This window comes from Solibacillus ferritrahens (genome assembly GCF_037027585.1).
Lineage (GTDB): Bacteria > Bacillota > Bacilli > Bacillales_A > Planococcaceae > Solibacillus > Solibacillus ferritrahens.
Genome location: NZ_JAXCLE010000005.1, coordinates 1 through 57,671 on the forward strand (window position 1 = coordinate 1; position 57,671 = coordinate 57,671).

The 57,671-nt window shown below is 38.9% G+C and carries 51 protein-coding genes, 1 rRNA gene, 1 pseudogene and 1 riboswitch (1 of these 54 running past the window's edge); of the genes and pseudogenes, 42 read left to right on the forward strand and 11 right to left on the reverse strand.

Features of this window, described 5'->3' with window-relative positions; genetic code table 11:
- The 15 genes and pseudogenes from rrf to purD all read left to right on the forward strand — a co-directional run.
- Nucleotides 1-84 (forward strand): 5S ribosomal RNA (gene rrf / locus SNE38_RS06320); the annotation flags it as partial.
- 498 nt (nt 85-582) lie between these two features.
- Nucleotides 583-795 (forward strand): annotated as a pseudogene (locus tag SNE38_RS19275) (winged helix-turn-helix domain-containing protein); the annotation flags it as partial.
- A 188-nt stretch (nt 796-983) separates the two neighbouring features.
- A complete protein-coding gene (locus SNE38_RS06330; RefSeq protein WP_191704886.1) occupies nt 984-1,172 on the forward strand; it encodes an NETI motif-containing protein in 189 nt (62 codons plus the stop codon).
- 98 nt (nt 1,173-1,270) lie between these two features.
- Nucleotides 1,271-1,370: riboswitch (purine riboswitch) on the forward strand.
- Between the two features lie 161 nt (nt 1,371-1,531).
- Nucleotides 1,532-2,020, forward strand: coding sequence for a 5-(carboxyamino)imidazole ribonucleotide mutase (gene purE / locus SNE38_RS06335; RefSeq protein WP_191704887.1), 489 nt, complete (start codon nt 1,532-1,534; stop codon nt 2,018-2,020).
- Complete coding sequence (purK, locus tag SNE38_RS06340) at nt 2,017-3,141, forward strand: 5-(carboxyamino)imidazole ribonucleotide synthase (protein WP_191704888.1); 1,125 nt, start codon at nt 2,017-2,019, stop codon at nt 3,139-3,141. Before purE ends, purK begins: the two co-directional genes overlap by 4 nt.
- 13 nt (nt 3,142-3,154) lie before the next feature.
- Nucleotides 3,155-4,456 (forward strand): adenylosuccinate lyase, encoded by a 1,302-nt coding sequence (gene purB, locus SNE38_RS06345; RefSeq protein ID WP_191704889.1) that lies wholly within the window; start codon nt 3,155-3,157, stop codon nt 4,454-4,456.
- Nucleotides 4,457-4,484: 28 nt separating this feature from the next.
- Nucleotides 4,485-5,195 (forward strand): phosphoribosylaminoimidazolesuccinocarboxamide synthase, encoded by a 711-nt coding sequence (purC, locus tag SNE38_RS06350; protein WP_191704890.1) that lies wholly within the window; start codon nt 4,485-4,487, stop codon nt 5,193-5,195.
- Between the two features lie 3 nt (nt 5,196-5,198).
- The gene (gene purS / locus SNE38_RS06355; RefSeq protein ID WP_191700875.1) at nt 5,199-5,444 is read left to right on the forward strand and encodes a phosphoribosylformylglycinamidine synthase subunit PurS; all 246 of its coding nucleotides are present in this window, start codon (nt 5,199-5,201) and stop codon (nt 5,442-5,444) included.
- Nucleotides 5,445-5,448: 4 nt separating this feature from the next.
- Nucleotides 5,449-6,132 carry a phosphoribosylformylglycinamidine synthase subunit PurQ gene (purQ, locus tag SNE38_RS06360; protein WP_191704891.1) on the forward strand — a complete coding sequence of 228 codons (684 nt, stop codon included), beginning with the start codon at nt 5,449-5,451 and terminating at the stop codon, nt 6,130-6,132.
- Complete coding sequence (gene purL, locus SNE38_RS06365) at nt 6,119-8,350, forward strand: phosphoribosylformylglycinamidine synthase subunit PurL (RefSeq protein WP_191704892.1); 2,232 nt, start codon at nt 6,119-6,121, stop codon at nt 8,348-8,350. The genes purQ and purL overlap by 14 nt, the downstream gene beginning before the upstream one ends.
- Nucleotides 8,326-9,744, forward strand: coding sequence for an amidophosphoribosyltransferase (purF, locus tag SNE38_RS06370; RefSeq protein WP_191704893.1), 1,419 nt, complete (start codon nt 8,326-8,328; stop codon nt 9,742-9,744). The genes purL and purF overlap by 25 nt, the downstream gene beginning before the upstream one ends.
- Nucleotides 9,745-9,767: 23 nt before the next feature.
- Nucleotides 9,768-10,823, forward strand: a complete 1,056-nt coding sequence (purM, locus tag SNE38_RS06375) for a phosphoribosylformylglycinamidine cyclo-ligase (RefSeq protein WP_191704894.1) — start codon at nt 9,768-9,770, stop codon at nt 10,821-10,823.
- Nucleotides 10,823-11,389, forward strand: a complete 567-nt coding sequence (gene purN / locus SNE38_RS06380) for a phosphoribosylglycinamide formyltransferase (protein ID WP_191704895.1) — start codon at nt 10,823-10,825, stop codon at nt 11,387-11,389. Before purM ends, purN begins: the two co-directional genes overlap by 1 nt.
- A gap of 67 nt (nt 11,390-11,456) precedes the next feature.
- Nucleotides 11,457-12,992 carry a bifunctional phosphoribosylaminoimidazolecarboxamide formyltransferase/IMP cyclohydrolase gene (purH, locus tag SNE38_RS06385; protein WP_191704896.1) on the forward strand — a complete coding sequence of 512 codons (1,536 nt, stop codon included), beginning with the start codon at nt 11,457-11,459 and terminating at the stop codon, nt 12,990-12,992.
- 522 nt (nt 12,993-13,514) lie between these two features.
- Nucleotides 13,515-14,765 (forward strand): phosphoribosylamine--glycine ligase, encoded by a 1,251-nt coding sequence (gene purD, locus SNE38_RS06390; protein WP_336046145.1) that lies wholly within the window; start codon nt 13,515-13,517, stop codon nt 14,763-14,765.
- Between the two features lie 66 nt (nt 14,766-14,831).
- Here purD and SNE38_RS06395 read toward each other — a convergent pair whose 3' ends face one another.
- On the reverse strand, nt 14,832-15,062 hold the full coding sequence (locus SNE38_RS06395; RefSeq protein WP_191704898.1) for a YgaP-like transmembrane domain: 231 nt from the start codon (nt 15,060-15,062) through the stop codon (nt 14,832-14,834).
- A gap of 190 nt (nt 15,063-15,252) precedes the next feature.
- Between SNE38_RS06395 and SNE38_RS06400 the strand changes: the two genes are divergently transcribed.
- The 12 genes from SNE38_RS06400 to SNE38_RS06455 all read left to right on the forward strand — a co-directional run bounded on the left by SNE38_RS06400 (nt 15,253) and on the right by SNE38_RS06455 (nt 30,537).
- Nucleotides 15,253-16,983, forward strand: coding sequence for an adenine deaminase C-terminal domain-containing protein (locus tag SNE38_RS06400; RefSeq protein WP_191704899.1), 1,731 nt, complete (start codon nt 15,253-15,255; stop codon nt 16,981-16,983).
- Nucleotides 16,984-17,006: 23 nt separating this feature from the next.
- On the forward strand, nt 17,007-18,071 hold the full coding sequence (locus tag SNE38_RS06405) for a DUF3048 domain-containing protein (protein ID WP_336046198.1): 1,065 nt from the start codon (nt 17,007-17,009) through the stop codon (nt 18,069-18,071).
- A gap of 19 nt (nt 18,072-18,090) precedes the next feature.
- The gene (locus SNE38_RS06410; protein WP_191700886.1) at nt 18,091-18,405 is read left to right on the forward strand and encodes a YerC/YecD family TrpR-related protein; all 315 of its coding nucleotides are present in this window, start codon (nt 18,091-18,093) and stop codon (nt 18,403-18,405) included.
- 202 nt (nt 18,406-18,607) lie between these two features.
- Nucleotides 18,608-19,300, forward strand: a complete 693-nt coding sequence (gene pcrB, locus SNE38_RS06415; protein WP_191704900.1) for a heptaprenylglyceryl phosphate synthase — start codon at nt 18,608-18,610, stop codon at nt 19,298-19,300.
- 42 nt (nt 19,301-19,342) lie between these two features.
- Nucleotides 19,343-21,601 (forward strand): DNA helicase PcrA, encoded by a 2,259-nt coding sequence (gene pcrA / locus SNE38_RS06420; protein ID WP_191704901.1) that lies wholly within the window; start codon nt 19,343-19,345, stop codon nt 21,599-21,601.
- 13 nt (nt 21,602-21,614) lie between these two features.
- Complete coding sequence (ligA, locus tag SNE38_RS06425; RefSeq protein ID WP_191704902.1) at nt 21,615-23,612, forward strand: NAD-dependent DNA ligase LigA; 1,998 nt, start codon at nt 21,615-21,617, stop codon at nt 23,610-23,612.
- An 18-nt stretch (nt 23,613-23,630) separates the two neighbouring features.
- A complete protein-coding gene (locus SNE38_RS06430) occupies nt 23,631-24,806 on the forward strand; it encodes a CamS family sex pheromone protein (protein WP_191704903.1) in 1,176 nt (391 codons plus the stop codon).
- Nucleotides 24,807-25,139: 333 nt separating this feature from the next.
- Entirely contained in the window at nt 25,140-25,430 is a 291-nt protein-coding gene (gatC, locus tag SNE38_RS06435; protein ID WP_191704904.1) for an Asp-tRNA(Asn)/Glu-tRNA(Gln) amidotransferase subunit GatC, read from the forward strand.
- Nucleotides 25,431-25,447: 17 nt separating this feature from the next.
- Nucleotides 25,448-26,911, forward strand: coding sequence for an Asp-tRNA(Asn)/Glu-tRNA(Gln) amidotransferase subunit GatA (gene gatA / locus SNE38_RS06440; RefSeq protein WP_191704905.1), 1,464 nt, complete (start codon nt 25,448-25,450; stop codon nt 26,909-26,911).
- Nucleotide 26,912: 1 nt separating this feature from the next.
- The gene (gene gatB, locus SNE38_RS06445; protein ID WP_191704906.1) at nt 26,913-28,358 is read left to right on the forward strand and encodes an Asp-tRNA(Asn)/Glu-tRNA(Gln) amidotransferase subunit GatB; all 1,446 of its coding nucleotides are present in this window, start codon (nt 26,913-26,915) and stop codon (nt 28,356-28,358) included.
- Nucleotides 28,359-28,486: 128 nt separating this feature from the next.
- Nucleotides 28,487-29,662 carry an N-acetylglucosamine-6-phosphate deacetylase gene (gene nagA / locus SNE38_RS06450; RefSeq protein WP_191704907.1) on the forward strand — a complete coding sequence of 392 codons (1,176 nt, stop codon included), beginning with the start codon at nt 28,487-28,489 and terminating at the stop codon, nt 29,660-29,662.
- Between the two features lie 2 nt (nt 29,663-29,664).
- Nucleotides 29,665-30,537: a GNAT family N-acetyltransferase gene (locus SNE38_RS06455; RefSeq protein WP_191704908.1), complete on the forward strand. Its 873-nt coding sequence runs from the start codon at nt 29,665-29,667 to the stop codon at nt 30,535-30,537.
- Nucleotides 30,538-30,595: 58 nt separating this feature from the next.
- Here SNE38_RS06455 and SNE38_RS06460 read toward each other — a convergent pair whose 3' ends face one another.
- On the reverse strand, nt 30,596-31,519 hold the full coding sequence (locus SNE38_RS06460) for an alpha/beta hydrolase (RefSeq protein ID WP_191704909.1): 924 nt from the start codon (nt 31,517-31,519) through the stop codon (nt 30,596-30,598).
- Nucleotides 31,516-32,136, reverse strand: coding sequence for a YesL family protein (locus SNE38_RS06465; protein ID WP_191704910.1), 621 nt, complete (start codon nt 32,134-32,136; stop codon nt 31,516-31,518). Before SNE38_RS06465 ends, SNE38_RS06460 begins: the two co-directional genes overlap by 4 nt.
- Nucleotides 32,137-32,302: 166 nt before the next feature.
- Here SNE38_RS06465 and SNE38_RS06470 point away from each other — a divergent pair, with 166 nt between their 5' ends.
- The 4 genes from SNE38_RS06470 (at nt 32,303) to SNE38_RS06485 (ending at nt 36,273) form a co-directional block, all read left to right on the forward strand.
- Complete coding sequence (locus SNE38_RS06470) at nt 32,303-33,610, forward strand: sugar ABC transporter substrate-binding protein (protein WP_191704911.1); 1,308 nt, start codon at nt 32,303-32,305, stop codon at nt 33,608-33,610.
- Between the two features lie 68 nt (nt 33,611-33,678).
- Nucleotides 33,679-34,596 (forward strand): carbohydrate ABC transporter permease, encoded by a 918-nt coding sequence (locus SNE38_RS06475; RefSeq protein WP_191704912.1) that lies wholly within the window; start codon nt 33,679-33,681, stop codon nt 34,594-34,596.
- 24 nt (nt 34,597-34,620) lie between these two features.
- Entirely contained in the window at nt 34,621-35,424 is an 804-nt protein-coding gene (locus SNE38_RS06480; RefSeq protein WP_191704913.1) for a carbohydrate ABC transporter permease, read from the forward strand.
- Nucleotides 35,425-35,433: 9 nt separating this feature from the next.
- Nucleotides 35,434-36,273, forward strand: a complete 840-nt coding sequence (locus SNE38_RS06485) for a Gfo/Idh/MocA family protein (RefSeq protein WP_191704914.1) — start codon at nt 35,434-35,436, stop codon at nt 36,271-36,273.
- On the opposite strand, the gene SNE38_RS06490 is transcribed toward SNE38_RS06485, so the two are convergent.
- Nucleotides 36,267-37,559, reverse strand: coding sequence for a helix-turn-helix domain-containing protein (locus SNE38_RS06490; RefSeq protein ID WP_191704915.1), 1,293 nt, complete (start codon nt 37,557-37,559; stop codon nt 36,267-36,269). The two genes, SNE38_RS06485 and SNE38_RS06490, sit on opposite strands and share 7 nt — an antisense overlap.
- 83 nt (nt 37,560-37,642) lie before the next feature.
- Here SNE38_RS06490 and SNE38_RS06495 point away from each other — a divergent pair, with 83 nt between their 5' ends.
- The 10 genes from SNE38_RS06495 (at nt 37,643) to SNE38_RS06540 (ending at nt 48,359) form a co-directional block, all read left to right on the forward strand.
- Nucleotides 37,643-38,659: an NAD-dependent epimerase/dehydratase family protein gene (locus tag SNE38_RS06495; protein ID WP_191704916.1), complete on the forward strand. Its 1,017-nt coding sequence runs from the start codon at nt 37,643-37,645 to the stop codon at nt 38,657-38,659.
- Nucleotides 38,660-39,739, forward strand: coding sequence for a dihydrodipicolinate synthase family protein (locus SNE38_RS06500; protein ID WP_191704917.1), 1,080 nt, complete (start codon nt 38,660-38,662; stop codon nt 39,737-39,739).
- Nucleotides 39,717-40,721, forward strand: a complete 1,005-nt coding sequence (locus SNE38_RS06505) for a zinc-dependent alcohol dehydrogenase (RefSeq protein WP_191704918.1) — start codon at nt 39,717-39,719, stop codon at nt 40,719-40,721. The genes SNE38_RS06500 and SNE38_RS06505 overlap by 23 nt, the downstream gene beginning before the upstream one ends.
- Nucleotide 40,722: 1 nt before the next feature.
- The gene (locus tag SNE38_RS06510; RefSeq protein WP_191704919.1) at nt 40,723-41,775 is read left to right on the forward strand and encodes a Gfo/Idh/MocA family protein; all 1,053 of its coding nucleotides are present in this window, start codon (nt 40,723-40,725) and stop codon (nt 41,773-41,775) included.
- 8 nt (nt 41,776-41,783) lie between these two features.
- On the forward strand, nt 41,784-42,413 hold the full coding sequence (locus SNE38_RS06515) for a peptide ABC transporter substrate-binding protein (protein WP_225223870.1): 630 nt from the start codon (nt 41,784-41,786) through the stop codon (nt 42,411-42,413).
- Nucleotides 42,413-43,387, forward strand: coding sequence for a Gfo/Idh/MocA family protein (locus tag SNE38_RS06520; protein ID WP_191704920.1), 975 nt, complete (start codon nt 42,413-42,415; stop codon nt 43,385-43,387). Before SNE38_RS06515 ends, SNE38_RS06520 begins: the two co-directional genes overlap by 1 nt.
- A 75-nt stretch (nt 43,388-43,462) precedes the next feature.
- A complete protein-coding gene (locus SNE38_RS06525) occupies nt 43,463-44,983 on the forward strand; it encodes a hypothetical protein (RefSeq protein WP_191704921.1) in 1,521 nt (506 codons plus the stop codon).
- Nucleotides 44,984-46,558, forward strand: a complete 1,575-nt coding sequence (locus tag SNE38_RS06530) for an FAD-dependent oxidoreductase (protein ID WP_191704922.1) — start codon at nt 44,984-44,986, stop codon at nt 46,556-46,558.
- A 1-nt stretch (nt 46,559) separates the two neighbouring features.
- A complete protein-coding gene (locus SNE38_RS06535; protein WP_191704923.1) occupies nt 46,560-47,498 on the forward strand; it encodes a GNAT family N-acetyltransferase in 939 nt (312 codons plus the stop codon).
- The gene (locus SNE38_RS06540) at nt 47,499-48,359 is read left to right on the forward strand and encodes an ROK family protein (RefSeq protein ID WP_191704924.1); all 861 of its coding nucleotides are present in this window, start codon (nt 47,499-47,501) and stop codon (nt 48,357-48,359) included.
- 54 nt (nt 48,360-48,413) lie between these two features.
- On the opposite strand, the gene SNE38_RS06545 is transcribed toward SNE38_RS06540, so the two are convergent.
- The 6 genes from SNE38_RS06545 to SNE38_RS06570 form a co-directional block, all read right to left on the reverse strand.
- The gene (locus SNE38_RS06545; protein WP_191704925.1) at nt 48,414-49,496 is read right to left on the reverse strand and encodes an ABC transporter ATP-binding protein; all 1,083 of its coding nucleotides are present in this window, start codon (nt 49,494-49,496) and stop codon (nt 48,414-48,416) included.
- 75 nt (nt 49,497-49,571) lie between these two features.
- Entirely contained in the window at nt 49,572-50,423 is an 852-nt protein-coding gene (locus SNE38_RS06550; RefSeq protein ID WP_191704926.1) for a helix-turn-helix domain-containing protein, read from the reverse strand.
- Nucleotides 50,424-50,522: 99 nt separating this feature from the next.
- Nucleotides 50,523-50,837: a YbjQ family protein gene (locus SNE38_RS06555; RefSeq protein WP_191704927.1), complete on the reverse strand. Its 315-nt coding sequence runs from the start codon at nt 50,835-50,837 to the stop codon at nt 50,523-50,525.
- 116 nt (nt 50,838-50,953) lie between these two features.
- Nucleotides 50,954-52,441, reverse strand: a complete 1,488-nt coding sequence (putP, locus tag SNE38_RS06560; protein ID WP_191704928.1) for a sodium/proline symporter PutP — start codon at nt 52,439-52,441, stop codon at nt 50,954-50,956.
- Nucleotides 52,442-52,534: 93 nt separating this feature from the next.
- Nucleotides 52,535-53,509: a proline dehydrogenase family protein gene (locus SNE38_RS06565; protein ID WP_191704929.1), complete on the reverse strand. Its 975-nt coding sequence runs from the start codon at nt 53,507-53,509 to the stop codon at nt 52,535-52,537.
- A gap of 306 nt (nt 53,510-53,815) precedes the next feature.
- A complete protein-coding gene (locus SNE38_RS06570) occupies nt 53,816-55,111 on the reverse strand; it encodes an AAA-type ATPase lid domain-containing protein (protein ID WP_191704930.1) in 1,296 nt (431 codons plus the stop codon).
- Between the two features lie 168 nt (nt 55,112-55,279).
- Here SNE38_RS06570 and pruA point away from each other — a divergent pair, with 168 nt between their 5' ends.
- Nucleotides 55,280-56,824 (forward strand): L-glutamate gamma-semialdehyde dehydrogenase, encoded by a 1,545-nt coding sequence (pruA, locus tag SNE38_RS06575; protein WP_191704931.1) that lies wholly within the window; start codon nt 55,280-55,282, stop codon nt 56,822-56,824.
- An 86-nt stretch (nt 56,825-56,910) separates the two neighbouring features.
- On the opposite strand, the gene SNE38_RS06580 is transcribed toward pruA, so the two are convergent.
- Nucleotides 56,911-57,671, reverse strand: the 3' portion of a protein-coding gene (locus SNE38_RS06580) for an ABC transporter ATP-binding protein (RefSeq protein ID WP_191704932.1). It continues 154 nt past the right edge of the window; the window shows 761 of its 915 coding nt (coding positions 155-915); the start codon falls outside the window, past its right edge; it ends in the stop codon at nt 56,911-56,913.

The following is a 57,671-nucleotide window of genomic DNA, read 5'->3' on the forward strand; positions in this document are numbered from 1 at the left end:
TCCCATACCGAACACGGAAGTTAAGCTCTTTAGCGCCGATGGTAGTTGGGGGCTTCCCCCTGTGAGAGTAGGACGTCGCTTCGCACATGTAAAACCACTGAGAAATCAGTGGTTTTTTTGTGCACTTATTTCGTTTTATAATTCCCCCTGTTAAGGCTGATGCTCTGAATCTAAAATGGTTTTATGTTATGAACTTGTTTAAGTAGTATGCTTTGTTAATCATGATTACGAGTGGTTAGAGTGGAAATTCAGCCTGTTCTTTTTAGACAGATGGGGAGTCGTGTCGTTGATAGAAGAGGCATTTTAATAGTTGTGCTTAATATAGTGTATACATAACTTTTAAATACACATAAAAAAATCATAATAGGCTGCTTAGCGACCGTATTGTAACGGTGCTAAGCAGCCTATTTATGTTTGTATACTAACTACACATGCTACACCCGTTCCCGATTAGGTTAGTTACAGCACGTGCCTCAGACATGAAGTGGTCTCCTCCAATAAGTAGAAAAATTATACCATTGGGAATGCCGCAAGTGGTTTTGCGAATGTAATAGAGTAGTGTTGGGCGCCCGATAAAACAATATTTTATTGGTACTTGCCCAAAATTCATTTGAGCTGTTTACAAAGGAAGCGTTATACACCCATGTATGACAGCAAGTAGAGTTGGATCAGACACATACTGTAACAGTTCACATAAAAGCATTGCGTGAAAAATTAAAGGACCCTGTGAAGTCTCCTTACTTTATACAAACTGTTTGGTGTAACATAGCCTTTTTACTTTTACTCGTCGTATGAGTATTTTACAATGATATTAATTGTCCCGATTTTCGTTTGCATGGGTATGCCCTAAAATCACTTTTCTTTTTAAATCATTTTTTTGAAATTGTGACAAATCGTTCACAAATGGAATTGTTTCCATTAGGAAGGTTTGAAACTTACATGGTATAGTTAGAGCGATATTTAAGATGTGGAAGGTGTACAATTTGACTAAAAAACAAGTTTGGTATGAAGTAGAAGAAAATGAGACAATCGAGCAATGTCTAGAAAGAATGAAGAAAGATGGCTATATGGCGTTTGGGCGGAAAGAAGAGCCAGTATTTGAAGAAGTAAATGGAGAACCAATTTACTTACGTCAAAAAATCCGATTTAAAGGTATATTAATGGAATCATGACAAAGATCCAGTTAAAAACACGAACAATTAGTTTTACCTAAAAAATATTGTTCGCATTTTGACGTTGATTTTATAACCAACCCTTGTTAAAATGTGAAAAGGAAAAACATTTAATCCCTCATATATGCTAGAGAATATGGCTCTAGTGTCTCTACCCGGCACCGTAAATACCGGACTATGTGGGAAAGCAACTTTTGGTATGATTATAAAAAGGGTGTGGATTGCAAATGCATGTATCTACATATTTTATTAACAGTCCTCAAGTAAACTGCTTTCTCATGCGCAGAGAGTAGTTTATTTGAGGATTTTTTTCGTTAATAATTACGCAAGTGGAGAAGATGTTTAAAGGAGCGAAACTCATGGAACCAAAAGTTGGCGTTATAATGGGAAGTTCAAGTGACTGGGAAACGATGAAACATGCTTGTGACATTTTGGAAGAACTGCAAGTACCTTATGAAAAACAAGTGGTATCTGCTCACCGTACACCAGATCTAATGTTTGAATATGCAGAAGGTGCACGTAGTCGAGGTATTCAAGTAATTATTGCAGGGGCAGGTGGTGCAGCACATTTACCAGGCATGGTAGCTGCGAAAACGACATTACCTGTAATTGGTGTGCCTGTACAATCCCGCGCATTAAATGGTCTTGATTCATTATTATCTATCGTACAAATGCCAGGTGGTGTGCCAGTAGCAACGGTTGCAATTGGTAAAGCAGGTGCAACAAATGCAGGATTGCTTGCAGCACAAATATTAGGTGCTTTTGATCACGACCTTGCTACAAAGCTTGAAGCGCGACGTGAAGCGACAAAAGCGCAGGTTTTAGAAAGCACAGGTGACTTGACGTGACAAAAATGATTTACCCTGGACAAACAATTGGTATTATCGGCGGTGGCCAACTTGGTCGCATGATGGCAGTAGCGGCGAAAGAAGCCGGCTATAAAATCGCGGTACTCGAACCTACGATGGATTCACCTTGTGGACAAGTGGCAGATATTCGCATTGTTGCCGCCTATGATGATGAGGGAGCATTGGAAGAACTAGCAGAAGTAAGTGATGTAATTACTTATGAATTTGAAAATATAGATTACGATGGTTTAAAGCGTCTTACACAAATTGCTTACGTTCCACAAGGCGCGGAACTTGTACGTATTACACAAAACCGTATTACAGAAAAACAAATGATTGTTGATGCGGGTTGTCCGGTAGCACCGTACATTGTCGCTACTACATATGAACAACTTCAAGAAAGCATTGTAGAAATCGGCTTCCCATGTATCGTGAAAACAGCAAGAGGCGGTTATGATGGGAAAGGTCAGCAGTTGTTGAAGTCTGCGGATGATTTACCGCTAGCAAAAGATTTATTTACACATTCACAATGTATTGCAGAGGGCTATGTTCCATTTACAAAAGAAATTTCCGTTATTGTTCAGCGCAATGGACATGGTGAAACATACTGCTTGCCAGTAGGTGAAAACGTACATGTGAACCACATTTTACATGAGACAATTGTGCCTGCAAGGATTGATACTAAAACGGCAGGGTTGGCAGAAAAGGCAGCTATGAATATTGCGGACCATTTACAATTAGTCGGTACATTGGCAGTAGAAATGTTCGTGCTTGAAGATGGTAGTGTTGTTATTAACGAATGTGCACCGCGCCCTCATAATTCAGGTCATTACTCAATAGAGGCGTGCAATATATCCCAATTTACACAGCATATCCGTGCTGTATGTGGCTGGCCTTTACGGAAGCCAAAGCTATGGGGACCATCGATTATGGTCAACGTGCTTGGTCAGCATGTCGTTTCGTTAACAAACTCTATTTCGAAATATCCTGATTGGTCTATACACCTTTACGGAAAATCAGAAGCAAAAGTAAACCGCAAAATGGGTCACGTAACAATTATGACAGATGATATAAATACAACAATAAAACAAATTAAGGATTCCGGTATTTGGCCGGAATAGAAGGAGAAAATTTATGATAGAACGCTATACACGTCCCGAAATGGGTGCCATTTGGACTGAAGAGAACAAGTTTAAGGCATGGTTGGAAGTAGAAATTTTAGCTTGTGAAGCATGGGCTGAAATCGGTGTAATTCCAAAAGAAGATGTTGTGAAACTACGTGCAAATGCATCATTTGATATGGATCGAATTTATGAAATCGAGCAGGAGACACGTCATGATGTTGTGGCGTTTACACGTGCAGTTTCAGAAATGCCAGCACTTGGTGATGAAAAGAAATGGGTTCACTACGGATTAACTTCTACGGACGTTGTAGATACAGCATTATCATATTTAATCAAACAGGCAAATGAAATTTTACGAAAAGATTTACATAATTTCATTGCTATCCTTACTGAAAAAGCAAAAGAGCACAAATATACAGTTATGATGGGTCGTACACACGGTGTGCATGCAGAACCAACTACATTTGGTTTAAAGCTTGCATTGTGGTTAGAAGAAATGCGCCGTAATTTAGTACGTTTTGAAGAAGCGGCAAACGTAATTGAAACAGGTAAAATGAGCGGTGCGGTAGGAACATATGCCAATATCGATCCGCGTGTTGAAGCTTATGTATGTAAGCATCTAGGCTTAGCTGCTGCACCAATATCTACACAAACATTGCAGCGTGACCGTCATGCACAATATTTTTCTACTTTAGCACTTATAGCAACATCAATTGAAAAGTTTGCAACAGAAATTCGAGGCTTACAAAAATCGGAGACTCGTGAAGTTGAAGAAGGCTTTGCAAAGGGACAAAAAGGTTCTTCGGCAATGCCGCATAAACGTAATCCTATTGGTTCTGAAAATATGACAGGTATGGCACGTCTAATGCGCGGCTATATGTTAACAGCTTTTGAAAACGTGTCATTATGGCATGAACGTGATATTTCGCACTCATCGGCGGAGCGTGTCATTATTCCTGATGCAACAATCACATTGAATTATATGTTAAATCGTTTCGGTAACATTCTTAAAAACTTAACAGTATTCCCTGAAAACATGAAACGCAATATGGAACGCACATTCGGTCTTATCTACTCACAACGGATCTTACTAGCTTTAATTGATAAAGGCTTATCGCGTGAGGAAGCGTACGATACGGTACAACCATTAACGGCACGTGCTTGGGATGAGCAAACTCAATTCCGTCCGCTTGTAGAGGCAAGTGAAAAAATCACTTCTTATCTATCAGCATCTGAAATTGAAGATTGCTTTGACTACAGCTACCATATTCAAAATGTTGATATGATTTTCGAACGTTTAGGTCTTAACTAATTAATCCATTAATCAGGGGGAATACGTGATGAACAAAGGTCAACTTTTGTACGAAGGAAAAGCAAAACGATTATATGAAACAGAAAATCCGGAAGTTCTTTTCGTTGAATATAAAGATAGTGCTACAGCATTTAATGGCGAGAAAAAAGCTAATATTGCTGGTAAGGGAAATTTAAATAATCAAATTACGACGCTAATTTTCGAGAAATTACAAGCTAACGGCATTGAGTCACACTTCGTTAAACGTCTTTCGGATAACGAGCAGCTTGTACGTAAAGTAGAAATTATTCCAATTGAAGTTGTGACACGAAATATCGCTGCAGGAAGCCTAGCGAAACGCCTGGGGTTTGAAGAGGGTATGGCGCTTAAACGTCCTATCGTTGAATTTTATTATAAAGACGATACGTTAGGCGACCCCCTTATTACGACGGAGCATATCGATGTGTTAGGCATTGCAACACTGGCGGAAGTAGAAGAATTATATAACGCAGCTCTGCATGTCAATGAAGTGCTAAGTCCAATCTTCGCTGCAGTTGGTGTAACATTAATCGATTTCAAATTAGAATTCGGTCGTGATAACAACGGCAATGTATTATTAGCCGATGAAATTTCACCAGACACTTGTCGTTTATGGGACACTAAGACAAATCAAAAGCTTGATAAAGACGTATTCCGCCGTGATTTAGGGAGTATTACTGAAGTATATGAAATTATTTTACAAAAACTTGGAGGCATTTAACTCATGAAGAAAGTCAAAATATATGTAACATTAAAAGAAAGTATTCTAGATCCACAAGGTTCAGCGGTTCAAGGCTCTTTACAAAAAATCGGTTACAACGAAGTATCTGACGTACGTATCGGTAAATATTTAGAAGTAACAATCAGCGATACTGACCGTGACGTTGACACAATCGTAAAAGAAATGTGTGAAAAAGTATTAACAAATACGGTTATCGAGAAGTACCGTTACGAAATCGAGGAGGCATAATACTATGAAATTTGCAGTACTCGTTTTCCCGGGGTCTAACTGTGATATCGACATGTATCATGCGATCAAGGACGAATTAGGTGAAGAAGTAGAATATGTGTGGCATACAGCTACTAGTTTAGAAGGTTTTGATGGGGTACTCGTTCCTGGTGGCTTCTCATATGGAGACTATTTACGTTGTGGTGCAATGGCAAACCAATCAAACATTATGACAGCATTAAAGGAGTTTGCAGGACAAGGCAAACCAGTGTTAGGTGTTTGTAACGGATTTCAGATTTTAACGGAGGCAGGTCTTTTACCAGGGGCGTTAATTCGAAACAAGAACCTGAAGTTCATGTGCCGTACCGTACAATTAAAAGTTGAAAATAACAACTCATTATTTACGAACCAGTATGAAGCTGGAGAAGTAATTAATATTCCAATAGCACATGGTGAAGGAAACTATTATTGTGACGAGGAAACTTTGACAGAACTTAAAGCGAATAACCAAATCGCATTCACATACGAAGGTGAAAATCCAAATGGTTCTTTAGCGGATATCGCAGGAATTATTAACAAAGAAGGCAACGTATTAGGTATGATGCCGCACCCAGAGCGTGCAGCAAACGAAATCGTTGGTGGCGCAGACGGTCTGAAATTATTTAAATCAATTGTGAAGCAGTGGAGGGAACAACATGTCAACAACTAAATTTGAGCCATCACCAGAGCAGATTAAAGAACAACGTCTATATGCGGACATGGGTATGACAGATGCAGAATTTGACTTAGCAATCGAAAAATTAGGACGCATTCCAAACTGGACAGAGACAGGTCTTTTCTCAGTTATGTGGTCTGAACATTGCTCTTATAAAAAATCAAAGCCTGTATTGCGTAAATTCCCAACAAAAGGTCCTCAAGTTTTACAAGGTCCTGGTGAAGGTGCAGGAATAGTTGATATCGGTGATGAACAAGCTGTTGTATTCAAAATGGAATCACATAACCACCCATCTGCAATTGAACCATACCAAGGCGCAGCAACTGGTGTAGGCGGAATTATTCGTGACGTATTCTCTATGGGTGCGCGTCCAATTGCCATGCTGAATTCTCTACGTTTTGGTGAGTTAAAATCAGCGCGCGGAAAATACTTGTTTGAAGAAGTAGTAGCAGGTATCGCGGGTTATGGTAACTGTATCGGTATCCCGACTGTAGGCGGCGAAATTGGTTTTGATCCTTGTTATGAAGGAAATCCGCTAGTAAACGCAATGTGTGTAGGGTTAATTGACCATAAGGATATCCAAAAAGGTGTTGCTGCAGGTGTAGGAAATACTGTAATGTACGTTGGTGCGAAAACAGGTCGTGACGGTATTCACGGTGCAACATTCTCTTCTGAAGAATTGACAGAAGATACTGAAGAAAGTCGTTCAGCAGTACAAGTTGGGGACCCATTCATGGAAAAATTACTTCTTGAAGCATGTTTGGAAGTTGTTAAATCGGATGCATTAGTAGGTATTCAAGATATGGGTGCAGCTGGTCTAACTTCATCTTCTGCAGAAATGGCTTCTAAAGCTGGTACTGGTGTAGAAATGAATCTGGACTTAGTTCCTCAACGCGAAACGAACATGACAGCTTACGAAATGATGTTATCTGAATCTCAAGAGCGTATGTTAATCGTTGTAAAAGCAGGCCGTGAAGAAGAAATTAAAGCAATTTTTGATAAATATGATTTAGATGCAGTGGCAGTAGGTCGTGTAACAGACGATAAAATGCTGCGCCTGATCCACAATGGCGAAGTAGTGGCGGAAGTACTTGCTGATGCACTTGCTGAAGATGCGCCGGTGTATAATATGCCAGATGCTGAGCCAGCTTATTTTGCTGAATATCAAGCAATGGAAAATGTAGAACCTAAAGTAGTAGATTACAAGGAAACATTAACTGCTTTATTAAAAGCACCAACAATCGCTTCGAAAGAGTGGGTGTATGATCAATATGACTATCAGGTTCGCACTAATACTGTAGTGGCACCTGGATCGGATGCTGCTGTATTACGTGTCCGTGGTACAAACAAAGGGTTAGCGATGACAACTGACTGTAACTCCCGCTACATTTATTTAGATCCAACAACAGGTGGTAAAATTGCTGTTGCTGAAGCAGCACGTAATATCGTATGTTCTGGTGGACAACCACTTGCAATTACTGACTGCCTGAACTTTGGTAACCCAGAAAGACCGGAAATTTTCTGGCAAATTCAAAAATCAGCAGACGGAATCGCAGAAGCTTGTTTAGCACTTGATGCACCGGTTATTGGTGGTAATGTATCGATGTATAACGAACGTTCAGGTGAAGCAGTTTACCCAACACCGACAATCGGTATGGTCGGTTTAGTAAAGGATTTAGCACATGTAACGACACAGGAAGTGAAAGCTGCCGGTGATGTTGTGTACTTAATTGGTGAAACGAAAACTGAGTTCGGTGGATCGGAACTACAAAAGTTAGTTGAAGGTGGTATTTCAGGTAAAGCACCATCAATTGATTTAACTGTAGAAGCAGCTCGTCAAAAAGCAATTTTAGAAGCGATTCAAGCGGGACTTGTACAATCTGCGCATGACGTTTCTGAAGGCGGAGTTGCCGTTGCATTAGCCGAAAAAACATTTGCAGCGAATGGTTTAGGTTTAGATATAACGATACCAGGTTCTGCGACGACAGCTTTATTTGCCGAATCACAATCCCGTTTTGTTTTAACAGTAAAAGAAGAAAATGCAGCGGCATTTGAAGCCTTTGTAAAAGATGCAACAAAAATTGGGTCAGTAACAGCTGACGCAACGATTAAAATTAACGGTGAAACTGGCTTACTTGTTGAAGGTACTGTGGAGGAATTCCGTTCTGCTTGGAAAGGAGCAATCCCATGCTTGCTGAAATCAGAGGCTTAAACGAAGAATGTGGCGTATTTGGCATTTGGGGCAACCAAGATGCAGCCCACTTAAGTTATTACGGTTTACACGCGTTGCAACATCGTGGACAAGAGGGAGCTGGTATCGTCACAACAGACGGTACTCAGCTTCAGGCTGTCCGTGGTGAAGGTCTTGTAAATGACGTGTTCAATGAAGATAAGTTACGTAAAGTTGTAGGGCATGCAGCAATTGCACATGTACGTTACGCAACTGCAGGCGGGAAAGGGCTGGAAAATGTTCAGCCACTATTGTTCCGGTCTTCAACAGGCTCACTAGCGATTGCACATAATGGTAACTTGGTGAATGCCACTCATTTAAAGCAATTTTTAGAGCGCTCTGGTAGTATTTTTAATTCTACATCTGATACAGAAGTAGTTGTTCATTTAATAAAAAAATCAAAGCATTCACCTTTCCGAGCGAAAATAAAGGAAGCTTTATCTTTATTAAAAGGAGCATTTTCAATAATTTTGCTGACAAATGATCAGATGATTGTGGCAAGAGACCGTAATGGTTTACGTCCGCTTTCATTAGGCAAGTTGGGCGATGCATACGTTGTTGCTTCTGAAACTTGCGCATTTGACTTAATTGGTGCGGAATACATTCGTGAAGTAGAGCCGGGAGAATTGTTGATTATTTCTAATAATGGTCTTGAAGTAGATAGCTATGTCGAAAAAGATAAACGAACTATGTGTGCAATGGAATATGTGTATCTAGCACGTCCCGATTCTAATATTGATGATGTTAATGTTCATATGGCTCGTAAACGTATGGGGAAAGAGCTTGCAAAAGAATGTGCTCATATTGAAGCGGATGTTATTACAGGGGTACCTGATTCATCCATTTCAGCGGCAATTGGCTTTTCTGAAGAAAGCGGAATTCCATATGAGCTTGGATTAATTAAGAACAGATATGTTGGACGTACATTTATCCAGCCTACTCAGGAGTTACGTGAGCGCGGTGTAAAGATGAAACTTTCACCTGTCGTACAAGTTGTTAAAGGAAAGCGTGTCATAATGGTTGACGATTCTATCGTACGCGGTACAACGTCTAAACGTATTGTTCGCATGCTAAAAGAAGCGGGCGCAGCTGAAGTACATGTCGTAATCTCTTCACCACCGATGACAGATCCATGCTATTACGGTATTGATACATCGACTCATGAGGAGCTCATTGCATCGAACCATAGTGTCGAGGAAATTCGTGAAGCAATTGAGGCGGATTCACTCACGTTTTTATCATTAGAAGGAATGGTACGTGCAACAAATCGTCCGTTTGAAGATGAAAATGGGGGTCTTTGCTTAGCGTGCTTTACAGGGAAATATCCGACAGAAATTTTCCCTGATACAGTATTGCCGCATGAAAAAGACTGTTAGAAATCAAGGAGGAGCATGGCATTATGTCAAAAGCATATGAGCAAGCAGGCGTTAATATAGAAGCAGGATATGAAGCAGTTAAGCGTATGAAGTCACATGTAGAGCGTACGAATCGTCTAGGTGTGATGGGGACATTCGGTGGTTTTGGCGGTATGTTTGATTTATCTGCACTGAACTTAAAAGAACCAGTTCTTATTTCAGGGACAGACGGGGTTGGGACAAAGCTAAAGCTGGCATTCATGGTTGATAAGCACGATACAATCGGTGTTGACTGTGTGGCAATGTGTGTAAATGATATTGTAGCCCAAGGTGCAGAGCCGCTTTATTTCCTCGACTATGTCGCTGTAGGAAAAGCAGTACCAGAAAAAATTGAGCAAATTGTTAAAGGGGTAGCAGATGGTTGTGTTCAGTCTGGTGCAGCTTTAATCGGTGGAGAGACTGCTGAAATGCCAGGTCTATATGAAGAGGACGAATATGACTTGGCTGGGTTTGCTGTAGGTGCCTGTGAGAAAGCAGATATCATTACAGGTGAGAAAATTACAGAAGGTGACGTATTAATTGGTCTAGCTTCTAGTGGTGTGCATTCAAATGGTTATTCATTAGTACGCAAAATTGTATTTGCAGATAATAATTTTGCGGTAGACGCTGTTGTTGAAGGTTATGAAGATCTTGGTCCAATCGGAGAAGCACTTTTAGTTCCTACAAAGCTATATGCAAAGCCTGTATTAGCGGCACTTAAATCTGCAGATGTACATGGCTGTGCACATGTTACAGGTGGAGGCTTCTATGAAAATCTACCACGTATGATGCCTGCAGGTTTAGCAACGCAAATTGACTTAGGTACTTGGCCGGTATTACGTATCTTTGATTTCTTGAAAGAAAAAGGTGCATTAGCGGACAAAGATTTATATAACGTGTTTAATATGGGGATTGGTTTTGTCATTGCCGTACCAGCAAGTGAAGCAGAAAAAGTAATCGCTGCAGTAGAGGCAGAAGGTGAAAAAGCTTACAAAATCGGTCATGTTGTAAAAGGGGAAGGCGTTATTTTCAACGGTGAGCATGACGGGAGTTTAGTGTAATGACAACGAAAATTGCCGTTTTTGCATCAGGAAGTGGCAGTAATTTTCAAGCGCTTGCTGAAAGTATTGCTAACGGAAAGCTTAATGCCGAAATCGGGCTTGTTGTAACAGACAAGCCTGGTGCCTACGTTGTCAAACGTGCACAAAGTTTAAATATTCCAGTAGCAGAGTTAGCACCAAAAAGCTTTGAAGATAAAGCTGCCTATGAAGCAAAAATTGTTAAATTACTAAAAGAAAAAAAGATTGAATGGGTCATTTTAGCGGGGTATATGCGCCTGATCGGTGAAACGCTTTTATCGGCTTATGAAAATCGTATTATTAATATCCATCCATCCTTACTGCCATCATTTCCAGGAAAAGATGCTATAGGTCAAGCGATGGAGCACGGTGTGAAAATTACAGGCGTTACCGTACACTACGTAGATGCGGGAATGGATACAGGTAAAATTATTGCACAGGGTGCCGTTGATGTTGTAGAGGGTGACCGTGAAGCAACAGAAAATCGTATCCATAAATTAGAACATTTACTTTATACAAAAACATTACAACAGTTATTTGAATCGTAATTTCGCCTGGGCCGCTCCTGTGAGGGCACTGCTCACCGAAAAAAATGAAAAATTGGAGGACCTAATCGTGACGAAACGTGCACTTATTAGTGTTTCAGATAAAAATGGTATTTTAGAATTTGCAAAAGAATTAGTAGCACTTGGCTATGAAGTACTTTCAACTGGAGGTACAAAAAATTTACTACAAGAAAACAATGTACCAGTTACCGCAGTTGATGAAGTAACAAAGTTTCCAGAGATTTTGGATGGACGTGTAAAAACGTTAAACCCTATGATTCACGGCGGTCTTCTTGGTAAATTTGATGAGCCAAGTCATGTTGCACAAATGGAAGAACACGGCATTGAGCCAATCGAAATTGTTTGTGTAAACCTTTATCCATTCGTAGAAACGATTTCAAAGCCTAATGTTACTTGGGATGATGCGATAGAAAATATCGATATCGGAGGTCCAACAATGCTGCGTTCAGCAGCAAAAAATCATGATTATGTAACAGTAATCGTAGATAGCAACGACTATACTGCAGTACTTGAAGAATTAAAGGCAGATGGCAAAACAACATTAGAAACACGTCGTCGTTTAGCAGCAAAAGTTTTCCGTCATACTGCTGCATATGATTCGTATATTTCAAATCATTTAACAACAGCAATCGGGGAAGAGTTCCCTGAAAACTTAACGCTAACTTATGAACTAAAGCAAACATTGCGCTATGGTGAAAACCCTCACCAAAAGGCTGCTTTCTATGCAAAACGCCTAGGTTCGGATTTCTCGATTGCCTACGCGACACAATTGCACGGAAAAGAATTGTCATACAACAATATTCAGGACGCAAATGCTGCACTTCAAATTGTAAAAGAGTTTGAGATGCCGGCTGCTGTAGCTGTGAAGCATATGAATCCATGTGGTGTTGGTACAGGTGAAACAATCGAAGAAGCATTTAATAAAGCATATGAGGCAGATTCAACTTCAATTTTCGGTGGCATTATTGCATTAAATAAAGAAGTGGACGAAGCAACTGCTGAAAAATTATCTCGTATTTTCCTGGAAATCATTATTGCACCTTCATTCTCTAAAGAAGCACTACATATTTTAACGCAAAAGAAAAATATTCGCTTAGTAACAATTGATTTTGCACAAGAGAAGCAGGACCAATTCAATGTTGTAGCGGTTGAAGGTGGTTTACTCGTTCAGGAACCAGACCGTTTCGGCTTTGAAGAAGCAGATATTAAAGTCGTAACAGATCGTGAACCGACAGAGGAAGAATGGGAAGCATTAAAGCTTGGATGGTCAGTAGTAAAGCATGTAAAATCCAATGCGATTGTTGTTACGGACAAGCAAATGACGTTAGGTGTGGGCGCGGGGCAAATGAACCGTGTTGGAGCAGCTAAAATTGCATTTGAACAAGCTGGTGAAAAAGCACAAGGCGCGGCATTGGCATCGGATGCATTTTTCCCAATGGGAGATACAGTAGAAGCAGCAGCAAAAGCTGGCATCAAGGCAATCATTCAACCAGGCGGCTCGATTAAAGACCAAGAATCCATCGATGCTGCAAACAAATATGGTATCGCAATGGTATTTACAGGTGTACGTCATTTCAAACACTAATTTGTAACTTTATGTTTAAAACATTATATTCCATTTAATTTTAGTAGAGAAAATTGCGGATTTTCGTTATAATAGAATAAAGTTTCGCTAATGTTCTGGCCGGACGTTAGCAGAAGCGTTTGCAAATGCTTTATTCATTCTTCTTTCTGGCTGGGAGAGGGATGAATAAGACGATTGAGCGATTCTTGGCCGGGTCCTCATCGTAAAATAATTTATTAATAATGCATCGACTTTGGTCGGGAGATGCATTGTTAATAATAAAATGATCATTAATTGTAACAAGCACAGCACTACTTTTGGTCGGGTATCGCAGTGCGAATGACCATTAATGAAAAACGCTCGCCTAAAATTTGGCGGGCGTTTTTTTATATAATTTTTTACTTCAAGCCCATTGATTTCCGTTTCGGTGGACGCTTTCTGCGGGCAGGGTCTAAGCCTGTAGTCTCAGGAGTCGCCGCCTGCACTACAATCAACTAGTTATACCTAATAAACTAAACTATTCATTTTAAAGGAGAGCTCATCATGAACATTCTTGTAATTGGTAGTGGCGGTCGTGAACATGCAATCGCTAAACAATTTAACAACGCACCATCTGTAGAAAAGGTTTTCGTAGCACCAGGTAATGATGGAATGAGGCAGGACGCAGAAGTCGTAGCAATCGATGCATTAGATTTTGCGGCACTTGCACTATTCGCCAAAGAAAATGATATCGCTCTAACTTTTGTAGGACCGGAACAGCCATTGGCAGAAGGAATTGTCGATTACTTCAATGAGCAAGGCTTAGTTATTTTTGGTCCAACTAAGGCCGCAGCAAAAATTGAAGGCTCTAAGTCTTATGCAAAAGATATTATGAACAAATATCAAATTCCGACAGCTGCACACGAAACGTTTACAGAAGCAGATAAAGCAGTTGCCTACATTAAAAAGCAAGGCGCCCCAATTGTTATTAAAGCAGATGGTTTAGCAGCTGGTAAAGGTGTTATTGTAGCGATGGAAGAACAGGAAGCAATTGAAGCAGTTGAGGATATGATCGGCAACCAGCGCTTTGATGATTCATCGTCGCGCGTAGTGATTGAAGAGTATCTGGATGGCGAAGAATTCAGCTTTATGAGCTTCGTACATAAAGAAAAAATTTATCCAATGGTTATTGCTCAAGATCATAAACGTGCATATGATGGCGACCGAGGTCCGAATACCGGAGGAATGGGTGCTTATTCACCGGTTCCACAAATATCTGAGGATGTAGTAAAGGTTGCTTATGATACAATCGTTCAACCGACTGTACAAGCAATGGAGACAGAAGGTGTATCGTTTACAGGCATTTTGTATGCAGGATTAATTTTAACAGCAAAAGGTCCAAAGGTTATCGAATTTAATGCACGCTTTGGCGACCCGGAAACACAAGTTGTTCTTCCACGTATGGCATCTGACTTTGGTGAATTTATGATTAGCTTAATGAATGAAAAGCCGTTTGAGTTAAAGTGGAAAGATGAAGTGATGTTAGGGGTTGTAATAGCTGCTGAAGGCTATCCAGGCGATGTAGAAAAAGGAAATGCATTACCAGAGCTGTCCGATATTGACTTGCCAGTGTTCCATGCAGGCACAAAATTTGAAGATGGTCAATTTGTTGGTAATGGAGGGCGAGTGCTTTTAGTTGCCGCTGAAGCCGCAACATTAAAAGAAGCACAGGAAAAGGTCTATACAGAGCTCGCGAAAAAGCAATGGTCAAACTTCTTCTTCCGTCAGGATATTGGTTGGAGAACATTTAAATAATAATGGAGCTGTGCTAATGGTCAAATTGACTTTTAACACAGCTTTTTTTCGGGATTATTTTAAGGATTAATCATTAACTGGCATCATTTCATTCATTTGTTCGGAATTGGCCATTGCAACTACAGGACAATATTGATAATAACCTTCCGCGACCTTCATTGAACCGGCGAGAATCATCATACGTCCAACTGTACATTGAGGTTTACGGGCAATTCTACCGACACCGAATGCAGTCATAGCTACACCACACATCATACGTACAAAAGCATTTGTTTCAGAAATATTAGGGTTTAACATTAATAGCTCCTCCTTTTATTAGAAAATTTAAAAAATTATTCTGGAAACACTTTGCTTTATAAAAGTGCTATGATACGATTAATTCACAAAAGGAATATTGTAGCAAAAGCCTACATAAAGCAAAATATAATAGATTTAGTATGGTTTTTCCTAATGAAAAGATACTAAATTTTTGGGGGGAGTGTTTAAAATGCCAGAAATAAACTGGAAGTTAAATAATATTCGAAAGCATGTAGGTATCATTGATGGGCATGACGCTCCAAACCTGGTTTTAAGGAATGCAAAATATTTGCATAGTATACTTAAAACCTGGGTTTCCGGTAATATTTGGATTAGCGATGACCGTATTGTTTATGTAGGAAATCAAATGCCCATAAATCTTAATGGAACGGAAATTTTAGATTTATCAGGAAAGATTGTTGTACCGGGGTATATTGAGCCCCATGTGCACCCATTTCAATTATATAATCCTCATAGTTTTGCAGAGTTTTGTGCTCAATCAGGAACGACAGCATTTATTTCCGATAATATGACATTTGTCTCTTTATTTGAAAACAAGAAAGCGTTTTCTTTGATGGACGAGCTTGCAAAATTGCCATTCTCCTTTTATTGGTGGAGTCGCTTTGATTCACAGACAGAGCTTGAGAACGAAGGGGAGCTTTATTCGAATGCCTCGGTAATGGAATGGCTGGAACGTCATGACGTATTGCTTGGTGGAGAACTTACAGGATGGCCACGGGTAATGCACGGGGATAATCAAATGCTGTACTGGATTCAGAATGCCAAACATAAAGGGAAAAAGATTGAAGGACATTTACCAGGTGCTTCAGAAAAAACATTAGCAAAAATGAGATTATTCGGTGTAGATGGTGATCACGAATCAATGACAATAGAAGATATTGAAGCACGTTTACTTCATGGATATGCAGTTACACTTCGCTATTCGTCAATTCGCCCGGATTTACCTCAACTTTTAAAAGCAGTCGTTGATAAAGGCTATGAAATATTTGATCATTTAATGATGACAACAGATGGTTCTACACCAAGCTTCCATGAAGACGGTGTGATAGATAAATGTATTCGTGCAGCACTCGAAGCAGGAGTACGTCCGGTAGACGCGTATAATATGGCAAGTTATAACGTAGCCCGTTATTATAATATGACCAATTTACATGGACTCATTGCTACAGGACGCTATGCGAATTTAAATGTTCTAACAGATGAGTATTCACCAACACCTGAAGCAGTACTTTCAAAAGGTGTATGGTTAAAGCGTAATCATCAAGATACTAAGGTATTTCCATCCGTGGATTTGTCCGTTTTTGAGAGTTTGCAAATAGATTTTGATTTACATGAATCTGATTTTCAGTTTTCAATGCCTATAGGAATTGAAATGGTAAATGATGTGATAACAAAGCCATATAGTATAAAAAATCACGGATATAATATCTCATTATTTACTGAACATGACGAAAGCTATTTAATACTCGTAGACCGTAAAGGGAAATGGCGTATTAATACAATGATTAAAGGCTTTGCTACACATGTAAAAGGTTTTGCCTCCTCGTATTCAAATACGGGTGATATTATATTAATCGGAAAATCGATGCATGATATGCAGCATGCATTTAATGAATTAAAGAAAATGAATGGCGGTATTGTGCTTGTTGAAGATGGACAAGTTGTCACAAGCATACCGTTAAAGTTATCAGGTGCTGTGTATGATGGGGCAGTGGGAGATTTAATTCCGCTTGAACTAGCATTAAAAAGTGCATTAAAAAAACGTGGTTATAGTCATTCAGATGCGATTTATACATTACTATTTTTACAATCAACGCATTTGCCATATATTCGAATTACACCACGAGGCATTTTTGATGTCATGAAAAATACGGTCATGTTACCAGCTGTGATGCGATAGATGAAATGAGAGGAGTTAGCATGATGAAACGCAGTATATTGATATTAGCAATGTTAAGTGTGGCCGTGATTACAGGATGTTCCAATAAAGAACAGGCAGAGGAAGGGCCAGTAGTTGAAATAGAAGAGCAGCAAGTGGAAGACCAGGAAAATATTATTGTGGCCGGTGCAGAAGTATTGCCTTTTATTACACCGTTTACAGGGGAGAGAGTAGCAGAAGAAGTTACAATGCGCCCAATTCTTGCAACGATTAACAACCATCCACAAGCACGCCCACAATCGGGTTTAGCACAGGCAGATGTTGTGTACGAGATGTTGGCAGAAGGGGATGTGACACGTTTTTTAGCGCTTTATCAATCCGAAATTCCTGAATCGATCGGACCGATCCGTAGTGCCCGTTCGTACTTCATTGATATTGCCAATGGATTAGATGCCTTTTATATTGCGCATGGTTATAGTCCAGAAGCAAAATCAATGCTTGAACGTAAGGTTGTAGAAAATATTAACGGAATGCATTATGACGGGACTTATTTTAAACGTTCTTCTGCACGCAAAGCACCTCACAACTCTTATATATCCGGTGACAACGTTCGTGCAGGAGCAGAAAAAGTAGGTGCTTCATTACTTTATCAGAAAAAAGTATCATATCCATTCTATGAAGCTGAAGATAATGTTAAAATAGGGACAACGGCTAATGAAGTATCGATGAAATATAATAATAGTGGTTCATTTAATAGTCAGTATGTATATAATGCAGACACAAATCGGTATACGAGATATTCAGCAAATACTGAAACAATCGATTATGAAACAAATGAATCTATCGAGTTAGCTAATATATTATTTTTTGAAATGCCGCACCGCATTATTGATAATGCAGGAAGACGTGATATTACAATTACTGGCGGAGGCAACGCCTACGTAGCCCAAGCGGGAATGGTACGGGAAGTTAAGTGGAAAAATGCAGATGGTTTGTTAATTGCTATTGAGGAAGATGGCTCTGAAGTAAAGTTAGTACAAGGGAAGACTTGGGTACATTTCGTACCATCATCTCCAGGTTTAGCAACATCTGTTATATATTCAGAGTAGAAAGGAAATGATGGGCTAAATGCAAATTGAAAAAATTCGCGGTCATCAAACGGAACAGCTATTTAAAGCGGTCCTGGAATTAAAAGATATCGAGGAATGCTATAAGTTTTTTGATGATTTATGCACGATCAGTGAAATCCAATCATTAGCACAGCGTTTCGAGGTTGCGCATTTATTACGTTTAAAGAAGACGTATGAAACAATTAAAAAGGAAACAGGTGCTTCGACAGCAACGATCTCCCGTGTACGCCGTTGCTTTGACTATGGAAATGACACTTATGATGAGATGTTGGGACGTCTTTATCCTGATGAAAAGCCATTTACACCAAAGTGATAAAGCTAACCAACAACTTCTTTCATAGTATGCGATTATGCTAAGATGAATGTTTAAATATGAGTAGCTTAAAGACTGAGTAGATTTTCTCGCTCAGTCTTTTATTATTTTTTATACATTCGTTATACTATTAGATAGTCGTAAATAATGAACTGACTTAAAATATAATTAGAAGAATTTAAAAGAATAGGTGGAAGAGAGAATGGATTACTTAAATTGGCGTCACGTGTTTAAATTAGACCCTGCGAAAGAAATTTCAGATGAAGCATTAGAGCTAATTTGCGAATCAGGTACAGATGTTATTTTGGTTGGCGGTACAGATGAGGTGACACTTGATGGTGTGCTGGACTTATTAGTACGTGTCCGTCGTTTTTCCGTGCCGGTTGCGCTTGAAATTTCAAATGTAGATAGTATTACTCCAGGTTATGACTATTATTTCATCCCATCTGTTTTAAATAGTCGTGATACAAAATGGGTGAAGGATTTACATCATGAAGCCATTAAAGAATACGGGGATGTTTTAATTTGGGAAGAGCTTGTTGCAGAGGGCTATTGTATATTAAATCCGGATTGTAAAGTAGCACAAGTGACAAATGCCAAAACGGATTTAACGGTAGAAGATGTAGTAGCATATGCTCGAATGGCAGAAAACTACTTTAAATTACCTATTTTCTATTTAGAATATAGTGGAGCATATGGCGATATTGAAATGGTAAAAGCTACAGCTGAAGTATTAGATAAAACAAAGCTATTTTATGGTGGTGGTATTACTTCTGTCGAGCAGGCGAAGGAAATGGCTGCACATGCTCATACAGTTGTTGTAGGCAACATTATTTATGACGACTTAAAAGCTGCATTAAAAACTGTACAAGCAGTGAAAAGCATCGTGAAGTAATATATAATAGGAACAAATGTTCTTTAGATAGGAAGGTGCAACATGGAGCACATAGCAAAAAACTTAATTGTCGGTATGAATCCGCAGCAGGCAGAAGCGGTGAAAACAACAGAAGGACCACTCCTTATTATGGCAGGGGCAGGATCAGGGAAAACACGCGTACTAACACATCGTATTGCGTATTTAGTCGTAGAGCGTGAAGTGTATCCGTCAAAAATTTTGGCAATTACATTTACGAATAAAGCAGCACGTGAAATGCGTGATCGAATCGATGGGATTTTAGGGACAGGTACAACAGAAAGTATGTGGGTATCAACATTCCACTCTATGTGTGTGCGTATTTTGCGCCGCAATATCGACCGTATTGGCTACTCGAAAAGCTTCTCTATTTTAGATAGCTCCGATCAGCTGACAGTAATAAAAAATATATTGAAGCAAGATAATATCGACCCGAAAAAGTACGATCCGCGTGCAATATTAAATACGATTAGCTCGGCAAAAAATGAATGTATTACAGTAGATGGCTTTGAAGCGAATATGAATCCGCATAATCCATTTGAAAAGATTGCTGCGCAAGTGTACAAAGGCTATCAAAAACGCCTAAAACAAAATCAAAGCCTCGATTTTGATGATTTAATTATGCTTACGATTCGTTTATTTAAAGAGGCGCCAGATGTGCTTGAATTTTATCAAAATAAATTCCAGTACATTCACGTGGATGAGTATCAGGATACAAATAAATCACAATATTTGCTCGTTCAAATGTTGGCAAAGAAGTTCCGCAATATTTGTGTTGTAGGGGACTCGGACCAATCGATTTATCGCTGGCGTGGTGCAGATATTACAAATATTCTTTCGTTTGAAAAGGATTATAAAGACGCAAAAGTGATTATGCTTGAGCAAAATTACCGTTCGACAAAACATATTTTACAAGCTGCAAACAGCGTTATTGAAAAAAATAAAGACCGCTATAAAAAAGTGCTACGAACAGATAACCCTGAAGGCGAAAAGATACAGCTATATAAAGCCGGTAATGAACAGGATGAGGCCCAATATGTTGTACGTACGATTCAGAAGCTCATGAAAGATGAGGGTTACAAGCTAGATGATTTTGCGATTTTATACCGAACAAATGCACAATCGCGTGTAATGGAGGATGTACTCGTAAAATCGAATATGAACTATCAAATTGTTGGTGGTACAAAGTTCTATGATAGAAAAGAGATTAAAGATTTACTGGCATACTTACGTTTAATTGCAAATAATGATGATGATTTGTCACTAGCTAGGATTATTAATGAACCTAAGCGTGCGATTGGAGCGACTTCGTTCGATAAAATGCTGTACTATGCGATGGAGCGCGACTGTTCAATTTTTGATGCTATGAGCGAGCTTGTGTTTATGGGGCTTTCGGGAAAAGCAGCCACTTCGGCCGAAAATTTCTATAATATGATTCATTCGTTAAGTGAACGTCAACAAGAATTATCGGTGACGGAAATTGTAGAAGAAGTGCTTGAAAAATCAGGTTACCGTCAAATGCTGAAGGCTGAAAAGTCAATTGAAGCGGAAAGCCGATTGGAAAATATTGAAGAGTTTTTAACTGTTACACAGGCATTCGAGGCACGCAGCGAAGATCAATCTTTAGTTGCCTTCTTAACAGACCTTGCCTTAATTGCAGATATTGATTCTTTGGATGAAGAAGAAAAGGCAAAAGGCACAATTATTTTAATGACGATGCATGCCGCAAAAGGATTGGAATTCCCAGTTGTCTTTATTATTGGGCTCGAGGAAAATATATTCCCGCACTCTCGATCGCTAGAAAGTGAAGACGAAATGGCAGAGGAAAGACGCTTAATGTATGTTGGTGCGACTCGAGCAGAACAGCGCCTTTACCTATCTTGCGCAGGCTCTCGTACGATCTTCGGCCGCACAGGCTACAATGCACCGTCACGTTTTTTACGCGAGATTGATGAAAATGTATTAGAGCAGGTTTCGAAAGCGAATACTACTTCTTATCGTGATGATTCATTGCCGTTTAAGTCTAATCGTTATGACCGTATGCCGAAACGTTCATTAGGAAGTGTGCAAACGCCTGCTTCCCAAACATCACGCCTAAATTCTACAGGTGGCGATAAGTTTAATTGGCAAGTTGGAGACAAAGCGTCCCACGGTAAATGGGGTATCGGAATGGTCGTTAGCGTGAAAGGCGAAGGAGATGGAATGGAGTTGGATATTGCGTTCCCTGCTCCAACTGGCATTAAGCGTTTGCTTGCAAAATTTGCACCGATAACGAAAGCTTAGGAGGAACTATTTTATGAATGAAATCGAACAAAGAATTGCGGAGCTAAACAAGCTGCTTCATGAATATGGCTATGCCTATTATGTACTGGATAAGCCACTCGTTGAAGATAGTGTATATGATCAGCTTTTACAGGAGCTAATCGCCTTAGAAGAAGCAAATCCGGAATTTATTTACCCAGATTCTCCTACGCAGCGTGTCGGTGGTACAATTTTAGAAGGCTTCAAAAAAGTGACGCATGAAACGGCGATGCTCAGTTTATCGAATGCATTTGATGAAGAAGGCTTACGCGATTTTGACCGGAAAATCAAACAGGCAATCGGACCAAACTATTCATACGTCTGTGAATTGAAAATTGATGGTTTGGCCATTTCTCTACGCTATGTAAATGGTGTATTTGTACAGGGCGCGACACGTGGTGATGGTTCTGTAGGAGAAGATATTACGGCAAACTTAAGAACGATCCGGGCAATTCCATTACGCTTAAAAGACCCTGTAACAGTTGAAGTACGCGGAGAAGCATATATGCCAAAAAAATCATTTGAAAAGTTAAATGAACGTCGTGCCGAAAATGATGAAGAACTGTTTGCAAACCCAAGGAACGCCGCGGCAGGTTCATTGCGTCAATTGGATCCGAAAATTGCTGCAAGTCGTAATTTATCAACGTTCATTTATGCGATTGGTGGCGATGGGGAAGCTTATGGAATTGATGGACATTGGGAAATGCTCGACTATTTAGAGCAACTCGGTTTCCCATCCAATAAAGAACGCGAGCATTGTGAAACAATTGAGGACGTTTTGGCGTTTATAGAAAAGTGGACAGAAGCGCGTCCTAATTTACCATATGAAATCGATGGTATCGTAATAAAAGTAAACCGCTATGCCCATCAAGATGAGCTTGGTTTTACCGCCAAATCTCCACGCTGGGCCATTGCATATAAATTCCCTGCAGAAGAAGTCGTAACAAAACTTCTGGATATCGAGCTTACAGTAGGTCGCACAGGCGTTATCACTCCTACTGCTATTTTAACGCCGGTCTTAGTTGCAGGTACTACAGTAAGCCGGGCTTCCTTGCACAATGAGGACCTCATTCGGGAAAAGGATATTCGTATAGGGGATACAGTCATCGTTCGAAAAGCAGGCGATATTATACCGCAAATTGTTGGGGTAATAGTAGAGCAACGCCCAGAGGATGCAGTTGAATACAAAATGCCAACACATTGTCCAGCCTGTAATGAAGAAGTTGTACGTATTGATACCGATGTAGCTCTTCGTTGTGTCAATCCACAATGTCCTGCACAAATCGCGGAAGGCGTGAAGCATTTCGTCTCACGTAATGCGATGAATATTGACGGATTAGGGGAAAAAGTTGTAGAGCAATTGCTTCGTGAAGGTTATATTGAGGATGTTGCTGGTTTATACGAATTGACAGTCGAGCAACTCATTCAGTTAGAGCGCATGGGTCAAAAATCTGCAACGAATTTAGTGGAGGCACTACTGCAGTCAAAGAATAATTCCCTGGAGCGATTACTGTTTGGTCTTGGTATACGTCATGTAGGCGAAAAGGCAGCTAAAATTTTAGCTGCACATTTTGAAACGATGGATGCCTTAATGCTGGCTACAGAAGACGAATTGAAAGATATTCATGAAATTGGCGATAAAATGGCCGAATCCATCGTTGCTTATTTTGCGAATGAGTCCGTGCAGCAGCTAATCGAGCGCTTAAAGGAATTTGGCCTGAATATGTCCTATAAAGGTAAAAAGATTGTGGTAGAAGCTGGGGCTAATCCTTTTGCGGGTAAAACAATTGTGCTGACAGGCAAACTTCAGCAATTGACACGTAACGAAGCAAAGGCGAAAATAGAACAGTTAGGTGGAATGGTTGCAGGAAGTGTAAGTAAAAAAACAGATCTTGTAATCGTCGGTGAAGATGCTGGCTCAAAGCTTGAAAAGGCTCAAAGCTTAGGCATAGAAATTTGGGATGAAGTGCGCCTAATCGAACAATTATTATAGTAAAGGGGACTTGTTCTCATGAAACGATATCGCTGGATACCTGCGATAATTGCAACTGTTCTGTTATCAGCGTGTGCGCCAAACATTACACCTGAAACAGAGTTGACACAAGAATCAGACACGGATCAAGCTGTTGAAACAACGATTATCCCGAATATGCAAATTAACGATAAATTTTATCGTATATTAATTCCTTATAAGGAAAGTGCAAGTCGAGGATTGGTCGTTTCCAATATTTTTACGAAATACGACATGAAAGAAGTCGAAACAGGTTTAATGCGTATTTCACAAAATCACTTTGATACGGAAAATTACTATTTTCAAGAAGGTCAATACTTAGATGAAACAACGTTGAAATACTGGTTGGCACGACCAAACCAAACGGAGGATAAAGGGCCTGAATACCAAGGGTTAAATCCTTCAAGTATTGATGAAGAAACTGGTGAGGAGATGGATCCTACCGTTAAAGCGACAGAAGCACCGGTGTATTTAGCACATATTATCGAACAGAATTATTTAACAAAAACAGATGACAATAAAGTGAAATTGGGCGGTGTATCGATTGGCTTAGCGCTAAATTCAATTTACTATTATCAAAAAGAACAGTACGGTGAGTTTTTCGAGCAGAAGATTCCGGATGATAAGTTGGAAGCAGAAGGCAAAAAAATTGCACAGGAAGTAATCAATCGTTTGCGTGCACGTTCAGAACTAGCCGATGTTCCTATCGTAATTGCTTTATTTAAACAGGCAGAGCGAAATGCGATTATACCAGGAACTTACACAGATTATAATTTTGTTGATAAAGGTACGACTGCCCTAGGTGATTGGGAAGGAATCGATGAAAGATATGTAACATTCCCAATGAGTTCACCAGATGATATTTATCGTGAACTTAATACAAACTTCCAAAACTTTAAGCAGGATGTCGACAAATACTTCTCAAATTTCACAAGTGTTTTCGCAACAGGTTTTTATCAAAATAAAAAAATCCAGAAGCTAGACATTGAAATTCCGATTCAGTTTTACGGTACAGCGGAAATTACCGGTTTTACACAATATCTGACGGCTCTCTTACTCAATCATTTACCGCTTGATCTGTATATTTCGGTAAGTATTACTTCGGTAAACGGTCCAGAAGTATTGATTATTAAAGAACCAAATGATGATAAACCATTTGTTCATATTTATGAGTAAAATTCAACGAAGAATACCATACTTTTAAAAGTGTGGTATTTTCATTTTTGTATAAAAAATCCACTTTATCACTTTAATGCGTTAATTTGGCGAAAAAACGTCCAAGGTTAGGGATTGTTTGCTCGATTTTTTCGCAAAGCTGTGATTTTTATTAGGAAAAATGGTATCATTATGGGCATGGTTTATGTAGAATCAGCGGGTGTCCGAAACAATCACTGACTCCACATATGGCCCCGGCAGATAATCCAGATTTTTTTAGTTTTTCGAATGTATTCAAAAATTCTGACACATATGCCGAGGCATATTTGATTCGATACTTTGGAGGTGTAATAAATGGCAAAAATATCAAAAGAAGAAGTAAAACACGTAGCGCACTTAGCTCGCCTTGCAATCACAGAAGAGGAAGCAGAGAAATTTGCTGAACAACTTGGAAAAATTACTGATTTTGCAGAGCAGTTAAATGAATTAGATACAACGAATGTAGAGCCGACTTCACATGTTTTACCTTTAGTGAACGTACTTCGTGAGGACGTAGCAAAAGAAGGCTTACCTCTTGAAAAAGTAATGCTAAACGTAAAAGAACAAGAAGAAGGTCAAATTAAAGTACCATCAATTATGGAGTAATAGGAGGAACCACTCGCATGACAGTATTTGAGCGCACATCAGCACAATTACAAGAGAGCTTAAAGTCGGGCGAACTTACAATTGCGGAATTAACAAAAGAAGCATTTGACCGCATTGAAAAGTTAGACGGCGATGTACAAGCATTCTTAGCATTAAATAAAGAACAAGCAACTGCTAAAGCGGCAGAATTAGATAAAGTTCCTTTTGAGGAGCGCGGTCCATTATTCGGTATGCCGATCGGGGTTAAGGATAATATCGTGACAGAAGGTTTAGAAACAACGTGTGCTTCTAAAATCTTGGAAGGCTTTATGCCAATTTACGATGCAACAATCGTTAAGAAATTACGCGATGCAGGTATGGTAACAGTTGGTAAATTAAATATGGACGAATTCGCAATGGGTTCTTCTAACGAAAACTCGGCTTATAAAACAACCAAAAACCCGTGGAATCTTTCACACGTGCCAGGTGGTTCTTCAGGCGCATCTGCAGCAGCAGTAGCAGCAGGCGAAGTACCATTCTCACTTGGTTCTGATACAGGTGGATCAATCCGTCAACCGGCAGCTTACTGTGGTGTTGTAGGAATGAAACCTACATATGGTCGTGTATCTCGCTTTGGTTTAGTTGCATTTGCATCTTCTTTAGATCAAATTGGACCAATTACACGTAATGTAACGGACAACGCATTATTACTTGAAGCAATCTCAGGTGTAGATGAAATGGATTCTACTTCTGCAGATGTGCCAGTACCGAATTATGCAGCTGCTTTAGACGGCAATATTAAAGGTTTAAAAATTGCTGTACCAAAAGAATTCCTTGGGGAAGGCGTTGGCGAAGCAGCAAAACAGTCAGTGCTTGATGCACTAGAAGTATTAAAAGGCTTAGGCGCAACAGTAGAAGAGGTATCTTTACCACATTCTAAATATGCGTTGGCAGCATACTACATTCTTTCATCATCTGAAGCTTCTTCTAACCTTTCACGTTTTGACGGTATTCGTTACGGTTACCGTTCAGAAAACGCTAAAAACTTATTGGAGCTATACAAACAATCTCGTGCTGAAGGTTTCGGCGATGAAGTAAAACGTCGTATCATGCTTGGTACTTATTCATTATCAGCAGGTACGTATGATGCATACTACAAAAAAGCACAACAAGCACGTACATTAATTAAAGCAGATTACGACAAAGTATTCGAAAACTATGACGTAATTATTGGACCTACAGCGCCAACACCTGCATTCGCAATCGGTGCTAACATTGATGATCCAATGACAATGTACGCAAACGATATTTTAACAATTCCAATTAACTTAGCTGGTGTACCAGCAATTTCAATTCCATGTGGTTTTGAAAATGACTTACCACTAGGATTACAAATTATCGGTAAACACTTCGATGAAGAAACACTTTACCGCGTAGCATATGCTTACGAGCAAAACACAGATTTCAATACAAAAACTCCAGCACTATGGGAGGTAAAATAAGATGAACTTTGAAACAGTCATTGGTTTAGAAATTCACGTTGAATTAAAAACGAATTCTAAAATCTTCTCGGCTTCCCCAAACCATTTCGGTGCAGAGCCAAATACAAATACGTCGGTAATTGATCTTGGATACCCAGGTGTTTTACCAGTATTAAATAAACAAGTAGTAGACTATGCAATCCGTGCTTCTTTAGCATTAAACATGGAAATCGAACAAGAAACTAAATTCGACCGCAAAAACTACTTCTATCCGGACAATCCGAAAGCTTACCAAATTTCACAATTTGATAAGCCAATCGGTAAAAACGGATGGGTTGAAATCGAAATTCCTGCTAAAGGCGACACACCAGGCTACAAAAAGAAAATCGGTATTACACGTCTTCATATGGAAGAAGATGCAGGTAAATTAACACACGCTGATGGTTATTCTTTAGTGGACTTAAACCGTCAAGGAACACCTCTTGTTGAGATTGTTTCTGAGCCGGATATCCGTACTCCGGATGAAGCATATGCATACCTTGAAAAAGTGAAGTCAATTATTCAATATTCAGGTGTATCAGATGTACGTATGGAAGAAGGTTCATTACGTTGTGATGCGAACATTTCGATTCGTCCATACGGCCAAGAAGAGTTCGGTACAAAAACAGAGCTGAAAAACTTAAACTCATTTAACTTCGTACGTCGTGGTTTAGAGCATGAGGAAGTTCGTCAGGAAGAAGTACTAATGTCAGGTGGCATTATTGAGCAAGAAACTCGCCGTTTCGATGAAAAGACAGGTAAAACTATTTTAATGCGTGTAAAAGAAGGAACAGATGATTACCGTTACTTCCCAGAGCCAGATTTAGTACGTCTTTCTATTTCTGATGAATGGGTAGAGCGTATCCGCCAGTCAATTCCTGAATTACCAGATGCACGTAAAGCACGTTACGTTTCTGAACTAGGCTTAACAGATTATGATGCAAACGTACTTGTGGTAAACAAAGAGATTTCAGATTTCTTTGATGCAACTGTAACGGCTGGTGCAGATGCAAAATTAACGGCAAACTGGTTAATGGGTGACGTATCTGCATACTTGAATTCAGAGCAAAAAGAGCTAAAAGATACAGCTTTAACACCAGAAAACTTAGCTGGTATGGTGAAATTAATTACAGACGGCACAATTTCTTCTAAAATCGCGAAAAAAGTATTCACTGAATTAGTTACTAACGGTGGCGATGCAGCGAAAATCGTGAAGGAAAAAGGGTTAGTTCAAATTTCTGATCCAGAAGTAATTCGAGGCTTCGTAACAACTGTTCTTGATAACGATGCAAAATCGGTAGCTGATTTCTTAGGCGGCAACGAACGTGCGATTAAAGCACTTTTAGGTCAAATTATGAAAGCTTCTAAAGGTCAGGCAAACCCACAATTAACAAATCAAATTTTAATGGAAGAAATTAATAAACGCTAATTTCTTCGTGTGAACGGCAGTCTATCTATAATAGACTGTCGTTTTTTTTATAGGAATTCACTTGATAAATTATAATCATAAGCTAATAATTGGAAATATAAAAAGTGAGGAAGAGGGAGGGATTTATTTTGGAAAAGACCTGGTGTGTGGGACCAATTCAAATTGTACGAGAACAACAAATAAACAAAGACCATTATGCGGTTATTGAAGGTAAAAAAATTGTCCAGTTTTGTGAAAAAGCCGGCTTACCTGAACAGATTGATTTTGTGGAAACAAAGGCTACCTATAAATTAATGCCAGGGATGATTGACCAGCATATCCACGGAATGTCAGGTGCAGATGTAATGGACGGAATGGAAAGTAGTCTTAATACCATTAGTAAAGCACTTGCCAAACATGGTGTGACCAGCTTTTTGGCAACAACGATGACAGCCGCAGTAAACCAAATTGAACATGTCGTACAAACGGTAGCTGATAACAAAAACTCAGTACAGGGTGCCAAAATCGTTGGTATTCATTTAGAAGGTCCATTCATTAATCCAGTTCAAAAGGGTGCACAGTCTGATCAATATATTATAAAGCCCTCTGCTGAAATTTTTGAAAAGCTTAATACATCCTCACAAAAACAAATAAAGCTCATAACATTTGCAGCGGAACTGGATGAAGGGGAAAAGCTTGCATCATACTTGAAAAATAATGACATTGTAGCATCCATCGGACATTCTAATGCGAAGTATGCCGAAACAAAGATTTTATTGGAGCAACAGCTAATTCAAAATGCTACTCACTTTTGCAATGGGATGAGGTCAATCCATCATCGTGAGCCAGGTCTGCAAGTAGCTTTATTGCAAAGTGACAGTAAGCTGGAGATTATTGCGGATGGAATACATATTCATCCAGACATGATTCGTTTTATATTTGATTCAATTGGTGAAGACCGAATGATATTAATTTCAGACAGTATGAGGGCGACTGAATTGGCGGATGGTATTTATGATTTAGGGGGACAGCAAGTTCGTGTAGAGAATGGGTTGTGTAAACTGGTAGAAAGTGATGCGCTTGCAGGAAGCACACTTAATTTAAATAAGGCAAGAAAAAACATGAAAGAATGGCTTCAACTATCAGACATGACACTGGCTAAGCTGACGGCAACAAATAGTGCAAAACTGTTAGGGTTATATGAACATAAAGGTTCAATTGAAATTGGTAAAGATGCTGATTTTTATATAGTAAATGAACAAGAGGATGTTGTAATGACTGTTTCAGAAGGAAAAGTAATTTTTGAGAACCTAAAGGGGGAGTAAAGGTGAATTTCATTAAAGGGGATGCTTTACACAATGACTTACAGCTAAAAAGGAGCTTTTTCAATTTGGCTGATGAAACGTTTAATCTAAAATTTGAACAATGGGATGAGCTTGGATATTGGAACGATACATATTGCCCCTATGCCTTTGAAGTGGATGGTGAAATAGCTTCAAATGTATCAACAAGTACGGGAATGATGGTTTTAGATGGCAAACAGTATGAGGCTGTTCAAATAGGGACTGTCATGACAAATCCAAAATTCCAAGGGAAAGGATTATCACGGCGGCTAATGGAAAAAGTAATGGAAGATCATGTGAATGCCAATATAATTTATTTATTTGCAAATAAATCAGTATTAGGTTTTTATCCGAAGTTTGGATTTGAAATGCGAACACAATCTACTTTTACATTGGATAAAAAAGATCTTGTATCCAATGAAACGGAAATAAACAAAATTAACATGGATGATAATATCGAAAGAAAGCTATTTTACAATACAACGATGAACCGTGTACCAATTAGCCGAAAAATGAGTATGGTTCAAAATGAAAGTATTGTTATGTTCCATGCATTGACGCAATATCGGGATTGTATCTACTATGTTCCAAAGTTCCGGGTATTTGTCATTTTAAAAGAATCAGCGCAGCATGTTGAGGTAATTGATGTAATTTCTAAAGAGCCTTTTGATTTGTTGGAAGTGTTGGGAAGCCTGCCAATTCAAACCTCGAAAATTAAACTGTGCTTTACGCCGGATGATTTAAAAATTCCTATTGTACAGGAAATGTTCATAGATGAGGGTGCCATGTTTGTGAAAAATCAAATAGATATCGACTATCCGAATAATTTACTGTATCCATATAGTGGTTTAGCATAATAAATGGAGGTCCGGAAAATGTTCCCCGGACCTCCATTTTGCGGTCAATTTAAGAAGTTTAGTCGGGCAAGTCGCCAAAACCAGTATGACCGTTTAATAATTTTGCGGTGACGTATAGAAGGCGCTTTTTTGCTTCACGGGCTATTGGTATTTCCTCTAAATCAAATCCGTGAATGCAGCCTTTGTAAATATCAAATTGAACGTCTATATGCGCCTGACGTAATTTATTAACAAACTCATAAACTTCCTCGTAAAAAAGATCATGGGTGCCGATGAAAGTATAGATTGGTGGAAGTCTTTCCACATTAGCGTATAAAGGTGATGCGTACGGAGGAATGATTTTCATATTGCCTAAATAAGCATCCCAACTGTGTCTGTTTTTTTCATTATTCCAAATAGCAGGTGAAGCAAACTTTTCATGAAATGGCCTCTCTTTTGCATCGAGCATCGGATACAATGGCAAAATCCCCGCTATTTGAGGTCCTTTTTCATCTCGTGCCTTTAATGCTACTGCCAATGCCAAGTTACCCCCAGCACTACCTCCGCTTACTATTATTTTGTTTGGATCAATATTTAGAGCGTTTGCATGTCTATAAATCCATGTTAGAGTTTCATAACTATCCTCCAATGCAGCAGGATAAGGATGCTCCGGGGCCAGACGATATTGTGGGATGAATACAACCGCTTGAAAGTTATGGACAAAGTCGATGACATAGGGAATACTGTCATCCGGATTGCCGAAAACCATTCCACCACCATGAAACCAAACAAAACATGGCATATTTTGTGCCGCTTGCTTCGGTTTTAAACAAATAACGCGTACATTATTAATCATCATTTCTTGCACTAAGCAATTTTCAGTCCGAAAATTTTGCTCGGAAAAATGGGTGAATGTACGATTCGCTATGAGTTCATGGAATGTACGTGCATTTTTTAAGCTTCGGTTAAATATTTCAGCCAGTTCAGGGTGTAGCCCTTTCATACTGATACCGCCTTCGACAACTTCCTTTTTTCGATTTTTGTAAATGAACGAAGCGAGAACTTCATTATTATTAAACTAAGAACACTGCCGACAAATAAAGGGATCGCACCTGGCATAATATTAAAAACAAAATATATAAAAATAATACTTATAGAATTCAAAACAACGGTGAAAGGCGAGGTAATGGTGAATAGAAACGCCTGTTTAATCATCGCAAAAAATGCTAAATCAAAATGTACATACACTGGAAAGAAGAAAAATAAAGTGCCAAAAATAATAAATGCCACAATAAAAGTTGGTATAAGGAGAATAGATAAAGATTCAAATGTATAAATGGCATAAAAGTCGATAGCTAAAATGAATAGAATACTATAGCTAATGATTGCATAGCCATTTCCTTTTAGCCATTCACTTTTATATACTTCCCAAAAAGTGTGCGTCATCGGTTTATCAATATCGAGCAGCAATTGTCTTGTAATCGTAAATAATGCAATCGTTGCTGGAAACAATCCAAAAATAAATAGTCCAATCGCGGAAAAAAACAACCATAAAAAGTTTAAGTATATTATTTTTAATAGTTTTACACCAAAACTATAAAAGCCGTCCCAAATTGACATAAAAATACCCCCTTATCCTTATTATAAGATAAAAAGTCAGAAAAATCGTTCAATTTAAATTAAGGACTTTTAATGGACTTGAGTTAATTCGATTTTTTTTGTAGTCTGAAAAAAATAGCGAATTTGCTATTTTATACAAATGAGAAAGAAAAAAGGGGGATGGGGTATGAGTATTTCAATTTTCAAAAAGTTTGGACTATTATTTCTAGTATTGGTACTTTCTGCTGTAATGGTTGCTTGTAGTGATGATGAAACTAATTCAACTGATACTAACACGACTACGGATAATGGAAGCGCTAACAGTGAGACAGAGGAATCTACAGGATTATCTGGAGAAATAACAGTGTGGGCACATCCATATACAGACGGTACGACAGGTGAAGGTGACATGTGGAAGACTTTCGCAGCTGACTTTGAGAGTGAAACAGGGGTAAAAGTAAACTTCGAACAAATTCCATGGGCTAACCGTGACCAAAAAATCCTGACAGCTTTAGCAGCAGGTCAAGGTCCGGACGTATTCTATGTAATCCCTGACCAAATGCCTCAATATGCAGAGCAACAATTAATTTTAGATATTTCACAATATGTGACAGATGAAGAATTAAGCGGATTTGTACCAACAGCGATCGAAGCAACAAGCTGGAAGGGCAAACAGTATGGTATGCCAATTCTTCAAACGGCTGAGTCTTTAGTTTATAATAAAGAAATTTTAACTGAGTTGGGCGTTGATGAAAACAGCCTTCCAACAACTTGGGATGAATTCAAAGCTTTAGCAGAAAAAGCAAAAGCAGCGGGCTACTATGCATTCTCATATGCAGGTGGCGGTTCGTTAAATAACACACTTTATCCATTCTTATGGCAAGCTGGCGGTAACGTAATTGATGAGAGTAATAATATTTTAATTAACAAGCCGGAAGCAGTTAAGTCATTTGAATTAATTAATGAAATGTATACAAAGGGCTGGATCCCTCAAGATTCAATTACAGCACTAGATCATGACTCCTTATACTTCGGTGGTAAGTTATTAGCTGTAAATGGCTCAGGTATTTCTGTAAACCGTTTATTAGCTGAAAAGCCATTTGATTTTGTCATTGCTCCACCATTAAAAGATGCTGAGCAGTTAACTTACGGTACTGTTGGAATGTTCGTAGGTTCTGCAATTTCCAAAAACCCGGAAGCGGCAGCAGAATTCATGAAATATGTAACAAACACTGAGAATCAACGTACGTTTAACAATATTACACAATATATTCCAACACGCGACGATGCGAAGGATATTTTTGACTCACAACCATACATGGCTCAATTAGCAGGCTACACTCAATATGCTAAGCCGGGTATTATTCACCCGGAAGGCCGTAACATAATGCCTGTAGTTCAAGCGGAAATTCAAGCAATGCTGGAAGGGAAACAATCTCCTCAAGAAGCTGCGGATAAGTCAGCGGAAGCAATTGATAAATTGATTAACAAATAGTTTAAAGGAGAGTTTGGTCTTAATGATCAAACTCTCTCATTACTTCAAGTACAGAAAGGGTGAGGCATGTGACCTCTACAACTTCTAAACAATCACTTAGTGCACGAATAAAGAGAGAATTAAATAAAAATTTATTAGTCTATATCGTACTCATTCCAGTTATCATTCACTTCATCATATTTCAAGTTTATCCATTTGCTCTTAGCTTCTATTTAACTTTTCATGATTGGAAAATAATTGGCGACCCTGAATTTGTTGGATTAAAGCATTGGAAAAATCTATTTGATGATGAAATCGCATGGAAAGCAATATGGAATACTGTTAAGTTTTCCGTCTACTATATACTGCCGACAATGGCACTTGGCCTAATTTTGGCACTAATTATTAATTCGGGCATTAAGTTTTCAGGCTTCTTTAAAGGGTTATTTTTCTTGCCGGTTGTTACATCATTCGTAATTATTGCAGGTATTTGGGGATGGTTATTCCGTGGTACTGAAGATGGCTTTATTAACTATTTAATTGGTTTTGTCGGCATTGATCCACAGCTGTTTTTATCAAGTTCGTCCCAGGCACTCCTTGTTTTGGCAGGTTTAAGTATTTTTAAAGTGGCTGGTACGACAATGATTTATTACTATGCGGGCTTACAATCGATCGACCGTCAATTGTATGAGGCAGCACGAATCGATGGTGCAAACTCGTGGAAAATGTTTTGGAGTGTTACGTTCCCAATGCTAAAGCCGATACACTTTTACGTTGCAATTACAACAACAATTGGTTCATTTCAAATTTTCGATTCGGCGTTCCTATTGACGAATGGTGGACCAAACTATTCAACGACTACAATTGTGTATTACTTATACCACCAAGGATTTACAAGCTTAAATTTGAGCTATGCTGCTGTTTTATCGTATGTATTGTTCTTTATCATTTTAATTATCTCGTTAATTCAACGTAAATACATTGGGAAAGACCCAAATTATTATTAAGCTGGTGCGGGGAGGAGCAGACAAATGAAAAAAGTAATCTCTTATACAGCATTAGCAATATTAGCAATCGTTTTTATTATGCCATTTATTATTATGGTTTTCGGATCATTAAAAGAAGTCAAGCAGGCACAAATTGATCCGCTGTTTTGGCTACCTACCAATCCATCGATTCAAAACTATATTACGATTTTTTCAAATGGAATTTTTTTACGATGGATTTGGAACTCTATCGTTATTACCGTAATTCCCGTTATGACTCAAATGATTTTTGCAGCCCTATTAGGTTATATATTTGCGAAAAAGCAATTTTGGGGAAAAGAAGCGATTTTTTGGACTTTTATGGCGGTTATCATGATTCCTCAACAGCTATTTATAATTCCCAAATATATTATGTTCGCTGATTTCGGTTGGATAAATACATATTGGGCATTAATTGTACCTGAATTATGGGCAATTATGGGTGTATTTTTAGTACGACAATTTTTACAGGGAATACCGAAGGATTTGGAGGAGGCTGCCTATATTGATGGGGCAAATGACTGGCAGATTTTCTTCAAGATTATTTTGCCACTATCATTTCCGGTTGTTGCGACAGTCGGTACCTTTGCCTTTATTTCAAATTGGAATGACTTATTCCAACCATTGATTTATTTAACTAATGAGAAGATGTTCCCGGTGACAGTCGGTCTTGCTTCAATGCTCGGAAAAGAAGGGAACTTCGGTGTAGAAATGGCAGGAGCAACAATTTCATTTATACCGACGTTTTTAATATTTATCTTTTTCCAGCGTTATTTTACAGAAGGAATTACGATGTCAGGTATTAAGTAGGGGGCTGCCATGAAGATAGGAATTATTGGAACAGACTCATCTCATGCTATTGCCTTTAGTAAACGACTAATAAATAAAGGTCATGAAATATTTGCTTATCGAGGTGGTTCTTTAATTGAGTTAAGCAGTACAAGGATTGAAAGAATCTCGGGACAATTATGTGAAAACGGTATTCTATTTATCGATTCATTACAAGAACTGTCACAGATTTGTGATGCATTTATCATTACATCAGTTGATGCATCACAGCACTTTGAACAATTTAAAGAGTTGTCAGATACAAAAAAGCCTGTTTTCATAGATAAACCATTGGCAAAAAATTATGAGCAGGCTGTTGCAATAATAGAGCATGCCAACAAACAGGGCATTCCTATAATGAGCTGTTCAGCCTTAAGGTTTGCAGAAGAAATTCAACAGGCAAAATCTAAAAGTAATATTGAGGCAGTGGATATAATCGCACCACTGCCGATGCCAAGGGATTTAGATTATTTCTACTATGGCATACATGCAGTCGAAATGATTAGTGCCTTAAAGGAAACCGGAATAGAAGACATAACTGTTACAGTATGTGAACAGTGGCACTTTATCACTCTTACATTTAAAGATGGTACAGTGTCTACGATTCGCGGTTACTTACAGCATCGTAATAGTTTTCAATTTGTGACACACACCCATCAACAAAGTGAATGGTATGAAATTAGTGAAGGTAATGTTCAATTTTACGATTACCTGATTGATGCAATTGAACAGTTTTTTATATTGCGGGAAAGTCCAATTAATCCGGAAGAGACTTTGCAAATTATTAGGGTACTGGAACAGATGACAAAGACGGCTGGAAAGGGTTATTGATTTTTTAGATCCTCCAAAAACTGAATGTAATAGATGCGCCTAGGACGACCGCGGTGGGCTACTTTTTCCTCGCCGATAATATCAACTAGTCCAGCATCCAACCATTTAAGTAATATCCGGTTGGCACTGCGCAGAGTTATATTCAACGTTTGCGCAAGTTCATCGGCAGTATAAACAAGTTTTTGATGCTTCATTATACGACCCATTAATTTGGAGATATAAGAAGCTGACATCCCGGCTTTTTCTGCACGCTCCAGTAATTTCAAATCTGTAATTACTAGAGGATACTGTTCGTAGTTAATGAAAACTGTCGTGTCTATTGGTCCGATTACACTATTATCTTCGCGCACAATATAGCAGAGATTTGGTCCATTTTCATTTGCCTGGTATAGTGCCTGTTTTGCGTGACGACCGGAGTCATAGGCGTTAATACCAAATCCAATTCCGATTGTGCAATTGATTTGCAGCTCTTCTTTAAATCGAGAAAGTAATGGCAGGTGCTTGTAGCCGAGTGTTTCACGCTCAAGCTGTCCCCTAGTTGTAATAAAGCTATATTGCAATGGGTTGAGCATGATTAAATGTCCATCCAACTGCTGTGTAAAATAGTGCAATATTTGTTCTACTTTGGATTGCACTTGTTTAGTAAACGGTTCAAATTGAATAATGCCATATACAATCTGACTTTCTTTATTTTGTCGTCCTTTGGAGGCTAAAAGCACGCGTTCAAAAGCAACGATCATCTCTTGTTTTGTCGGGATTAAATAGCGGCACTCTATATTACGTTCACATAAGGATATATAGACGGAGGCAATGGTAGTAATAGGGAACGCACCTTGCTCAGCATGTTTTGTATGTGCATCCACTATTTCATCAATCGTTTCGCCTGTTGAGTAAACAAAATCAATTTCTTGCTGTAATTGATGTGTAATCGATAAAATGTCACTTTGCTGCATTAAGTCGAAACAATATTGCTTTTGTACATTTTGTAATTGATGGGTTAATAGTAATTCGTATAGGCGAATTGCTCTACTATTAATTTGATAAAGAGGCAGTGATGAGTCATAAAGCTTTAGCTGTTGAAAAATATAAGGATCGGCGACGACCAGCATTTCATATTCATAAATAAATCGCTGTAGTTCGTCCGTCATTGAAAAATCATGAATTATAAAATAATGTGGTTGGATATTTGGGAATCCACGTAATGTTTCTCTAATTGTGTCCTGCAAAATTTTGGGAACAATAATTCCTATTAAACTTTGTGAGGTATACGGTGTGTGATTATTCATTATGTCTTGGCCTCCAAAAATCCATAGTATAATAATTTTACAGAAATTTGTTAGAATATTCAAATTAAAAAGAGGTGATCACTATGCAAACGGTTCAACAATTAGAAGAATTTATGACAAAACCATCTGCAGCATTGGTAGAGGATATTAAAAAAATTGATGGAGATATATTGATTCTGGGAATAGCAGGAAAGATGGGTCCTACTTTAGCTAGAATGGCTAAGCGCGCGGCCGATGAAGCAGGTATTGAGAAGCGAATTATCGGCGTAGCTAGATTTTCAAATAAAGAGATGAAAGAGGAACTGGAAAGAGCAGGGATAGAGACGATTACTTGCGACTTATTGGATGAAGAGCAACTGGCTCAGCTTCCGAATATTCCTAATGTTATTTTCATGGCAGGTAATAAATTTGGAACAGTAAATAATGAACACTTCACATGGGCGATGAATACTTACGTACCAGGTCGTGTTGCAGATAAATATAAAGACTCTAATATTGTTGTATTTTCTTCTGGTAACATCTATCCATTTACTCCTGTTGCAGCAGGTAACTGTGGAGAGGATGTTACGCCCATTCCTGTTGGTGAATATGCAATGTCTACATTAGGGAGAGAGCGTATCTTTTCAAACTTTTCCAACCGATTTCAGACAAAAATGCTCATGTTCCGGCTAAATTATGCCATTGATCTACGATACGGGGTTCTATTGGAAATTGCAAAATCGGTTTACAATAATGAGCCAGTCGATGTCACGATGGGCAGTGTCAATGTAATTTGGCAGGGAGATGCCAACGAATACGCTATTCGTTCTTTATTGCACTGTGAATCCCCTGTGAAAATACTGAATGTTACAGGACCGGAAACATTATCTGTCCGCTGGTTAGCGAAAGAATTTGCAGCACGTTTTAATAAGGAAGCTAAAATAATCGGGGTTGAACAGGATACGGCTCTGTTAAACACTGCTGCCCATGCACATAGATTATTTGGTTATCCAAGAGTATCTATAGAGCAAATGTTGGACTTAGTTGCGAATTGGGTAAATTTAGATGGAACAACACTAAATAAACCAACGCACTTCCAAGAGAGAAAAGGGGCGTTTTAAATGAATGAGGCTGCAAAAAAAGCATTATTTGATGGTGCCTTTATTCCAGCGCACCCATTGGCATTAAATGAGGATAAATCATTGGATGAAGTAAGTCAGCGTGCTTTGACGAAATATTATATTGCAGCAGGAGTGGGAGGCTTAGCTGTTGGAGTGCATACGACACAGTTTGAGATTCGCGATCCGCAATTCAATTTGTATGAGCGCGTACTTTCCTTAGCGATAGATGAGATGAGAAAAGCGAATGTACCTGAATCTTTTATTAAGATAGGTGGTGTTTGCGGTCCTGTAGAGCAGGCTGTGAATGAAGCAGGCATCCTAAAGAAGCTTGGCTATGATTTAGCATTGTTAAGTATGGGAGGCTTGCAGGCGCAGTCGGAAGCACAACTGCTGGAGCGAACGAGAGAAGTGGCCAAAATTATACCTGTAGTGGGCTTCTATTTACAACAATCAGTTGGTGGACGTGTATTAACGTATGATTTTTGGCGGGAACTAGCAAATATTGAAAATGTCTATGCAATTAAGATGGCACCTTTTAATCGTTATCAAACGCTCGATGTTGTTCGCGCAGTATGCAATAGTAGTCGTCGAAATGAAATCGCACTCTATACAGGTAATGATGATAATATCATCGTCGATTTGTTAACAGAATACGAATTTAATATAAATGGTGCAAGCGTTAAAAAACGAATTGTTGGTGGTCTATTAGGGCATTGGTCGGTATGGGCAAAAACAGCTGTCCAATATTTTGAAGACATAAAAGCAATTAGGGATAACGTACAAATAGATACAATCTGGTTTACAAAGGCAATTGAGGTAACGGATGCAAATGCCGCTTTCTTTGACCCAGCTCATGCCTTTAAAGGAAGCATAGCAGGAATAAATGAAGTATTGACTAGACAAGGTTTGTTGAAAGGCAATTGGTGTTTGGCGGATCATGAAGTGCTAAGTGCAGGACAGGCAGAAGAAATTACGCGTGTTTATGAAATGTACCCACATTTACATGACGATGCATTTGTTAAACAAAATTTAGCAGAGTGGAAATCAGGTGAGGAATGTGAAAGCTTTACAAGCCCATGATGGAGTTGCGAAATTAGTAGAAATACAATCTCCCGAGCTTTTTGCTACAGGAGTATTAGTTGAAACTATCTATACTGCTGTTTCTCCAGGAACGGAGCGGCTATTGATAGAAGGAAGCAAGGGTGGCGTACGTCAACTTGGCTATAGCGCGGTTGGTAAGGTGAAGGATATTGGCCAAAGCGTTAAGGCTATACAAGTAGGAGATATTGTTGCATGCTACGGTGCACCTTATGTTGGGCATATGGAACAACTTGTAGTACCGGAAACATTGGTTGTTAAGTGCTCTGCAGATGTATTACCGCAGCATGCAGCGTTTGCAGCACACGGGACGATTGCCATACACGCTATAAGACAAGGGCAGTTGCAGTTTGGTGAATCAGTTGTAGTTATTGGATTAGGTGTACTTGGACAAATGATTGCAAAAATTTGTGCAGCGGCAAGCTATGATGTAATTTGCTATGAGCCAAATGAAAAACGGGCAGAAATGCTAAAGTATACACCTGGCATTGAGGTTTTTTCAGATTTAATGGAGATGGATCAGCATATCACAACCTTTACAAACGGGCATGGCGTAGATGCTGTACTCTTATGTGCTGGCGACAAGCATTCCGAAACAACTCCACGTAGTTTGGAGTGGGTTCGAAAGCAGGGAAGAATTGTTATTGTCGGGGATGTGGAACCGCAATTCAATCGAGAACAGTTGTTTATAAAAGAAGCAATAGTAACCATCTCACGGGCTGGTGGACCTGGTCGTTATGATGCTCGATACGAAAAAGAGGCAATTGACTATCCATATCATTATGTTCGTTGGACAGAAGGACGTAATTTAGCAGCCTATATTCGTTTATTAGAACGAAAGTCGATAGATGTTTCTGACTTTGTACAAATGCAAATCCCTTTTAAAAATTCAGCGGATGTATATGACATGTTGGAAAATAGTGAGGCATTAACAGCCATTATTGAATATTTAGGAGGGAATTAAAATGTTAAAGGTTGGTGTAATTGGCGGGGGCTCGATTTCGGAGTTTCATTTAAGACCTTACTTTGAGCATCCCAATGTAGAGATTATTGCAATCTGTGATACGAATGAAGTAAGACTGCAGGGCTTAGGAAAAAAATATTTAGTAAAAAATTTATATACAGAAGTAGGCGAATTTCTAGCGAATGAGCAAATTGATGCAGTGAGTATTTGCACTTGGAATAATTCACATGCAGATATTGCCATACAGGCGCTTCAAAAAAACAAGCATGTGCTTCTTGAAAAACCAATGAGTCTCAATCTAGAAGAGGCTTATGCAGTGGAAGCTGCAGTAAAAGAATCGAAAAAGATTCTACAAGTCGGCAATGTACGCCGCTTTGGAACGAATGTAAAAGTACTAAAAAAATTTATCGATGCGGGCGAACTAGGAGAAATCTATTATGCAAAAGCTTCATGCCTGCGTCGTTTAGGAAATCCGGGTGGTTGGTTCAGTGATATATCCAAGTCAGGTGGCGGACCTTTAATAGATTTAGGAACGCATATGATAGACCTTTGCTGGTATTTAATGGGGAAACCAAAGCCGGTGTCGGTTTCGGGTAATACGTACAGGAAACTGGGTAATCGCGCACATATTGAAAATTTGTCCTTTTATAAGGCGGCTGATTATAATGCCGAGCACAATGATGTTGAAGATTTAGCCAATGGACTTATTCGCTTTGAAAATGGAGCCTCTCTATTTGTGGATGTTAGTTTTACATTGCACTCAAAACAGGATGAAATATCGGTAAAGCTGTACGGTGAAAATGGTGGTGCAGAAGTAGAGCCTGAGTTGACGATTATAAAGGAGCAGCATGAAACAATTTTAAATATTACACCACAAATCGATTTACTGAGTTTCGATTTTGCTGGCTCATTTGTAAATGAAATCAACCATTTTATTGATTGTTGTATTAATAACGTCCAGCCAATTTCGCCAGTAAGTGATGGAGTTGAAGTAACGAAAATGTTGCTGGCTATTTATGAATCAGCAGCGACAAACCGAGAAATCAAATTGTAGGTGATAACATGGTGAAAATAGTATTGGAAAAAGATCAGCAGCTACTAACACATTCTCCGCTGTATCGCTTTACAACCGAGAATAGTGAAGAACCAAATGTCGTAACAATTTTGCAGCAGCCTTCAGCAGAAGCATATCAACCGTTCTCAATATCGAAAAAACAAGGGAACATCTATTTTGATTTATGGTCTTATTCATTTGCCATTCAACTAAAGCAAGTACTGCAAGCGCACGATACTGTAAAAGGTGTACTTCGATTGCGGAGAACGACTAATAAGTTCTCATATATAAAAGAAGATATCCTTGCCTTGTCAGAATGGTTTGGGGATGTTCGAAATGTGACAGTTCGTTCGAATAAAGGCGGCGAAATGCATTATACAATCGTTCTATGTGAATTTGGGGATTCCATTATGGCTCATTTGGAATATAAATCAGGTAATGCCCGTATTGAATTTGAGTGGAGCAGTCATCTGCATATTGTAGAGTTTGATAGTTTGCAAATGAGCAGTGACAAGGATAATAATCGAAACCTATTTAAAAATATTGATGCAATTGTTCAGTTTGCTATTATGTGGAATGAATATTATGACGAAAAGCTTAGCACGATACAGCAGCTCCTGCAAAGAGGTGAACAATAATGAACATTGGCATTATGAGTTTTGCACATATCCATGCAACGAGCTATGCATCGGCAATTCAACGTATTCCGGATACGAAGTTAACAGCTATTTACGATACTGATACAAAAAGAGGCAAAGAAGCAAGCGCGGAGTATGATGTACCTTTTTTTGCTGATATGGACTTGTTTTTGGCAGAGAACATAGACGTAGTTCTTATCTGCAGTGAAAATGTGCTCCATAAAGAAATGGTAATTGCTGCTGCAAAGTCAAAAAAGCATATTTTATGTGAGAAGCCAATTGCAACAAATGTTGAAGATGCAAAAGAGATGATTGAAGTTAGCAAGGAAAACGGTGTGCATCTTTCAATAGCCTATCCAGTTCGTTACAGTGCACCGATTTGTGACCTGAAAGTAGCAATAGATGCAGGTGAGCTTGGTGAAATTGTAGCAATAAGGTCTACTAACAGGGGGCAAAATCCTGGTGGCTGGTTTGTTGATGAGCAGTTGGCAGGTGGTGGCGCAGTATTGGATCATACTGTGCACATGGTTGATATTATGCGCTGGTATATGAATAGTGAAGCAAAAGAAATAACGGCATTTGCGAATAATTATTTTACCGAGCTTAAAACAGATGATGCAGGGATTATGACAATTATATTCGATAATGGTGTGATTGCTTCACACGATGCAAGCTGGTCACGGTTCCCGCAATTTCCGACATGGGGTGACGTGATGATTGAAGTCATCGGTACGAAAGCAACACGTAAAGTGGATGTATTTAGTGAAAATCTTCACCTTTATGGCAAGGGTAATAAGTCGCTTACACATCTATATAGCGGAAATGATACCGATTTTGACTTGATCGTCGATTTCCTAAAAGCAATTCGGCATGGAGAAAAGCCGCTTATCTCCGGTTACGATGGCTTGAAATCTTTAGAAATCGCATTAGCTGCCTACGAATCTAATACTAGAAAGCAAGCGGTGAAACTATAAAAAATGCAAAGGGTACTCACAATGAGTATCCTTTTTATTCAACCGGTAAGCAACCGATGAAAGGAATCGATGCAGATGAACTACCAACAGTTTGAAAATGAAATTGAACAATTTGCATTTGAGGAACTAAAATGCTTCTATACAGGTGAAACTCCTGTCCTTTTTGAATATTTCGATACGCCGAAAAGCGGTGTTGAATTTGAAATTATTCAGACAGAAGAAAGTTATGTGATTCGTGGAAATACAAGCCGATCCTTATTGTATGGAGTGTATAAACTAATCGAAAAAATAGAGGGCATTGTATTTTTTGATTTATATCTACCTAAAAAAATTGTTGCTCAAGGGATTACGGGTACTTATGAAGGAAATCCGAAGTTTGCTCGTCGTGGAAATGTATTCGAAACAATTGATGATATTCCGTTTCTCAAAAGTATGCTGGATGTGGGAACTAAAAATGGTCTGAATGAGGCATTCTTTACATTTTTCCTATGGGATGAGGTTAAGGAAGTGCTATTGCCGGAAATAAGAAAACGCGGAATTGATGTTACGTTAGGCGGGCACAGTTTACGCTATCTAGTAGCTAAGGCGAATGGTGCGACTGTTTCAGGAAAGTCAGCGGCAGATGGAGCGGTAAATGATTTAATCGGTGAGGAAACTGAATTTACAGCAGCAAATGCGATTAAAAACCACGACTTTCTACAAGATGAAAAAGCACAGCAGGCAGTCATTCAAATCATTGTGTCTTATTGCAAGGCTGAGCCTGTTATTCGAAGAATTTCATTGTGGCCGGAAGATGTAGGCGCAAAAGGTGAAGATGCAAAACTATTTTTAACACAATATATTGCATTTACTGAAAAGCTTCAGGAAGCATTGGTGATGGCGAATTTACAGGTTGAGGTAGAGCATATTGTTTATAATGCTGGTCTGAGTTGGGAAATGCTTGAGCGCAAAGGACATCAAGTGAGTTCTGCAAATGTGCTATATGCGTATTGGGGACGGGACTATTCGCAAAACTTTACTTCACAGATAGATCAGCGTGCATGGGATAGTCTGCTGGACTGGCGGAGTGCAACAGACAAACAAGTAACGGTTTTTGAATATTACAGTGACCATTTTATGTTAAGTGAGCTATTTCCGTTATTATTCAACCGATTAGCAATGGACACAGAACGTTATAAGGAAATCGGCTGTAATGGGATGGTTAATTTAGTCGTTCCATTGCATAAAGTAGCAAAGGCACAACCACATATGGAACATTACGATTACCAGCAGTATCAGCAATTGAATAATATCGTATTTGCACGCTCGCTATGGGAAGGGGTGGAAACGGTTTTCTATTTGATGTCGCCATCAATGCAGCAGCTTTCCGGGAAAATTGAAGGGCTCTTTGCACAAATTAGTCAGTATAATGCCACCTTCTTTCCTAATCGTGTCGTTGAGGCAAAAAATTCAAAGTGCAAATCCGAAGTTTTGGAATTACTGAATGCAATGGAGCAATTGCTGCAACAGGAACAAATTGAAGAACCGCTTCAGCAATATGTTGAAGCATTACAGCAAGTGGTGAATGCTACGAAGTTACGTTGGGAGGCTTTATAGATGTGGGAATCGGTTTACTATTACCGTAAGAAAGAAAAGAGACAACAGCACTATAAGCAGGACGTGTTAATTTACGGAGCTACACCAGCAGGCATTACAGCGGCAATTACATTAAAAAAGAATGGCCATAGTGTGCGTATTGCCGAGTGCAGCCGCTTTATCGGAGGTATGACGACTAGTGGACTGGGAGCGACTGATTTAGGGGCAGAACAGGCGCTTGGTGGTTTAGCAAAGCAATTTTATGATGAGATAGCACAGCACTATGGAATGGAAAAATGCGTCCGTTTTGAACCACATGTGGCTGAGCGTATTTTTAAAACATGGCTACAAGAGCAGGAGATTAATGTTCAAACCGAACAATTTATTGAGTCGGCTGTATTGGAAAATCAAAGTATTCAGCAAGTCCGAATGACAGATGGAGCTACCTATGAAGCAAAGCAGTTTATTGATGCAAGCTATGAAGGGGATTTGTTGGCACACGCAGGTGTTGAATACATTGTCGGAAGAGAAGCAAGCACAGTGTATAAGGAGATTTACAATGGTGTTCAATTTGGTACACAACACCATAAATTTGAAAGTTTTATTGATCCATATATAGAAGAGGGGAATCCAGCAAGCGGGCTATTATCTGGTATTTCAGAAGAATATGTGACAGAGCATAACGGTGCAGGTGATCATCGTATTCAAGCCTATAATTTCCGAATGTGTTTAACGAAGGAAGAAAAAGTACCTTTCCCTAAACCTCATGGATATGAGCGCGATTATTATGCTTTGCTGCTACGCTATATAAAGGCAGGACATTGGGATGCAATGAAGTTACATACACCTTTGATGAATGGAAAGACGGATTTAAACAACCACGGGGCATTTTCAACGGATTTTATCGGGATGAATTATGCATTCCCTGATGCGGATTATGAATCAAGGGAAGAAATATACCAGCAGCATGTTACGTATGTCGCAGGATTATTGTATTTCCTTGCCAATGATGAGGAGGTACCGTCCGTTATTCAAGAAGAAGTAAGGCAGTGGGGATTGGCGGCAGATGAATTCACCGATACAGACAACTGGCCGCGGCAACTTTATATTCGTGAAGCACGGCGAATGATAGGCGAATATGTAATGACTGAACACCATGCGCTACAGCGGGAAATTTGCGAACAACCGATTGCTGTCGCATCATTTCATATGGATTCACATAATTGTCGTCGTGTTGTTGTCAATGGGCGAGTAATGAATGAAGGCGATATTCAAGTGCCGGTTAAACCATTTATGATTGATCTGCGGGCACTTTTGCCGAAAAAAGAGCACTGTACTAATTTAATTGTTCCTGTGTGCTTAAGTGCCTCTCATATTGCATATGGCTCCATCCGTATGGAACCAATCTTTATGATGCTCGGACAAGTAGCAGGTGCTGCAACAGCTTCGGCGATAGTGGAAAGTAAGGCTGTGCAGGACATTTCGTATGAACAATTAAAACAGCAGCTAATCGAGCAAGGGCACGTTGTGGAATGGGACGAAAGCTATGTTGATGACCCGTTACGTCGAATGGAAGAAACATTTGGGGGGAAGTAAAATGCTAAAGTCAGTAACAAAGGAATATCACAAGGAAATCCTGGATTTATGGAATACGTGTTTACCTGATTTTAGGCTGACAGATCGCTTGCTTGAACAGAATACGTGGCAATCGCCATATGTTTTACACGAAGGAAGCGCACTAAAGGAAGTGGACGGTAAAGTTGTTGGTGTGGTCATTGCAAAAATGTGGCATGAAACACATGGTATTTCTTTAAATATGGAACATGGCTGGATTCAAATGTTGCTTGTGCACCCGGATTACCGTCAGCAGGAAATTGGAACGGAGCTTTATAAATTTGCAGAACAGGCACTTTTGAAAAATGGTGTGAAAAAAATACAAATCGGTGGGGATTTAGGGCACTTATTATGTGGAGTCCCGCTTGCACATCAGGCAGGTGTGGCGTTTGCAGAAATGTTTGGCTTTAAACAAGTTGTTGAAAGTGTAGATTTCACAAAATCGATTACTGAACCACTATCCCTTCCAGAAAAAGACAATGTCGAATTTGTTCTATTAGAGAAGGATGAGCAACAGCAGTTATTGGAGTTTATGGAACAATCGTTTCCAGGGCGTTGGACATTTGAGGCATATGATTATTTTGCCCAAGGTGGTACCGGGAGAGATTATGTCGTTGTGAAATGGGAAGGCAAGATTGTTGGCTTCTGTCGAATAAATGATGAACTCAGCGCCTGGAAAGGACCGAATTACAACTGGGCAGAGCAGTTTGACCAATTAGGCGGTATTGGTCCATTAGGGGTAAATGAGGATTACAGAAAGTATGGATTAGGAAGAGCCGTAATCGAAGCAGCAGAATTTTATTTACAACAGCGCGGTAAAAAGACATTCTTTATTGACTGGACAGATTTAATCGCCTTTTATGAAAAACTAGGCTATACGGTTTGGAAAAACTACGGAATTTTTGTAAAGCAGGTGGACTGAATGTGGATTTTAAGTGCTGATATCGGTGGAACAAAATTAGCACTTGCTTTATCGAAGCAAGAACAGCCGGAGCAATTAGTAAAACAAATGGAAGTAAAGAGCCCCCAGCAATCTGAACCTTTATTTGATGCGATTATTTCAGGTTTTAATGAGCTTCTTGCAGGAGAAGATGGGCATATTGTAAAAGTTGCGGTTGGATTACCAGGTATATTGGATTTACATCAGGGACTTGTAGTACATCAGCAAAATTTACCTTGGCGTAACTTTCCGCTCGTTCAAAAACTTCAAGAGGTGTATCCACAAGCTCATATTATTATGGAAACGGACATGATGACTGCAGCTAACGGTGAATATAAAATCCGCCGTTTTGAAAAAGAAACATTTATTTACGTAACAGTGAGTACAGGAATTGCCTGCTGTATGATACATGATGGACAATTTATGAGAGGTGCCGGAGTTCCAGGCGAAATCGGCTTTTCGCTATCAAGCTCGGGGGACTTTTTTGAAGATGTATGTGCTGGACCAGGATTATTAAAGATTTTACAGCACCATACTAAAGAAGAGAGGACATTGCCTGAGTTTTTTGCCCGTTATTACAAGCAGGATGAACTTATCGTGCCACTTATTCATGAATGGCAACGGGAAATTGCTCAAAAGATTCATAGTTTCATCCTTTTAGTAGATCCCCATGTCATTGTACTCGGTGGTGGAATTATGAATCATCAACCGCAAATTGTGGAGGAAATTTCTCATTTGGTCGATCAGTATTTTAGTTTGCCATTTTTTGAACATAAAAAAGGTCGAGTACAAGCGAGCTTAAATAAAGGCAATGCGGGTTTGATTGGTGCAGCATTGCTTTAAACTATAGAAGAAGCATTCAGAAAATCCGAATGCTTCTTTTTATAGTTGTATTACTTAACGAATACGGATTTCTGTCGCTGGATCGAAGAAGTGGGCCTTTGCCAAGTTGAAGTTAAGTGGAAGCTCCTGCCCCATAGCAACATCCGCATCCGCATGAATTTTACCGACAAATTGCTGATCGGCGATTGTTGCATAAACAATCATTTCCGCACCGGTTAATTCACTAACTTGTACTTTAGTTGTTACAAGGGTACTTGAATCCTGTTTATTGCCATCGTTAATATCCTCTGGACGAATTCCTAGTATAATTTCGCGGTTTACATAGTTTTGATCTTTCAATATTTTCAGCTTTTCGTCCGGAATTCGGACTTTCTCATTAGCAATTTCGAAATAGTCACCTACTACATTACCACGGAGGAAATTCATAGCTGGAGAACCAATAAATCCACCGACAAATACGTTTTCAGGTGTATCATATACTTCACGTGGAATACCGATTTGCTGAATAATGCCATCCTTCATTACGACAATACGTGAGGCCATAGTCATCGCTTCTGTTTGGTCATGGGTTACATAAATAGTTGTTGTGTTTAAACGATAGTGGAGCTTCGTAATTTCAGAACGCATTTGGACACGAAGTTTTGCATCCAGGTTCGATAAAGGCTCATCCATTAAAAACAGCTTTGCATCACGAACAATTGCACGCCCTAATGCAACACGCTGACGTTGCCCTCCAGAAAGGGATTTTGGCTTTTTATCCAATAAGTCCGTTAACCCTAAAATGGCAGCAGCTTCACGTACTTTAACATCGATTTGCTCTTTTGAAAATTTACGCAGCTTTAAGCCAAACGCCATATTGTCGTAAACATTCATATGGGGGTATAGCGCATAGTTTTGGAAAACCATTGCAATATCGCGGTCTTTCGGTTCTACTTCATTGACTCGTTTGCCGTCTATACGTAACTCACCATCTGATATCGATTCAAGACCAGCAACCATCCGCAATGTTGTAGATTTCCCGCATCCTGATGGACCGACAAGAACTAAAAATTCACCGGGTTCAACCTTTAAATGAAAATTTTCAACGGCTACATAGCCATCTGGATAACGTTTTACAAGATGATCAAAATCTAACATAAAAACCAGTCCCCCCTTTTTTCATATTATAAAAGATTAGAAGTGAACTGCCTTTGTGCAATGTGCTTAATATTTTCATGAATATTTCGTCAATTTTTGCAATTGGGCCGCTAAATAGGCTAATAGCAAGTCTTCATTGCGCCTTAAATCCAAAGCTGTCTCTTCTGAATAACGCTGTACTCGATATAATAATGTATTGCGATGGATATGTAATTCTTTCGCGGCCGAGGACATGTTTCCATTATGGATGAATAATGTTGTAATGGTAGTGATCATCTCTTCATTTAAATCAGTGAGCAATGTAAGTTTTAAGTACTGCTGTATCGGCGTGTTCAGATAAAGTGGCAGTAAGCTTTGAAAGCTTTCCGTAAATGTATAAATCGTTTGGTATTGCAGATTTTGAATGGATTGGAATATTTTTTGTTCTGACTTAAAGGATGTATGGAGCATTTCAGTAACCGGAAGTATTTGCCCTATAAAAAGTTGTCCATGCAAATAAAAATCATTTTCCAGTATTGCTAGAAATCCTTCTAGTTCTTCCAAAGAATAGTCTTTAAATAAAATAATCCAAAATGTATCAGAAGAAACTTCAAGTAAATAAGCATCGTGCATAAAGAACAGCTCAACCGCATCTCTTAATTGATGCGCATCTTTCTTTGCGTGATATTGTAAAATGCGAACGGAAGAATAGGGGGTCTCCTTAGGAACTATCCCTTGCGTCAATAAAAGTAGCCAAGGGTCAACTTGCTCAGTACATTCAGTGTAAAAATGTTTCAGGTATAGGGAATCTCGTACTGTTATTTCACTTTTAGCGATTTCATACCAACATGTATTAGTAGAATCATAAAAAATAGACGTTGCAAAATTTTGGCGTGTCGGATATATGTGATGTATTTTTAGGGAAGGAAATAGTTGTGCAAGTTGCATAGTAAAGCCTCCTTTTATACAAAATTAAGCATAGAAAAAGCGAATTTAGTAGAGAATATAACTAAATACGCTTTTATTGTATCATTTTATTATCAATAATTATCGAATTGTTACCGCTGTACCTGTAGCGACACACATCATCATGCCTTCACGCAGTGTTTCAAAGTCAAGATCTACAGCGATAATGGCATTTGCACCCATACTACGTGCACGATCAGTCATTTCCTGAATGGCAATTTTACGACCTTCCGCCAATTTATCTTCATATGAGGCACTTCGACCACCGACAATATCCGTAACAGATGCGAAAATATCCCGTACGATATTAGCTCCCATTATTGCTTCACCGGATACAATGCCATGATACGTTTCGATTGATTTACCTTCAATCGTATTTGTTGTAACAACTAACATAAAAGCACTCCTTTAATTGTAATGGTTACTTATACGAGGAAGAATCATAAAAGGTTTCGTTGATCGTAGAAAATTAAAAACGGCATGCATCTTTCAAAATGCATACCGTTCTGCTACTATTTGTGTTCTTCTTTTAAAATACGTTGAGTTTCATTGAATTCTTCTTCAATTTCTGAATTTGGCTTATAAGTTAGTAAACTTACAACAACTGCTACTACAAGACACGCAATAAATCCTGGAACGATTTCATAGAGCATGCTCTTTAAGCTTTCTGTACGCCCCCAAACAAATACAACAGCCGCACCAGCAACCATACCAGCAAGTGCACCATAATTTGTAAGCCTGCGCCAGAATAATGAAAGTAAAATGATCGGACCGAATGCAGCACCGAAGCCTGCCCATGCAAATGAAACTAAGTCTAAAATTGTGCGTTCTGGATTCCATGCTACAATTGCAGCAAAAATCGATACGAAAAGTACAGCAACACGTCCTAAAAATACGTAATGTTTATCTGTCGCAGTTTTGTTAAATAGAGCTTTATAAATATCCTCAATAAGTGCTGAAGAAGTTACGATCAGTTGCGAAGAAATTGTACTCATAACTGCTGCTAAAATTGCCGCAAGAACAATACCGGCAATGAACGGGTGGAATAAAATTTGCCCTAATACGATAAATACCGTTTCAGCATCTTTTAATTCTGTACCTTGTTGCTGGAAGTAGGCAACACCGACTAATGCTGTTGCAAGCGCGCCTAGTAAACTGAAAATCATCCAGCCAATTCCGATACGTCGGGCGCTTTTCGTCTCTTTTACAGATGTAATCGCCATAAAGCGCACAATAATATGTGGCTGACCGAAATAACCAAGTCCCCAGGCAAGTGAAGAAATTATGGCCGCTGCCGTTGCAGTAGAAGGAAGAAGGCTCAACATCTCCGGGTCTACCGCTTTAATTGATTCAATTGTTTCACCTAGACCACCTGTTAAGAAAATACCGAATGCAGGAACGGCGATTAATGTAATAACCATAATAATTCCTTGGATAACATCTGTATAACTAACAGCTAAAAAACCGCCAAATAAAGTATAGGCAACTACTACAGCCGAGACGAAAATAAGTCCTGTATGATAATCCATTCCGAATGAACTTTCAAAAAACTTACCACCAGAAACCATCCCTGATGATACGTAAAATGTAAAGAATACTAAAATAATAATACCTGAAGCAATACGCAATAGTTTTGTATTATCACGTAAACGATTATCAAGATAACTTGGTATTGTAATCGAATCCTTAGTTACTTGTGTATAAACACGTAAGCGAGGTGCTACGAGTAACCAGTTTAAATAAGCACCGATTGTTAAACCGATAGCAATCCAGGCCTCTACTAATCCTGATAAATAAATTGCACCAGGTAGCCCCATTAATAGCCAGGCGGACATATCAGCCGCACCAGCACTTAATGCAGTTACAGCCGCACCAAGTCCACGACCACCTAACATATAATCCGTTAAGTTGCTCGTTTTACGGAACGCATACCATCCAATTCCGAGCATGGCTACCATGTAAATAATAATGGCTAATAATTGATAACTGTAATCAGACATAAAAGCAGCTCCTTTATAGATAAATTTTTAATAATTTCAGCATACAACACTAGGAAATACCGTCAATGCATTATAATTTGGCGTCTCCGCTAACTATTTCTTCCTTTTTGTTAAGCGACCTGCTAAAAAAGCACCAGTAGCGACTGCTAAAATAGTATTCGTCTTTTTAGTGAATACTTGCTTTGTAACTAGTGAAAGATTTTGAGGGCGCTCAGCTAAACGGCGCATAAAATAGCCGTACCAGTCATTACCAAAAGGAACGTATGTACAGAAGTTATACCCTTCTTTAGCTAGACTTAGTTGCATTTCTTTGCGGAAACCGTACAGCATTTGGAATTCAAACTTTTCATAAGGTATATTATGTTGTGCAACAAATTGTCTGACGTGATTAATAACATTATGATCATGTGTTGCAATAGAAGTAAATTTGCCATGTAGTAAATGATATTCAATTTGCTCGATAAATTTGCGGTCAATATCGGTTTTATTTTGGTATGCGACCGACTCATCTTCTTTGTAGGCCCCTTTTACAAGACGTAAACGGTAATCCTTATAGCGTTCTACATTTTCATCCGATTCAAAGAAGTATGCCTGAATAACTGTTCCTACATTGTCATATTGTGCATGAATTTTCTCCAAAAGTTCAAATGATGGATGTAAGCGTGCATAGTTCTCCATATCGAAGTTAACAAATATTTGATATTCGTTTGCCAGTGAAACAATTTCCATTAAGTTTTCATAGCAGAATTCATAATCAATATCCAATCCGAGCTGTGATGGTTTTAACGAAATATGTGCATCTAGATTTTCACTATGGATACGCTCTATTACAGCTAAAATTTGTTCTTTAGCAGCTAATGCAGCCGATCTTTCAAAAACAAATTCTCCAAGATTATCCACTGTGCAGGAAATTCCTTGCGCATTTAACTGCTTAATACTCGCAACTACCTCATCGATATTTGTACCTGCAACGACACTTTGCGCCCCGAACTTAAAACCATACTTTTGGGCTGCGGAATTTAATGTCTGATTCTCGGAAAGTGCGATAAAAAAGTCCTTTAATGACATTTTGATTAATCCTCCTAAGTGAAAAAATTATTTTATTGTTATTGAGGAGAGTATAAAACAAAATATTCAAAAAAGGAAATGGAATTTGAGTAAATAAATGTTTGTAAGAAGAAAAAGTGAGGAATATCAAGGAGTTTTATACAAAAAAACTTTCGTGGTATATCTTTATTAGACGTAATTATGCTATAAAATACATGAATTTAATTTGGTGCATTATAATATTGCATCCTCGAACCAAAAAAGAAAGACCTAGTAAATAAGGTCTTTCGATTGGTAAAAAATATAAAATTTTTCCATGTATATTAACTACTTGCGCTTCAGCCGATACTGAAGACCTTGTCGGTGTATGCCCAACGCTTTTGCTGTTTGTGATATATTGCCATTATTTAGCTGTAATGCATGGGCAATATAATGGTCTTCTACTTTGCGCATATATTCATCAAGTGGCTGTATATTTTTTTGGGAAAAATCGAACAATGTTTGCTGCTCTGATATAACAGGCTCGGCTTGTTTAAGTTTCCACTTGAAATATGCCGGAATATGTATAAGCTCAACATATTCCTCCGTTGTGAGTAATGCGCTAATATCATCAAGCAATACTTCAAGCTCTTTTAAATTTCCTGGCCAATCATAATTCAGGAAAATTTCCTCAACATCAGGGGCTAACCCTTTCACCGAAATCCCGTATGCAATCCGTCGACGAGCAAAATAATCATCAACGAACGGCTTAATATCTTCACGACGATCACGCAATGCTGGCACTTGAATCGTTAAATTAGAAAATAAATAATATAAATTTTTGGAGAGGCTCCCTTGGTGAATTAAATCAATCGGGTCTTCTCCGATGCTCGCAATAAAAACATGATTACGATCGGTATGTTGTTCAAGAAGCTCCACAATACGGTTTTGTGCTTCGTCCGATAAAAATTCAATTCGTTCAGCAAAAAAAGTATAATTTTTTTCTAACGCAATATATTTTTCGATTTGCGCCAACAATGTATCTTCATTGCGTCGGCAAATAAGTGTTATGAAACGTTCATTTTTTTCGGAAAGTTCATGGTGAATGCCTTCTGCAATCATATCCTTACCTGTCCCGGATTCCCCGACAAGCATGACTGGAATGCGACCGTAAGCGGCAATTTTAGCCTGCTGAATTACTTGCTTCATCGATTTTGAAACGGCAGTAATGATATCGAAAGTTAAAGGAGCCCCATAACGGCTTAATGGACGATCCATTAAAAACTCCTGTTGTGTAATGTCATGGGAAAATTGAATGGCGATTTTTGTACCATCATTTAGGGTATAGGGATAATAGTCATTCATCATCGTGACTTCTTCACCGCGAGCATTCCAGAATGTTTGCTTAACATGTTTATATCCCTGACCCGAGGCTAACACTTTTTGCAGCATATTTTCCTCTAGATTAAAGTCGAGTGATTGGGATAAAAAGCGTTGTGTAATTTGGTCAAGTGATTCTCCAGTGAGTTCGCGCATCTTTTTGTTATAAACGATGACACGTCCACTTTCATCAATGGCACAAAGGCCGGTTTCTATTTTTTCAATCATAAATTCAAAGACACTAGTAAGGTCTACCTGATTCATACGTTGTAACCCCCTTCATTTTATTTTAACATGAGTCTGTTATTGTGAGATAATTTGTGTAATTCCGAAAAAATAATTGATTTAAGCATTATTATATTGCATAATTCAAATTAAGTAACACAATATGATGCAAAATAATTTTGCACTTAATATCGGAGGTAATGATAAATGATTAAATACAAACATGAACCATTTACAGATTTCTCGGTAGAAGAAAACAAGCAGGCGTATTTAGAAGCTTTAAATAAAGTAGAGTCACAACTTGGTGCAGACTATCCACTAATTATTGGTGGTGAACGCATTACTACAGAAGATAAAATTGTCTCATATAACCCAGCAAAGAAAACGGAAGTCATTGGATCGGTTTCAAAAGCGTCCAAGGATCTAGCGGAAAAAGCTATGCAGGAAGCAGATAAGGCTTTCAAATCGTGGAAAAAAGTAAAACCAGAAATCCGCGCAGACGTATTATTTAAAGCGGCAACAATTATTCGACGACGCAAGCACGAGTTTTCGGCATGGTTAACGAAAGAAGCGGGTAAGCCTTGGAATGAAGCGGATGCAGATACTGCAGAAGCAATCGATTTCCTAGAATACTATGGTCGCCAAATGCTAGAAATGAAAGATGGTCGAAAAGTAGAAAGCCGTCCTAATGAATACAACCGTTACGACTATATTCCACTAGGTATCGGAATTGTCATCTCACCATGGAATTTCCCATTCGCAATTATGGCGGGTACAACGGTAGCTGCTGTTGTAACAGGAAATACAGTATTATTAAAACCAGCATCAACTACTCCGGTCGTTGCGTATAAATTTATTGAAGTGCTGGAAGAAGCAGGCTTGCCAAAAGGTGTCGTAAACTTCGTACCTGGCAGCGGCGCAGAAGTAGGCGACTATTTAGTGGACCATCCGAAAACACGCTTCATTAGTTTTACAGGTTCACGTGATGTCGGCTTACGCATTAACGAGCGCGCATCAAAATTAAGCCCAGGTCAAATTTGGATTAAACGTGTTATCGCTGAAATGGGCGGTAAAGATACGATTGTTGTAGACAAAGATGCAGATTTGGAATTGGCAGCGCAATCAATCGTTAAATCAGCATTCGGCTTCTCAGGCCAAAAATGTTCTGCATGTTCACGTGTAGTCATTGTAAAGGATGTATATGATCAAGTTGTAAACCGTGTCGAAGAATTAACAAATGCTTTAACAATCGGTGATCCGACAGACAATGCAAACTTTATGGCAACAGTAATTGATGCAGCAGCATTTAAGAAAATCAGCGAATATATTGAAATTGGGAAAACAGAAGGCCGTTTAGTAGCTGGTGGTACGGCAGATGATTCAGTAGGTTATTTCGTTCATCCAACAGTATTTGCCGATGTGAATCCAGAAGCACGAATTATGAAAGAAGAAATTTTTGGACCAGTTGTAGCAATTACAAAAGCAGATACGTTTGAAGAAGCAATTGACATTGCAAACAATACGGAATACGGCCTGACAGGTGCTGTTATAACAAATGACCGCATGAATTTAGAGTATGCTCGTGAAGAATTCCATGTTGGAAACCTTTACTTTAACCGTGGCTGTACAGGTGCTATCGTTGGGTATCAACCATTTGGTGGGTTCAACATGTCAGGTACAGACTCAAAAGCAGGCGGCCCGGATTATTTAACATTGCACATGCAAGCAAAAACAACGTCAGAAACATTCTAATTAATTTGGTTAGTCATTGGAAATTTCCTTTATATTATAGAAAGAACTCCTTCACATTGCCTCGTGAAGGAGTTTTTATTTTTGTTCTATTTACATTTAGCCCATTCTTTTACTTGTATATCTGTACCAAAGACGAAATGACCAGGGCGGGCTTCGATTACTTTAGCCTCCGGATCATGATCAACATGTTTGTAAGGGATCCGTGTACGGTTGCGTTCATAAGCTGGGTCTGGCTGAGGAACAGCAGATAATAGAGACTTCGTATAAGGATGAATTGGGTTGTTGTATATCTCATCCGCACTTCCAAGTTCTAATATTTTTCCGCGATACATAACCGCGATACGGTCTGATATATACTTTACCATTGATAAATCATGGGCGATAAATAAATAAGTTAACCCACGTTCTTTTTGCAATTGCTTTAGTAAGTTTACTACCTGTGCCTGGATTGATACATCAAGCGCAGAAATCGGCTCATCTGCAATGATGAAGCTTGGGTCTAAACTAAGTGCACGGGCAATACCAATACGTTGACGTTGACCACCAGAAAACTCGTGGGCATAACGGTTAGCATGCTCGCGTGTCAGTCCAACTGCTTCTAGCAACTCACCAATACGAGCTTGGCGTTCTTTTTTATTTTTATATAGTCCATGGATGTCAAAGCCTTCTGCAATTAATTCACCGGCTGTCATACGTGGATTTAAACTCGCATAAGGATCCTGGAAAATCATTTGCATTTCACGGTTGAATTGCATCAATTCTTTTCGTGACTTTAGCTCGGAAATGTTTTTCCCCTTAAATGTAATTTGGCCTTCTGTAATATCGTAAAGGCGGATAATCGAGCGTC

Bases quoted from the DNA above. Each gene is read 5' to 3' on its own strand.
- purE (WP_191704887.1), top strand. From the start codon at position 1,532: ATGGAACCAAAAGTTGGCGTTATAATGGGAAGTTCAAGTGACTGGGAA.
- purB (WP_191704889.1), top strand. From the start codon at position 3,155: ATGATAGAACGCTATACACGTCCCGAAATGGGTGCCATTTGGACTGAA.
- purC (WP_191704890.1), top strand. From the start codon at position 4,485: ATGAACAAAGGTCAACTTTTGTACGAAGGAAAAGCAAAACGATTATAT.
- purS (WP_191700875.1), top strand. From the start codon at position 5,199: ATGAAGAAAGTCAAAATATATGTAACATTAAAAGAAAGTATTCTAGAT.
- purQ (WP_191704891.1), top strand. From the start codon at position 5,449: ATGAAATTTGCAGTACTCGTTTTCCCGGGGTCTAACTGTGATATCGAC.
- purL (WP_191704892.1), top strand. From the start codon at position 6,119: ATGTCAACAACTAAATTTGAGCCATCACCAGAGCAGATTAAAGAACAA.
- purF (WP_191704893.1), top strand. From the start codon at position 8,326: ATGCTTGCTGAAATCAGAGGCTTAAACGAAGAATGTGGCGTATTTGGC.
- purM (WP_191704894.1), top strand. From the start codon at position 9,768: ATGTCAAAAGCATATGAGCAAGCAGGCGTTAATATAGAAGCAGGATAT.
- purN (WP_191704895.1), top strand. From the start codon at position 10,823: ATGACAACGAAAATTGCCGTTTTTGCATCAGGAAGTGGCAGTAATTTT.
- purD (WP_336046145.1), top strand. From the start codon at position 13,515: ATGAACATTCTTGTAATTGGTAGTGGCGGTCGTGAACATGCAATCGCT.
- SNE38_RS06395 (WP_191704898.1), bottom strand. From the start codon at position 15,062: ATGTTAAACCCTAATATTTCTGAAACAAATGCTTTTGTACGTATGATG.
- SNE38_RS06400 (WP_191704899.1), top strand. From the start codon at position 15,253: ATGCCAGAAATAAACTGGAAGTTAAATAATATTCGAAAGCATGTAGGT.
- SNE38_RS06405 (WP_336046198.1), top strand. From the start codon at position 17,007: ATGAAACGCAGTATATTGATATTAGCAATGTTAAGTGTGGCCGTGATT.
- SNE38_RS06410 (WP_191700886.1), top strand. From the start codon at position 18,091: ATGCAAATTGAAAAAATTCGCGGTCATCAAACGGAACAGCTATTTAAA.
- pcrB (WP_191704900.1), top strand. From the start codon at position 18,608: ATGGATTACTTAAATTGGCGTCACGTGTTTAAATTAGACCCTGCGAAA.
- pcrA (WP_191704901.1), top strand. From the start codon at position 19,343: ATGGAGCACATAGCAAAAAACTTAATTGTCGGTATGAATCCGCAGCAG.
- ligA (WP_191704902.1), top strand. From the start codon at position 21,615: ATGAATGAAATCGAACAAAGAATTGCGGAGCTAAACAAGCTGCTTCAT.
- SNE38_RS06430 (WP_191704903.1), top strand. From the start codon at position 23,631: ATGAAACGATATCGCTGGATACCTGCGATAATTGCAACTGTTCTGTTA.
- gatC (WP_191704904.1), top strand. From the start codon at position 25,140: ATGGCAAAAATATCAAAAGAAGAAGTAAAACACGTAGCGCACTTAGCT.
- gatA (WP_191704905.1), top strand. From the start codon at position 25,448: ATGACAGTATTTGAGCGCACATCAGCACAATTACAAGAGAGCTTAAAG.
- gatB (WP_191704906.1), top strand. From the start codon at position 26,913: ATGAACTTTGAAACAGTCATTGGTTTAGAAATTCACGTTGAATTAAAA.
- SNE38_RS06460 (WP_191704909.1), bottom strand. From the start codon at position 31,519: ATGAAAGGGCTACACCCTGAACTGGCTGAAATATTTAACCGAAGCTTA.
- SNE38_RS06465 (WP_191704910.1), bottom strand. From the start codon at position 32,136: ATGTCAATTTGGGACGGCTTTTATAGTTTTGGTGTAAAACTATTAAAA.
- SNE38_RS06470 (WP_191704911.1), top strand. From the start codon at position 32,303: ATGAGTATTTCAATTTTCAAAAAGTTTGGACTATTATTTCTAGTATTG.
- SNE38_RS06480 (WP_191704913.1), top strand. From the start codon at position 34,621: ATGAAAAAAGTAATCTCTTATACAGCATTAGCAATATTAGCAATCGTT.
- SNE38_RS06485 (WP_191704914.1), top strand. From the start codon at position 35,434: ATGAAGATAGGAATTATTGGAACAGACTCATCTCATGCTATTGCCTTT.
- SNE38_RS06490 (WP_191704915.1), bottom strand. From the start codon at position 37,559: ATGAATAATCACACACCGTATACCTCACAAAGTTTAATAGGAATTATT.
- SNE38_RS06495 (WP_191704916.1), top strand. From the start codon at position 37,643: ATGCAAACGGTTCAACAATTAGAAGAATTTATGACAAAACCATCTGCA.
- SNE38_RS06500 (WP_191704917.1), top strand. From the start codon at position 38,660: ATGAATGAGGCTGCAAAAAAAGCATTATTTGATGGTGCCTTTATTCCA.
- SNE38_RS06510 (WP_191704919.1), top strand. From the start codon at position 40,723: ATGTTAAAGGTTGGTGTAATTGGCGGGGGCTCGATTTCGGAGTTTCAT.
- SNE38_RS06515 (WP_225223870.1), top strand. From the start codon at position 41,784: ATGGTGAAAATAGTATTGGAAAAAGATCAGCAGCTACTAACACATTCT.
- SNE38_RS06520 (WP_191704920.1), top strand. From the start codon at position 42,413: ATGAACATTGGCATTATGAGTTTTGCACATATCCATGCAACGAGCTAT.
- SNE38_RS06525 (WP_191704921.1), top strand. From the start codon at position 43,463: ATGAACTACCAACAGTTTGAAAATGAAATTGAACAATTTGCATTTGAG.
- SNE38_RS06530 (WP_191704922.1), top strand. From the start codon at position 44,984: ATGTGGGAATCGGTTTACTATTACCGTAAGAAAGAAAAGAGACAACAG.
- SNE38_RS06535 (WP_191704923.1), top strand. From the start codon at position 46,560: ATGCTAAAGTCAGTAACAAAGGAATATCACAAGGAAATCCTGGATTTA.
- SNE38_RS06540 (WP_191704924.1), top strand. From the start codon at position 47,499: ATGTGGATTTTAAGTGCTGATATCGGTGGAACAAAATTAGCACTTGCT.
- SNE38_RS06545 (WP_191704925.1), bottom strand. From the start codon at position 49,496: ATGTTAGATTTTGATCATCTTGTAAAACGTTATCCAGATGGCTATGTA.
- SNE38_RS06550 (WP_191704926.1), bottom strand. From the start codon at position 50,423: ATGCAACTTGCACAACTATTTCCTTCCCTAAAAATACATCACATATAT.
- SNE38_RS06555 (WP_191704927.1), bottom strand. From the start codon at position 50,837: ATGTTAGTTGTTACAACAAATACGATTGAAGGTAAATCAATCGAAACG.
- putP (WP_191704928.1), bottom strand. From the start codon at position 52,441: ATGTCTGATTACAGTTATCAATTATTAGCCATTATTATTTACATGGTA.
- SNE38_RS06565 (WP_191704929.1), bottom strand. From the start codon at position 53,509: ATGTCATTAAAGGACTTTTTTATCGCACTTTCCGAGAATCAGACATTA.
- SNE38_RS06570 (WP_191704930.1), bottom strand. From the start codon at position 55,111: ATGAATCAGGTAGACCTTACTAGTGTCTTTGAATTTATGATTGAAAAA.
- pruA (WP_191704931.1), top strand. From the start codon at position 55,280: ATGATTAAATACAAACATGAACCATTTACAGATTTCTCGGTAGAAGAA.